The organism is Mycoplasma sp. 4013, assembly GCF_054353875.1.
In genome coordinates this window covers 1-57,671 of the sequence record NZ_JBTHHK010000001.1, presented here as the reverse complement: position 1 = coordinate 57,671, position 57,671 = coordinate 1, and the positions used below count along the sequence as shown (strand labels likewise).

The 57,671-nt window shown below is 27.4% G+C and carries 41 protein-coding genes, 1 rRNA gene, 1 other RNA gene and 1 pseudogene (1 of these 44 running past the window's edge); 24 read left to right on the top strand and 20 right to left on the bottom strand.

The genetic code is table 4. The features are described from left to right. The 4 genes in view from dnaG to ACXYRO_RS00205 are tightly spaced (at most 1 nt apart) and all read left to right on the top strand, a layout consistent with a single transcriptional unit that may run on beyond the window. Window positions 1-1,663, top strand: the 3' portion of a protein-coding gene (gene dnaG, locus ACXYRO_RS00220; RefSeq protein ID WP_458613950.1) for a DNA primase. 257 nt of this gene lie to the left of the window's left edge; 1,663 of the gene's 1,920 nt are visible here — the last part of the coding sequence; its start codon lies off the left edge, out of view; its stop codon occupies window positions 1,661-1,663. A 1-nt stretch (window position 1,664) separates the two neighbouring features. Next, the gene (locus ACXYRO_RS00215; protein WP_435129426.1) at window positions 1,665-3,083 is read left to right on the top strand and encodes an RNA polymerase sigma factor; all 1,419 of its coding nucleotides are present in this window, start codon (window positions 1,665-1,667) and stop codon (window positions 3,081-3,083) included. Continuing rightward, window positions 3,083-3,874, top strand: coding sequence for a Nif3-like dinuclear metal center hexameric protein (locus ACXYRO_RS00210; RefSeq protein ID WP_458613949.1), 792 nt, complete (start codon window positions 3,083-3,085; stop codon window positions 3,872-3,874). The genes ACXYRO_RS00215 and ACXYRO_RS00210 overlap by 1 nt, the downstream gene beginning before the upstream one ends. Further along, window positions 3,864-5,450, top strand: a complete 1,587-nt coding sequence (locus ACXYRO_RS00205) for an APC family permease (protein WP_458613948.1) — start codon at window positions 3,864-3,866, stop codon at window positions 5,448-5,450. The genes ACXYRO_RS00210 and ACXYRO_RS00205 overlap by 11 nt, the downstream gene beginning before the upstream one ends. Window positions 5,451-5,461: 11 nt before the next feature. Here ACXYRO_RS00205 and ACXYRO_RS00200 read toward each other — a convergent pair whose 3' ends face one another. The 5 genes from ACXYRO_RS00200 to pyk all read right to left on the bottom strand — a co-directional run bounded on the left by ACXYRO_RS00200 (window position 5,462) and on the right by pyk (window position 11,602). Beyond that, the gene (locus ACXYRO_RS00200; protein WP_458607423.1) at window positions 5,462-6,583 is read right to left on the bottom strand and encodes an HNH endonuclease family protein; all 1,122 of its coding nucleotides are present in this window, start codon (window positions 6,581-6,583) and stop codon (window positions 5,462-5,464) included. Next, on the bottom strand, window positions 6,564-7,517 hold the full coding sequence (locus ACXYRO_RS00195) for an adenine-specific methyltransferase EcoRI family protein (RefSeq protein WP_458614019.1): 954 nt from the start codon (window positions 7,515-7,517) through the stop codon (window positions 6,564-6,566). Before ACXYRO_RS00195 ends, ACXYRO_RS00200 begins: the two co-directional genes overlap by 20 nt. A 325-nt stretch (window positions 7,518-7,842) precedes the next feature. Beyond that, a complete protein-coding gene (locus tag ACXYRO_RS00190) occupies window positions 7,843-8,583 on the bottom strand; it encodes a hypothetical protein (RefSeq protein WP_458613947.1) in 741 nt (246 codons plus the stop codon). Beyond that, a complete protein-coding gene (locus ACXYRO_RS00185; protein WP_458613946.1) occupies window positions 8,576-10,003 on the bottom strand; it encodes an HsdM family class I SAM-dependent methyltransferase in 1,428 nt (475 codons plus the stop codon). Before ACXYRO_RS00185 ends, ACXYRO_RS00190 begins: the two co-directional genes overlap by 8 nt. Window positions 10,004-10,168: 165 nt before the next feature. Continuing rightward, entirely contained in the window at window positions 10,169-11,602 is a 1,434-nt protein-coding gene (gene pyk / locus ACXYRO_RS00180) for a pyruvate kinase (protein WP_458613945.1), read from the bottom strand. Between the two features lie 256 nt (window positions 11,603-11,858). Here pyk and ACXYRO_RS00175 point away from each other — a divergent pair, with 256 nt between their 5' ends. From ACXYRO_RS00175 to ACXYRO_RS00160, 4 genes are all read left to right on the top strand, one after another. After that, window positions 11,859-12,701, top strand: coding sequence for a MurR/RpiR family transcriptional regulator (locus tag ACXYRO_RS00175; protein WP_458597863.1), 843 nt, complete (start codon window positions 11,859-11,861; stop codon window positions 12,699-12,701). 79 nt (window positions 12,702-12,780) lie between these two features. After that, window positions 12,781-14,775: a PTS fructose transporter subunit IIABC gene (locus ACXYRO_RS00170; RefSeq protein ID WP_458613944.1), complete on the top strand. Its 1,995-nt coding sequence runs from the start codon at window positions 12,781-12,783 to the stop codon at window positions 14,773-14,775. Beyond that, window positions 14,762-15,043, top strand: coding sequence for a hypothetical protein (locus ACXYRO_RS00165; RefSeq protein WP_458613943.1), 282 nt, complete (start codon window positions 14,762-14,764; stop codon window positions 15,041-15,043). Before ACXYRO_RS00170 ends, ACXYRO_RS00165 begins: the two co-directional genes overlap by 14 nt. Further along, a complete protein-coding gene (locus tag ACXYRO_RS00160) occupies window positions 15,036-15,938 on the top strand; it encodes a type I phosphomannose isomerase catalytic subunit (RefSeq protein ID WP_458613942.1) in 903 nt (300 codons plus the stop codon). Before ACXYRO_RS00165 ends, ACXYRO_RS00160 begins: the two co-directional genes overlap by 8 nt. Before the next feature lie 25 nt (window positions 15,939-15,963). Here ACXYRO_RS00160 and ACXYRO_RS00155 read toward each other — a convergent pair whose 3' ends face one another. The 3 genes from ACXYRO_RS00155 to ACXYRO_RS00145 all read right to left on the bottom strand — a co-directional run bounded on the left by ACXYRO_RS00155 (window position 15,964) and on the right by ACXYRO_RS00145 (window position 29,511). Beyond that, window positions 15,964-16,971, bottom strand: a complete 1,008-nt coding sequence (locus ACXYRO_RS00155) for an ABC transporter ATP-binding protein (RefSeq protein ID WP_458613941.1) — start codon at window positions 16,969-16,971, stop codon at window positions 15,964-15,966. Next, window positions 16,971-24,980: an ABC transporter permease gene (locus tag ACXYRO_RS00150; protein ID WP_458613940.1), complete on the bottom strand. Its 8,010-nt coding sequence runs from the start codon at window positions 24,978-24,980 to the stop codon at window positions 16,971-16,973. The genes ACXYRO_RS00155 and ACXYRO_RS00150 overlap by 1 nt, the downstream gene beginning before the upstream one ends. Before the next feature lie 181 nt (window positions 24,981-25,161). Further along, window positions 25,162-29,511 carry a hypothetical protein gene (locus tag ACXYRO_RS00145; RefSeq protein ID WP_458613939.1) on the bottom strand — a complete coding sequence of 1,450 codons (4,350 nt, stop codon included), beginning with the start codon at window positions 29,509-29,511 and terminating at the stop codon, window positions 25,162-25,164. Between the two features lie 122 nt (window positions 29,512-29,633). On the opposite strand from ACXYRO_RS00145, the gene ACXYRO_RS00140 reads away from it, so the two are divergent. The 4 genes from ACXYRO_RS00140 to ACXYRO_RS00125 all read left to right on the top strand — a co-directional run bounded on the left by ACXYRO_RS00140 (window position 29,634) and on the right by ACXYRO_RS00125 (window position 34,089). Next, window positions 29,634-30,347: a hypothetical protein gene (locus ACXYRO_RS00140; RefSeq protein ID WP_435128598.1), complete on the top strand. Its 714-nt coding sequence runs from the start codon at window positions 29,634-29,636 to the stop codon at window positions 30,345-30,347. A 158-nt stretch (window positions 30,348-30,505) separates the two neighbouring features. Next, window positions 30,506-31,936 (top strand): hypothetical protein, encoded by a 1,431-nt coding sequence (locus ACXYRO_RS00135; RefSeq protein WP_458597845.1) that lies wholly within the window; start codon window positions 30,506-30,508, stop codon window positions 31,934-31,936. A 7-nt stretch (window positions 31,937-31,943) separates the two neighbouring features. Continuing rightward, window positions 31,944-33,080, top strand: coding sequence for a tRNA uracil 4-sulfurtransferase ThiI (gene thiI, locus ACXYRO_RS00130; protein WP_458613938.1), 1,137 nt, complete (start codon window positions 31,944-31,946; stop codon window positions 33,078-33,080). Window position 33,081: 1 nt separating this feature from the next. Further along, window positions 33,082-34,089, top strand: a complete 1,008-nt coding sequence (locus ACXYRO_RS00125; protein ID WP_458613937.1) for a hypothetical protein — start codon at window positions 33,082-33,084, stop codon at window positions 34,087-34,089. A gap of 34 nt (window positions 34,090-34,123) precedes the next feature. On the opposite strand, the gene ACXYRO_RS00120 is transcribed toward ACXYRO_RS00125, so the two are convergent. From ACXYRO_RS00120 to mutM, 3 genes are read right to left on the bottom strand one after another with little or no spacing between them, the layout of a single operon-like run. Beyond that, a complete protein-coding gene (locus tag ACXYRO_RS00120; RefSeq protein ID WP_458597839.1) occupies window positions 34,124-34,468 on the bottom strand; it encodes a Smr/MutS family protein in 345 nt (114 codons plus the stop codon). Further along, entirely contained in the window at window positions 34,458-34,997 is a 540-nt protein-coding gene (locus tag ACXYRO_RS00115) for a cysteine hydrolase family protein (RefSeq protein ID WP_458607439.1), read from the bottom strand. Before ACXYRO_RS00115 ends, ACXYRO_RS00120 begins: the two co-directional genes overlap by 11 nt. Further along, window positions 34,990-35,841 (bottom strand): bifunctional DNA-formamidopyrimidine glycosylase/DNA-(apurinic or apyrimidinic site) lyase, encoded by an 852-nt coding sequence (gene mutM / locus ACXYRO_RS00110; RefSeq protein WP_458597837.1) that lies wholly within the window; start codon window positions 35,839-35,841, stop codon window positions 34,990-34,992. Before mutM ends, ACXYRO_RS00115 begins: the two co-directional genes overlap by 8 nt. Before the next feature lie 126 nt (window positions 35,842-35,967). Here mutM and ACXYRO_RS00105 point away from each other — a divergent pair, with 126 nt between their 5' ends. From ACXYRO_RS00105 to ACXYRO_RS00095, 3 genes are read left to right on the top strand one after another with little or no spacing between them, the layout of a single operon-like run. Continuing rightward, on the top strand, window positions 35,968-37,794 hold the full coding sequence (locus ACXYRO_RS00105; RefSeq protein WP_458613936.1) for a S8 family serine peptidase: 1,827 nt from the start codon (window positions 35,968-35,970) through the stop codon (window positions 37,792-37,794). A gap of 1 nt (window position 37,795) precedes the next feature. Beyond that, complete coding sequence (locus ACXYRO_RS00100; protein WP_458613935.1) at window positions 37,796-38,827, top strand: hypothetical protein; 1,032 nt, start codon at window positions 37,796-37,798, stop codon at window positions 38,825-38,827. A gap of 55 nt (window positions 38,828-38,882) precedes the next feature. Continuing rightward, entirely contained in the window at window positions 38,883-39,350 is a 468-nt protein-coding gene (locus tag ACXYRO_RS00095; protein ID WP_458613934.1) for an L-threonylcarbamoyladenylate synthase, read from the top strand. A 224-nt stretch (window positions 39,351-39,574) separates the two neighbouring features. Here the strand turns inward: ACXYRO_RS00095 and ACXYRO_RS00090 are convergent, their stop codons facing one another. From ACXYRO_RS00090 to rpsT, 4 genes are all read right to left on the bottom strand, one after another. Continuing rightward, window positions 39,575-40,246: a DUF402 domain-containing protein gene (locus ACXYRO_RS00090; RefSeq protein ID WP_458613933.1), complete on the bottom strand. Its 672-nt coding sequence runs from the start codon at window positions 40,244-40,246 to the stop codon at window positions 39,575-39,577. Then, window positions 40,246-42,780 carry an MYPU_1760 family metalloprotease gene (locus ACXYRO_RS00085; RefSeq protein ID WP_458613932.1) on the bottom strand — a complete coding sequence of 845 codons (2,535 nt, stop codon included), beginning with the start codon at window positions 42,778-42,780 and terminating at the stop codon, window positions 40,246-40,248. Before ACXYRO_RS00085 ends, ACXYRO_RS00090 begins: the two co-directional genes overlap by 1 nt. Before the next feature lie 107 nt (window positions 42,781-42,887). Further along, window positions 42,888-44,060: a restriction endonuclease subunit S gene (locus ACXYRO_RS00080; protein ID WP_458613931.1), complete on the bottom strand. Its 1,173-nt coding sequence runs from the start codon at window positions 44,058-44,060 to the stop codon at window positions 42,888-42,890. 116 nt (window positions 44,061-44,176) lie between these two features. Then, window positions 44,177-44,446, bottom strand: coding sequence for a 30S ribosomal protein S20 (gene rpsT / locus ACXYRO_RS00075; protein WP_458607751.1), 270 nt, complete (start codon window positions 44,444-44,446; stop codon window positions 44,177-44,179). A gap of 158 nt (window positions 44,447-44,604) precedes the next feature. Here rpsT and rnpB point away from each other — a divergent pair. The 5 genes from rnpB (at window position 44,605) to rplA (ending at window position 50,562) form a co-directional block, all read left to right on the top strand. Further along, an RNA gene (gene rnpB / locus ACXYRO_RS00070) (RNase P RNA component class B) lies at window positions 44,605-44,876 on the top strand. 98 nt (window positions 44,877-44,974) lie between these two features. Beyond that, complete coding sequence (locus ACXYRO_RS00065; RefSeq protein WP_458613930.1) at window positions 44,975-46,924, top strand: type 2 periplasmic-binding domain-containing protein; 1,950 nt, start codon at window positions 44,975-44,977, stop codon at window positions 46,922-46,924. Next, entirely contained in the window at window positions 46,924-49,131 is a 2,208-nt protein-coding gene (locus tag ACXYRO_RS00060) for a hypothetical protein (protein WP_458613929.1), read from the top strand. Before ACXYRO_RS00065 ends, ACXYRO_RS00060 begins: the two co-directional genes overlap by 1 nt. Window positions 49,132-49,276: 145 nt before the next feature. Next, window positions 49,277-49,867, top strand: coding sequence for a 50S ribosomal protein L11 (rplK, locus tag ACXYRO_RS00055; RefSeq protein ID WP_458613928.1), 591 nt, complete (start codon window positions 49,277-49,279; stop codon window positions 49,865-49,867). Beyond that, entirely contained in the window at window positions 49,867-50,562 is a 696-nt protein-coding gene (rplA, locus tag ACXYRO_RS00050; RefSeq protein ID WP_458598172.1) for a 50S ribosomal protein L1, read from the top strand. Before rplK ends, rplA begins: the two co-directional genes overlap by 1 nt. A gap of 22 nt (window positions 50,563-50,584) precedes the next feature. Here rplA and ACXYRO_RS00045 read toward each other — a convergent pair whose 3' ends face one another. Then, entirely contained in the window at window positions 50,585-51,397 is an 813-nt protein-coding gene (locus ACXYRO_RS00045; protein ID WP_458613927.1) for a GNAT family N-acetyltransferase, read from the bottom strand. Window positions 51,398-51,431: 34 nt separating this feature from the next. Then, window positions 51,432-51,537 (bottom strand): 5S ribosomal RNA (gene rrf, locus ACXYRO_RS00040). Window positions 51,538-51,746: 209 nt separating this feature from the next. Here rrf and ACXYRO_RS00035 point away from each other — a divergent pair. The 4 genes from ACXYRO_RS00035 to dcm all read left to right on the top strand — a co-directional run bounded on the left by ACXYRO_RS00035 (window position 51,747) and on the right by dcm (window position 54,396). After that, a complete protein-coding gene (locus ACXYRO_RS00035; protein WP_458613926.1) occupies window positions 51,747-52,031 on the top strand; it encodes a hypothetical protein in 285 nt (94 codons plus the stop codon). 6 nt (window positions 52,032-52,037) lie between these two features. Continuing rightward, a complete protein-coding gene (locus tag ACXYRO_RS00030; protein ID WP_458614018.1) occupies window positions 52,038-52,730 on the top strand; it encodes an IS3 family transposase in 693 nt (230 codons plus the stop codon). 297 nt (window positions 52,731-53,027) lie between these two features. Further along, window positions 53,028-53,228 carry a helix-turn-helix domain-containing protein gene (locus ACXYRO_RS00025; protein WP_458613925.1) on the top strand — a complete coding sequence of 67 codons (201 nt, stop codon included), beginning with the start codon at window positions 53,028-53,030 and terminating at the stop codon, window positions 53,226-53,228. Between the two features lies 1 nt (window position 53,229). Beyond that, window positions 53,230-54,396 (top strand): DNA (cytosine-5-)-methyltransferase, encoded by a 1,167-nt coding sequence (gene dcm, locus ACXYRO_RS00020; RefSeq protein ID WP_458613924.1) that lies wholly within the window; start codon window positions 53,230-53,232, stop codon window positions 54,394-54,396. An 18-nt stretch (window positions 54,397-54,414) separates the two neighbouring features. Here the strand turns inward: dcm and ACXYRO_RS00015 are convergent, their stop codons facing one another. The 3 genes and pseudogenes from ACXYRO_RS00015 to ACXYRO_RS00005 all read right to left on the bottom strand — a co-directional run. After that, the gene (locus ACXYRO_RS00015; RefSeq protein ID WP_458613923.1) at window positions 54,415-55,209 is read right to left on the bottom strand and encodes an LlaMI family restriction endonuclease; all 795 of its coding nucleotides are present in this window, start codon (window positions 55,207-55,209) and stop codon (window positions 54,415-54,417) included. A 288-nt stretch (window positions 55,210-55,497) separates the two neighbouring features. Further along, a pseudogene (locus ACXYRO_RS00010) lies at window positions 55,498-56,522 on the bottom strand (IS256 family transposase). Window positions 56,523-56,905: 383 nt separating this feature from the next. Next, a partial coding sequence (locus ACXYRO_RS00005) for a hypothetical protein (RefSeq protein WP_458613922.1) occupies window positions 56,906-57,671 on the bottom strand: 766 nt, incomplete at its 5' end.

Sequence of the window (57,671 nt, the reverse complement as noted above, 5' to 3'; positions counted from 1 at the left end):
TGTGTATTTAGCAAAAAACATCGGAAAAGAATTAGATTTTAGTTCATTAAATAAATCCGATTTAGTGGAATATAATACACAAGAGCAAGAACAATTAGAAATTTTGCAAGCAGCAAACACTTTTTATAAATTGCAACTACTTAAAAACAATGCAGCTATCAACTACTTAAAAACACGTAATTTATTTGATAGCGAACTTATAAGTTATTTTGATATAGGATTTGCACCTGACTTTAATTTATTATCAAAACACTTAAATGAAAAATTAGGTTATGGATTTGATAAATTATATAGCAGTGGTTTGATTAACGAAAACTATGTAGAATACTTTCATAATAGGGTTGTTTTCGGGATTAAAAATCAATATGGTCAAATAGTGGGTTTTAGTGGCCGCACAATAACCAATGAAGTAGCTAAGTATTTAAATTCACCTGAAAGTAATTTATTTAATAAATCCAAAATTCTATACAACTACTTTAATGCAAAAGACCACATTCAAAGCAGTAAAGAAGTTGTAATTGTAGAAGGTTTTATTGATGCGATTGCATGTTATAAAGCAGGGATAAAAAATGTTGTTGCTTTAATGGGTGTAGCACTTACTAATCAACATATTCCACTCTTATATAATTATAAAATTAAATTATTTTTAGATAATGATGCAGCAGGGATAAATGCTACATTAAAAACTATTAAGACATTATTATCGAATAAAATTAATCGCATTGATGTTATTATAAATCCATACCAAAAAGATGCTGATGAGATTTTAAATAAAGAAGGAGCAGAAACCTTAAAACAACTGATGCAAACCACACGGGGAGCAATTGATTTTGTTTATGATACATTAAAAATAAATTTTGCTATAACAAAAAATTCTGATTTTAATAAAATCAAGGAATTTGTAATTGAATTTAATAGTTATTTATCATACTTATCAAACGAAAATAAAGCATATTTTAAAAATAAAATAAAGAGTGAATTTAACTATGATATAGATATAAATAATATTTATGTTGATTATCAACCTAGACAAATTCAAAAACATCCCTTTGATATGAATTTTGAATTCCCTGTTAATCTAAGATTTCAAATAAATCCGAATAAAAAACATTTTTTTGATGAAATAAGCAAATTCAAGAGATTAAAGATTTTGATTTTTATGCTTTGTCGTAATGATTTTTCAAACTTATTTTATAGTGAACAAGGTTTAGAAGTCATTTTTAGCCAACCTGCACAATTGCGAGATTTATATACTGAAATAAAAATGTTCAATCTAAAAATTAATGAAGTAATTGAGCAAGATATTTTTGAAAGTGCTGATAAAGCAATAGAAAACATTAACATCGAAGCAAAATTAACCGAGCTAAAAGAACATTTATATCAAACTTTTTTGAAATTAAGTAAATTTCAAAGCGACCAGCAAAGTTATTCATATTTTCAAGAATATATGCAACAATGTCAAAATGATATAGATTTGCAGTATCAAAATGCAGCAAAAAATGATACAGTTGAGTTAAATTTACTTCCATATGTTAAGGAAGCGGCACAAGCAAATGAGCAATTTTATATTGAAAATCAAATTAAAAACTTTCGTCGTAAAAGTGAATATCAAAAAGAATTAGCCAATATACAAAACAAAAAAATAAGAATAGAAAAGAGGTAAAATGTCAGATTACAAAGATGTTATCAAGCTTTTAAAAACAGAGATGAAAAAATCTAAAACAAATCATTTTTCTCAAGAAAAAGTGTTTGACATTTTATTAAATCATAATATATATGTTGATGCAGAAGAAAACGATGATTTTTTAGATGCTTTATTTCAAGCAAATATTTTAGAAAACCACAGTGATGCAGGTGATTTAGATGCAGTTAGCAGAGATCAAATCGAAGAAGAATTGGAACCTAATTTCAAATCCGATACTCTAGATTTAGATGATGTAGATTTTCCATTAGATGAATTTGATGCAGATGAAGATTTTTCAGAAGACACCGAAGAACCTAATTATGATTTAGAATCATTATCAACAGATGATGAAGAAGATGAAGAAAAAGATGAAGAACCTGAAGAAGAAGATTCGATGTTTTTTGATGATGCTTCTGATGATGAATTTAGTTTTGGTGACTTTGATTTAGAAACCTTAGGTTCACAAGCAACTTTGCTAGAAACCGAGAATAAAAAAGCACGTAATTTAACTAACAAACTTACTGAAACAAATGATATAGTCAAATGATATATGCGTTGAATTGGTAAGTATGGAAAACTATTAACTGAGGAAGAAGAAGTACAATTATCCAAAGAAATGGATCGTGGTGGTTTTCGTGGTAAAAGAGCTCGGGATAAATTAATTTTAAGAAACCTGCGTCTTGTGATTAATAATGCTAAAAAATATAAAAATCGAGGACTTTCGTTTATTGATTTGATTTCTGAGGGAAATCAAGGGATAATGAAAGCAGTACAAAAATATGATGTTAATAAAGGATATAAGTTTTCAACTTATGCAACATGGTGAATTAGACAAGCTATCACCCGTGCTGTAGCTGATCAAGCACGAACCATTAGAGTCCCAGTTCATATGGTAGAAACCATTAATAAGGTATCTAAAATAGAACGTGAATTGCAACACGAGTTAGGTAATGAACCTACCTTAGCACAAATTGCTGAGCGTATTGGTGGAGATTTCACTGCTGAAAGAGTTGGTTACATTAAAAAAATAAATATTGATCCTATTTCACTTGACAAACAAGTAGGAAAAGAAAATGATTCATCGTTTAGTGATTTTGTTAAGGATGAAGTAGTTATTAATCCAGTGGATTTTGCGGCCCACGAGGAGTTACATACTATTTTGCTTGATATGATTGATAATTATTTAGAAAAAGAAGAAAAAGAACTTATATGTCGTCGCTATGGAATAGGATATGATGAAAACGGACAACGGTATCGGATTCACTCCTTAGAAGAACTAGCAAAAATGCGTAACAATGTTTCAAAGGAAAGAATTAGACAAATTGAAAACAAGATCTTACGCAAATTGAAAGGAAATCCTAAATACGGTAAAAATTTAAGGGATTATTTAAGATATTAATGTCCGTAAATACTATTATAGAATATCTAGAAAGTCTATTTCCTTTGTCTAATAAAGAAATATGAGATCCATCTGGATATGCTTTAAAAGCAAACAAAAATAAAAAAGTAACATCAGTTGTATTAGCTATTGATTTAACATCTGATGTTTATAACTTTGCATTAGAAAATCAGTGCAATTTGATTATCACCCACCATCCGTTTTTGTTTGAAAAAACAAAAACTGATATGCTACAAAAAGCAGAGTATAAACAGAAGATCAAAAAAGGGTTGGTTAAAAATAAAATTAGTGCATATTCAATGCATACAAACTATGATTTTGATGTAAATGGAACTTCATATCAAATTGCAAAAGCGATAAATTTATCAAACTATGTAATTTCTGAAGGTCCTAGATACACAGCGATAATTGCTAAAAAAATATCTATTTCAGATGTGCAAAAACTTTTTTGGGAATATTTAAATTTATCTAACTTTCAAAGCAATGCATCTGATTTAGAATATAAATACTCATATTGTGTTATTTTAGCCGGTTCAGGTGATATTATAACAATCAATCAGTTAGCTAAAAAATATCCTAATGCATTATTTATCACATCAGATGTTAAATGAAGTGATTGAATTACATATAAAGAACATAAAATTGCTGTTCTAGCAATCCCGCACCTAGTAGAACAGGTGTTTACAAACCATATACAAGAAATTTTGCAAGCAAAATTTCATAATCTTAAAATACATATATACAAACTAAAAATACCATATCAAAACATAAAAGGAAGTAATGAAACATAAAAAAATTGGTTTATTTTTCTCCTTAATGTTAGTAATCGGTTCAGTTGTCGGAATTGGTATCTTCTTCAAAAATGGTTCTATTTCTAGGACCACAGGAGGAGATGGAGTCACTTGATTACTAGCATGAATAGTAGGAGGTTTAATTTCACTTACAGCAGCATTATCATTTGCTGAAATTGGCTCATTTAAGAACACAAAACTGACAGGTTTATCAAATTGAGCCTTTAAAGTAGGTGGTTCGCGACTTGGATACTTTACATCCATATCATTTTCAACATTTTACTTTGGTGCTTTAAATGCACTACTTGGAATCTTTGGTTCTGAAGTATGATTCACCTTCATTGGTGCTGCTTCAAAACTAGATACTTCACATATTCATAGTGTGGTTCATATTATTATTGGATTGTTATTTATGATCGTGTTTATGCTACTAAACTATGCATCAACTCGAACATCAGGGCAATTACAGTCATTTTTTACTATATTAAAATTTGTACCTATATTAGTAGCGTTATTCATCGGAATTGTGCTACCAAATGTACATAATGCTGGTGGAGTAAATGCATTTACCATTATAGGTAAATCATTTAGCATCAAAGGATTGGTTGCTGCTTTACCTGCTGTATTATTTGCTTACGATGCTTTCTTAGGTAATGCATCAATGTCACATAAGATTAAAAAACCGAACAAAAATGTACCGAAGGCAATTTTCTTTGGAATGGCTTTTGTGGTGGTAATATACACCTTAATTGCACTTTCATCAATTTTACATAATCAAGGTAACATCGGTGGGTTATTATCAGATACTTTACCTAAATCAGTTGCAGCATACATCAGTCCTATTATTTGATTCTTTATTTTAATCTCAACATTTGGGGTTTTAAACGGACTTAGTGCAGCATTTATTAATGAAACCCATAATACTGTAAAAGCCAAACTATACTTTGGATCAAGTGCTTTGATTAAACGTTTTGGATTACAAAAAACATTTTGAATTTACATCACAATTATTTTTGCATTTTGAGGTGTTTTAATTTACATCCCTGCAATTGTATTAAATACTGATATCTTAATCGATGCAGTATCAAATTATCCAACCTTATTCTTCTTTAATATTTATGCACTGGTAATTTTATTATACGCAATAAAAAGACATAAAATTAGCGAAACTAATAAGATTAATAAATGAGTATTTTATATTTCTGCTGCATTGGCTGTCACAGGAATAGCAGTTGCTGAAATAGTATACTTAGTGGTTATTTTTACATTCTTAGGTTCAAATACAACCAATCCAAATGGATGGGGAGTATTCTACGACCAAAATAAAGGTGGATTGATACCCAACTACTTACCTGTTTTATACTACTTTTTAAACTTAATTTTATTATTTAGTCTACCAGCAATTAATTATGCATTAGAAAAAGCAGTATTCAAAAACAACCTAGTTAAAAACTTTAGCACCTTAATTATGTTAGATGCACAAGAAGAAAAAGAAGAACAAGAAGTAGTAGAAAACAAAGAAGAACAATCTGATTCACAAACAGATAACGTTATTTCAAATAGACTTATTTGATAAAGAAAACACAGTTAAACTGTGTTTTCTTTGTTACCTTTAGAACTATTACAACTTTTGCAAAGTAATTGAGCATTTGATAAATTAGTTGGGCCACCTAAGCTCCATGGAATAATATGATCCATTTCTAAATTAGATTTTTCAAATTCATTTAAACATTTAGCACACTTAGCAACAACTAAGTTGCTATCTGGTTTATTTATTTTATTTTTATTAAATAAAGTTTCCTTTTCTTCTAGATTGAAGAATCTTCGTTTATCTACATCCGTAGTTTTTAATTCAAGAAGTTCGATGAAATATTTCTCTTTTTGTTTTGTATCGATTATTTTCATTAAATCTTTATCTTTATAAAACAATGTTATTTGTGCTTTTATTTGCACTGCATTTTGTAGAATTTGAGATTGTTTATCCTTATATTTATCTGCAAGTTTTAAAAGAAGAGGGATATCTTTATATTTATTGTTAATCTGTGGGAAAATTTTCTCGATAAATCGTAGCATTTTATTTATGTTTATACTATGATTGCTAAAACTTTCTTGATTCTTCATTCATTTTGCTATATTTTCCACATTAGAAAGTTTAGAAACAAGTTTTAAAATGATAAATTGATATTTTCCTCTTGAGTTTGTTTCACCAAAGAGATTTCTTAATTTTTTGTTATCTTTTACATATTGGTTTAATTCTTGGATGAATTTGTTATCTACCAATCCGTTTATAACTTCAAACTCACTTAAAGGAACACCACAAGTGTTTATTCGATAAAAAGCGGTTCGTTTTTCTTCTTCGGTTCCTGTATGAATTACAGCGCTAATTTTCATTTTACTAAATTCATCTTGCTTAGCTTTGTCGCTTTTACCAAGTTCATTAAAATTTTGACCATTTCAAGTAATTTCGTTATTTATATATTTCTTTATAGAATGAATTCTTTGTTTTCCATCGATTACTTCTAACTTATTATCATTTAATTTTCACAAAATAATAGGAGGAAGAACAAGTTTTTTCATCAAAGTATCTATAACTAACGATTGTTTTTCTGAGCTATAAATAATTTCTCTTTGTAATGTTATATCACTTATAATATCACCTGAATTAGTTTTATCAACTAATTCTTTTATGTTAAACTCTTTTGTTTCCATTATTCACCATCCTTTGCGGATTTTTGTTTTTGATTATTATTCTACTATATATTCTTTTTTTATTTATAAAAGGGTAACCTAATTCAAATTCATCTAATTTTGTTGTAGACATTTTACCAATGATCTCAAATTGGTCTGGATTGTATTTATCTAAAAATGTAATAGGTACTCCAATAGCTCCATCATAATCATATGGAATATCAATAACTTTATTAACATTAATTGCATTGTAGTTGTCATATTTTTGATAATATTCGGGGTTTTCTGCTCAACTTTTAGATAACATTAATTTAGTTTCTCTTGTTGTGTTTTCAATGTTAGTAAATCAACGAGTTAAACCTTTAAGACTTTTTGTTGGTTGTTCACCTGTAACAAAGTCCCCGGGACTTGTAATTCCTAATCAAACCTTATTTTCTTTTATTAATTTAAAGATGTCTTTATAAGAAATTCCATTTTTATTACCAATAATAAGGAATTTCAAATTATTTTCAATTAGTAAATTTATAAATTCTCTTAATAGAGAAAATGGAGGATTTGTTATAACTACACCATCAGGATGTTTTTTAGCAAATTCTGGGATGCTTGTTTGAAAAGTAGTTCCTTCATTTGTTTCTGGATTATAACTACTAAAATGTAATATATTATTTCAACCTTTATTAAAATCATTTCCTTGATTTTTAGCATTGAAAAAGCGAGAAAAAGCAAAATTATCATTAATACCATTTACAAAACCTTTTTCTCGATATTCTTGTTTTTGCGATTCTTTTAAAGTATCGTAATCATAATCACAAGGAAATAAAATGTGCTTATTTTGTAGAAAATTTTCATAATATTTTATTTCATTCGCTACATCTTCATATAAAGTGAAAAATTCATCGTTTTTTGCTCTTTTTGCCGAATGAAGATTATTGTTCTTATTTTGGGAATCTGTTATTTTAATAACACACCCCCTTTAACTTGCTAAATTTATATAGAAAACAACTTGTATTAAAAATACAAGCTGTTTGAATTTTTAGCAAGTTAAAATATTTAATTACACTTCTATATATATATATGAGCAGTACTTATAAGTTTCATATTTTAACTTCCTTTCTTATTTTTTATGTTTAATACTTTGTATTTAACATAAAAAATATTTATATAAATTATAAACTAAAATTTCTAATTTCGCTGTTACATTGTCTAAAAGAGAAAATTTATAGTAAAAATACATTTAAATACCAAAGAAGTTTCAAAAACAAGGTTATGATACTTTATTATTAAATCGAAAGGATGTGAAAAACAACTTTTTGAATAAATAATTCATAATCGTTTATTATTAAATTTGAATCTGCTTGTGTATTTTTATCATATGAAGGTATTTTAGAGAAGGAGAATTTGTTATTATGTTTTATATCAAGGAAAAATGTAGAAAAAGTTTCATAGTCTTTAAAATCTATATTATCATAATTAAAATCAATAATACCGATAAACATTTTTTCAGGGGAGTGAAAATATATTTTTGTATTATCTTTACCTAATATTCTGTATTTGATTAAGTCATTTTCAGTAACTGTTTCTCATTTTTTGATAATGCCAGCATTCTTAGAAATGTAAGGAAGTTTTTCAGGTATAAACAAGATTTGATAATAAGGAATATTTGCACTTCGGATGTTTGCTACTTCCCCTAATAAATTTTCAAAATAATTATTTTTATTTTGTTTAAAATTAGACATAATAAATTTTACCCCGACTGCAGCGAAATTTACATCGTTTTTCTTTATCAATATATCAACTGTTTTATCCATATATCTACCACAAATCTTCTCTTCTTTGCCATCTTTTAAATCTAATGAAACAACTTTGTAGATATCATTTTTATCTTGAAGTTGTTTTAATTTGCTAATTATATCCATTGCAATCTGACTGTGCAAAATTTTTAGCTTCCTATTACTTCTTGAACCATTGATAATATAAGAAACAAAACTATCTTTTAAAATTTCTAAAATCTTATTATTCATTATTATCCAAACATTCTGCATATAGTTTATAACATATATATTTTTTTAAATCACTAGTTGAAAAGGTGTAATAACCACCGTTTTTATATTTACCTAAAATTTCAATGTATTTAATAAAATCTTCATCTAATATTTCTTTTATCTTTTTAAAAGAAATATCGCCGGTAATGTAAAGTCCAGAGTAAATTGCAATTCCAGGATCTATAATATTTAGTTTAATATCTTTTTGTGCTTTTATCAGGGTGTTTATGGATATTTTTTCCTTATATACATCTTTTATACCTTGTGTCCTTCCGAAACCATATCAGATGCCATTTTTTTCTATACTTCGTGCATTAAGAACATCCTTGTTGTTTAAAAAATAATCTTGCAAATTCTTTTCGAAAGAAGAAAAATTTTTTAAATTACCATTGATATCATAAGGAAAGATTATATTTTCATAATTACCTGTTGAAGCTTTGTATGCAGGGATAATATATTTTGAATCAAATAAAAAATTTTTACTAATAAATATTTTATCAGCAAGAGTCGCTATTCCGTTTTTCACAAAAAAGTTTTTGTATTTTTTATCCGGAAATGTCAATATCTTCTTAATGGTGTTTAGATTTTCTATGTTCGAAAAATAGAAGTTATTATTAATAAAATAAATACTTGGACTTAATTCAGATATAAATTCCTTTTTACCCAAACCTGATCATTGAAAATATTTAGTTGTTTCATTCTTTTTTGATTTATTTAAGGTAAATATACCAGTATAAGCAGTAATGCCTTGAAAAGGTTGGTAATGCTTAAGGTTGATAAAACTTTCAAAATGAAAATTATCGATAATATATTTTCTGAAATTTGTTCCTGCTCTGCTGTTTGTAATAGATGTAGGTGTTATATAACTTAATATTCCAGTATCATTAAGCATATTAATTCCTATTTCATAAAAAACTATAAATAAATCTGTCATCCCTTTGCTCGAAAACTTCATCGATTTAACAGCATCATAATTTTCCACTAGATTATGGATTCTAACATATGGAGGATTTCCGACAACATAATCCATTTTATTGTTATATTTATCGATTTGTATTGAATCTGCATTTAATATATCTCATCTAACTTCTTTTATTCTTCTTTCTTTTAAAATAGAATCTAAATTATTTATACATTGTTCAACTTTATCTGTTTGTATCTCGATACCGTGTATGTATTTAGATAAATCTTTTTCTATATTATCATAGCTACCGTTTTTTTGATAATAAGCATCACAATACCGATTAACAATTTCTTTTAAGAATGCCCCATCACCACAAGAGTTATCAATAATATGTTTGTTAAGAATAATGTCATCTTTATAAGATATATTATCTATCATCATATCAACAACATTCTTGGGTGTATAAACTTCTCCTAAATATTTTACTTTGCTCATATTTTTATTTTATCATTAATTGATCATTCTTATATAATAATGTTAAGTGATTTAAAATATATAAAAAAGCAGAGTATAGTGATAATGTCATACAAAAACACTGTGTATTACGATACACTGTGTTTAAATTCATCTAAGTATAATGTTTCTTAATTATAAAATTTCTTATTCCACTGTATGTTCGGTAAATTTCTCGTTTTCTACTACTAAGAATTTATCACCTTTTTGAATTCCGTAAGGAACTAAGGCTAATTGAGCTTTATTATAATCCGCCTTGATTTCATTAAATAGTTTCTTTGAATCTACTGATACAAAGACACCTGAGTAGATACCGAAACCATTTATAAGTTTTTCATTATCTACCAATCCAATAGTAATTGTATTAGGACGGAACTTAGAAACATGTTTTAAGAGATGTCCAGTTCTTGAAAGAACTACAACATATTTATAATCTCCATCTTTTACTTTTTTTGCTATGTGGTAAGCAATTTGGGTTCTTTTATCGTGTTGATTAGAGTTATTTCAGACACTTTCAAGTTGTCTTCCGTAGTAGTGTCTAGAATAAAATTCTTTTTCAGCACGTTTAGAAATATTAGTCATTGTTTTAACTGCTTCAAGGGGGAATGATCCGTTTGCACTTTCGCCTGAGAGCATTGTTGAATCGGTTCCTAATTCAACTGCATAGTAAACATCTGTAACTTCAGCACGGGTCGGATGTGGCGAATTTTCCATTGAATCCAGCATTTGGGTTGCTACAATAACTGGTTTACCTGCTTCCCGACACTTACGAATAATTTTCTTTTGGTAATATGGGACATCGTAGTAAGGGATTTCAAGACCTAAATCACCACGAGCAACCATGATTCCATCAGATTCCTTGATAATATCATCGATATTAATGCATCCAAGGTGTGATTCGATTTTTGAAATAATTTGAATGTGACTGCCCCCATTTTCATCTAAAAGTTTTCTTAGATCTTTTACATTTTTTGCTGTATTAACAAATGAAGCTGCTATATAATCAACATTTTGTTTAATCCCAAATTTAACATCTTCAATATCCTTTGTTGATAAAAATGGTAGAGAAAAGTCTACACCAGGCAAATTAACACGTTTGTTAGTCTTAACTTTATGAGTATTTTCTGCACGGACTTTTACAAATCCAGTTCCTACTTCAATTACAACTGTAGTAAGTTTTCCATCATCGATTAGAACTTCGTTACCAACACATAAATCTTGTGACATATCATATGCAACTGTTATTTCAATCGGAGTCCCTTCAAAAGTTGCATATTTATCTGCTGTGGTATGAATTAAAACTTCACTACCAGCACTTATCACTTGCATCCCATCTTTCATTTTTCCGATTCTGATTTCAGGACCTTTGGTATCTAACATTAATGAGATAGGGATATTTAATTCTTTAGATACTTGTTTTGCAAGATTAAATTTATTTAATTGTTCTTCATATGAACCATGACTAAAGTTTGCTCTAATGGTTGAAGCACCATTTAAAACAAGAGAACGCATCATTTCCAAATTATCGCTAGAAGGACCGATTGTAGCGACTAATTTTGTTCTTTTATCGGTTAATTTCATTTAATTCTCCTTGTTATTGATATATTATTTATTGTACCAAAAATATTATATTTTTTTAGCAGCATTTTTTCTTTATTGCAAATTTATGCAACTTTTTGAATGAATATAGACATAATTTTGTGTATTTTTTATAGAATTATGTCTATTTTAGGATGTTTTTACTATATTTTGTAGTAAAAAATTTAAATTTGCTTAATTTATTAAAAATATTTCCATAATCACTTTAAAAAAGCAAAATATGCAATAAAATTTCATTATGAAGCAAGAATCAACATATTTTTCTAAAAGACAACTTGATGAATTAACTAAAACCGAAATGAATTTAATTGAATTTGCATCGTTATATCCTGATGAGTTTTATAAATCATCAATTAAACAACTTAGTAATAAAACTGATATATCTATTTCGGTAATATCAAAATTAGCTAAAAAGCTTAATTTTGATTCATTAAAAGATATGCAATTTTTTGTTTATCATAATTATTTAAATACTGATTTAAATTCCAATGAAAAACAAGATTATCCAAAATTTATTCTAAAACAGTTGTTTTTGTTTTATAAAGAAAGTATTTTTCGAACATCACATTTAATCAACTTAAATGATGTTAATAACTGTGTACACAACATAATACAATCAGATAAAGTATATTTATATGGAGCAGGAAGTTCTTATTTATCTGCATCTGAATTAGGGATAAATTTGCAAAAAATAGGTGTAAATGCTATTGCATTTAGAGATTTTCATTCACTATTATTGATTTCAAGTCAAAAAGATATAGAAAATAAATTTGTGGTTTTGTTTTCTAAATCGTGTGATACCAAGGAAATTAAATTTGCAGTTGATTTATTTATGCAAAACAATATTAAATTCGCACTTATCAGTGCAAATAAGCAAGCAAAAGAAAAATATGATAATGTAATTTTGTATTCGACGCTGGAGCAAAACAAACGATTTATTTCAATATCATCAAAAATTAACCAACAATTTATTGCTGATTTAATTTTCTTGTTAATTTCACATCTTAAAGTTAAAAATTATGATTCAAAATATGCTGAAAATATCAAAATTCTTAATGCATGAAATAAAAATAATTTCTAATTTTTAATTCATATAGAGAAATTTTTTTCTTTTATCCTTCCTATAAATAACAAAAGATAGAATTGTTACAGGAGGAAAAATGAAAGTATTTAAATCTGAATACATCTTTATAGATAAATCATTTAATGATAAATCAGAAGTATTCAATTTCATCGCAAATAAAGCAAATGAACTTTCAATTTCCATTTCTGTTGAAAAAACTTTTGCTGCATTACAGCAGCGAGAAAAAGAGTTTTCAACAGGAATGGAAAAAGGATTTGCAATCCCTCATTGTCAATCTGAAAGTATATTGCAACCTGCTTTGTTTTTCATTAAATCAAAGACACCAATTTCATGAGATACCTTTGATAAAAGTGATGTACATAATATGTTTGTGATTTTGATTCCAAAAGAAAACAAAAATAACTTGCATATGCATACTTTAGCTAAGGTTTCTACTATTTTACTTGATTTACAAACAACCGAAGAACTACAAACAAGTAATGATGTCAGCCGAATATACAATCTCATCGATTCGTATTTAGAAAATAAAGATTTAGCAACTACAGCATCAAAACAGGGCAAAAAAGTAATCGGAATTACATCTTGTGCAGTCGGTATTGCTCATACATATTTATCAGCAGAGACACTACATAATAAGTTAAGTGAATTAGGATATCAACCTAAAATAGAAACACGTGGATCAGTCGGAATTCAAAATCAACTTACACAGCAAGACATCAAAGATGCAGAATTTGTAATTATTGCTTCAGATGTTAAAATTCCCTTAGAAGATTTTGATGGTAAAAAAGTCTATGTAACATCAACAAAAGAGGCAATTCACAATCCAGATATTGTTATACAAAAAGCATCGCTGGCACAAATCTATCATAATGAAAATAAGGTAGAAAAAAGTAAAGATGATACCAAACAAGGAGTTTTAAAGCATATTATCAAAGGGATATCATATATGATTCCGTATGTTATATTTGGTGGTATTATGATAGCGATTTCCTTAGGATTAGGTAAAGCTATTTATGGAAATAATACATCTGCTCCAAAAGGAGATTTCCTATGATGGCTGCTTGAAATCGGGGTTGTTTCATTTACCTTGATGATTGGTGCATTAGGTGGATATATAGCATATTCAATTGCAGGACGAGCTGCAATTATGCCTGGTTTTGTAGTATCGTTTATTGCTAATAAAAATGATTTATTCTTTAGCATAGGTGGAATTTCAGCAGCAACCCCGATGGGGTTTGTCGGAAGTATTCTGTTTGGATTATTAATAGGTTATACTGTTAAGTGGATTGCTAATTTAAAAATTCAAAAATCAATTTCTGCTATTATACCTATGTTTGTAATACCAATCGGAGTAACTTTATTTTACTCTATGCTTGTAATTTTTGTCATAGGAGCTCCAATAGGTTATGTGATGGATCGCTTTATTGAAGCTTTAAAACATATCTTTACAAAAGATTCTAACATCGGAATATGAATTGCATTGTTGCTTGGTATTTTATTAGGAGGAATGGCTGGTTTTGATATGGGTGGTCCGATAAATAAGGTTGCATTTTTATCATCATCTGCACTTGTAACACAAAGTATATTTGAACCTATGGGTATGGTAGGTGCTGCAATTCCTGTTGCTCCACTTGGAATGGGTTTTGCTACCTTGATTTTTAGAAAGAAATTTAGCAATAATGAAAAATCACTGGGTGCATCAGCTATTTTGATGGGATTTATTGGTATTTCAGAAGGGGCTATTCCATTTGCTGTTGCTGATCCAAAAAGAGTTATTACAGCAAATGTAATTGGTTCAGCAGTAGCAGGGGGAATTGCAGGTGCTTTATCAGTGACTAATGCAGCAGCACATGGTGGACCAATTGTAGCAATTTTAGGTGCAGTAGGTTCGAATGTACACGGAACTGGACTTGGTATTCTATTTTACTTTATTGCTATTATTATTGGGACTACTATTACAGCATTAATTTATGGATTTTGAAAAGATAAAGAAATTAACAAGCATTCTAAGTTTGCAGCAGCATTATCAAAAATCAATTTTTGAAAGAAAGGTAAAAATGCTAAAAACTAAGTTTTTAAAATATAAAGATTGGATAATCCTATATACTATTATTTTTGTTGCAGTAGTTTTGCTAATTGTAGGTATCACTTTAACTGCTCTCGGAGCACCAGAATATAAAATGTTTGTTGCTAATGCAATTGCAAAAGGAAAAAGTGTTATAAACATTTCACAATTTGTCTATGGGATATTCTTGTTAGTTTTATCAGGATTGTTACTTATTTTATTAGCATTATTTACTAACTCTGCTTTTAATAAGAAATTAAGAAACAATGAATAAAATTATCTTTTTAAAACCTTATTTCAAACAAACTTTATGAGCAAATGATAACATAAAGCAAATGTATCATTTGGATTTTAATGCAGGTGAAGCATGATTGATATCAACAATCAAAGATTGTGAATCTGTAGTTGCACATACAAAGCAAACCTTAAATGAATTTATCAGAAGTAATCCAGAATTTTTCGGTTTAACAAAAAAGCAAGCTCAATCATTTATATATCCGAATTTAACTAAGTTTTTGGATGCGAAGCATCCACTAAGTATCCAGGTACATCCTGACGATAACTATGCAAAAGCATTTAGTTCATTAGGTAAAAATGAGTGTTGGTATGTTTTAAAAAACAATCATCAACCCTTTATTTTAGGTACAAATACCAATCAAAAAGAAAAGATATCTAAATCAATTAATTCTTCGGATATTGAACAATATTTAAATAAAGTAAGTTTGCAAATCGGTGATTTTGTTTTTATTCAAGCAGGATTAGTCCATGGAATCCCATCTGAAACAATGGTATATGAATTACAACAATCTAGTGATATTACATATCGGCTTTATGATTACCAAAGAGTCGATGAGAACGGAAAAATGCGACAAATACATAGCGATCAATCACTAGAAACGATGAAATTGGAACTTCAACCAAAAATTCAAAAATACCAAAAAAACGCCTTATATAATGCGGCAAACTTTAATTTATCGGTATATGATTTAAATAATGAAGAGATAAAGATCAAAAACAAAGCAAAGCATTGTTTGGAAATAGTTGTTTATTCAGGTATTGGTTTTATTAATGATGTTGCTATAAGAGCAGGGGATGTTTTACTTGTTAGTTATGCTTTAAAAGATATATTAATAAAAGGTTCTATGAAAATATTTATTAATGTGTTATAAAAACCTATCCGTAAGGATAGATTTTTTATGTTTCTCAGTTAATTGTGGTTGGATCAGTTGGATTTGGATTGATTTTAGTTCGTTTGATTTTTCCATCTTGTACATGGATTACTCGATCTGCAATTGCTTCAATTGCAGGGTTATGAGTAACCATAACTATGGTAGTTCCATATTTTTTATTGATGTTAAATAAATATGACAGCACAATTCCAGTAGTTTTTTCATCCAAAGCAGCAGTAGGTTCATCAGCAAAAATAATTGCTGAATTTTTTGCTAAAGCACGCAGAATTGAAATCCGTTGTTGTTGTCCGCCCGACATCTGTGATGGGTATTTATTCATAACTGATTCCATATCAAATTCTTTAAATAATTCGTTGATATCAAGTTTTTTATCTGGATCTTTTTGTAAATATGCACCAGTTTGTACATTATCATAACCAGATAGGTTTTGAAGTAAGTTGTAGTTTTGGAAGATAAAACTTACATTTTTTCTTCGAAATAAAGTAAGTTTTAAATCACTTAAATATGGTAGATTTTCATCACAGACAATTACATCTCCACGAGAAGGTCGATCGAGTCCGCTGATTAAGTTTAGCAAGGTAGACTTACCGCCACCAGACTTACCAAAAATCATTATAAATTCACCTTTTTTGATGTTTAATGAAACATTCTTAAGTACACGGGTTACTTTATAACCAGATAAATAATATTTTGAAACATTACGAACTTCGATGATATTATCTTCAGTGTTTTTTAAATCAAAATGTTCGTCCCTAGGGCGTTTTTTATTTGCAGCAATTTTTAAAATTCGAGCAATTTTACGATCTACAATCATTTCCTTAGAATCGGATTCAGCATCAAGGATTTCAAAAACATTTTTACGGTTGATTTTAACATCAGAAATTTTTTTAGAAATTGTTGCAGGTTCTTTGGGTTCTTGCATAATTTCTTGAGTTTTTTCTTCAGATTCAATGATTAACTGTGTTTTTGGTTCTTGATCATTGTTTTGCTGATTTGGTTGTTTTTGTTTCATTATTTACCTTTCAATAAGTCAATTGCCTTAATTTTATTAATGTTGTATCAAGATAGAATTGCTGTGATTAAGAATACACCAAATATGATGGAAGCTGTGAAAATAAAGTTTAATGGGGTAATTGATAAAGGGATAGCAATAGCAGCACCAGTAGCAAGGAAGTTAGCAAAGAATACCATTAATCCGTAAGCAAAAGGAAGTGAAATAATAATAGAAATAACAATAAACGGTATATAGATACCAAAGAACATTTTAAGTTTTTCCTTGTTATTGTATCCTAAGATAGATCAAATTGCGATGTTCTTCTCGTTTTCATTAATTAGTATGGTTGAAATAATAATAAGAATTATTATAGAAATCAAGAAACTAAGGACGGTAATAATTGTGACAATGATTTGTACAGTTCTTGAAATTCCTTGTGTGAAAGAAATTTCAATTTGTTTTGAATCAAGTCCAGTAGCAACAGGGATAAAGAGTTGGTTATCAAATTCTTTAGCAAACTTTTCAATTTGTATGTCTGCTAAATTACGTTGTTTTTGATAAAACTCTTGTAAAGGTGTATCCTTAGGATTATAATCTGGATCTAAGAATTTGGCTATATCTAAGTCACTATATCCCATCGCAGCCATTGCTCCATCAGCAGGAGAGTTCTTAACTGTGTTTTTTGAACCGAAAATTCCATCGAATAAATCTTTTTTGTCTTTTTCTGTTATGGATTTAGTAGAAAAGGAAGCAATAGATCCAGAATAACCTGAAACAGAGTATAGGTTAGCCGATCAAATAAGTTGAATTGGTAGTGGATTAGTTGAAAGAATACCGTTAAATTTGTATGCATCATCATTTTGACCATTAAATTCTTTATCGACAAGTGAATCTAAACCAATCAACTTATCAGCAGCTTTCTTAGGGATAATGAATTCATCTTTGATATAAGTTTGATTGATTGCTTTAACAACAAAGCGATATTTATGTGGTGTTATAACTGGTTTTCCTAAAACTTTATTAATACGATTTTGAAAGCGATAGACAAGATTTTTAGGTTCCAAATTAAGAATTGAACCAATTGCTAAATGGTACTTACGTGCCGAAACCTCGTTTATAACAAGCGGGATATCTTTATTCAAATCAAAATTATTGTTAGCAAAGTCATTATTAATTTCTGCTAATAAGTTTTGATCACCGTTTTTAATAGCGATTTCTTTAGAATTAGGACGATATCCATATAGACGTATTTTTTCACCATTAGGTAGTTGACTATCTACATAGGTATATGTTTCATCATATCTAGGATCAAGATAAACTCCATTGAAAACGATGTCAAAATCATATATACCTTGTTTTGCTAGTTGTTCATAACCATTTACCAAGAAAGCACGATATTCATCGCGGAAATATGTGGTTTTAATAACATTGTGATTATATTTACCATCATCATCGCTTCAGTTCATTACAAAGAATTTTCCATCGATGATGTTATCTGCACTTGGAACATATAAAAAGAAGTTATTTAAACCAAGTTGATGTGCTTTTTCGAAATCAACATTATTTGTTTGTTTGCCGTTTTCAACTTTGAAAGGGAGTCCTTTTTGTGTTTTAGTAAGTGCATAACCAATTTGATCACGACTTTGGATAATTCTGGATTTTTGTACATCAGGCAAGGATTGAAATACAACACTGAATGGATCAATAGAAATTGACGAATCAATTTTGATATTAATTGAAAACTGAGTAATAAGATGTGGATCTTTGAATGTAGGTTCTCCGTTTTTATTTTGCACATTAATAGCAGTTGAATAACCATTTTTAAAGTAATCTGCTTGATATGCATTAAGTTCTGTTGCTCGACCAATTGGAACATAAAGTGAGTTCTTTACATCTTCTGGATTTAAAATCTTTAATGAACCCCCTTCAGTAGTTGGTGTTGTTAAGTCTATTTTATAGTTATATTTGCGGTTTTCGTATGTTTTATCAATTGTTTTATTGAAGATTCCAAAAGTTGCAAAACCAAATGAAGTAGTAATAGATGCTAAAATAACTGATATTCCAAAGGAAGCAAGTTTTCAGAAACTGTTAAATATAAGCGATGCACCAAATTTAGTTTTAACACTACGGTTTTTAAATACTTTAATATATTTTTGATAACTTTCACCAGTGCTTACATCAACAATTCCGGACATTAAGTCAATTGATTTATACCTTAGCGACCTTAATGAGACAACAATGATTAAAATGGACATTGCAAGCAGTGGCACTATAATATTAACTAAAAAAGAAATAATAGAGAAATTAAGTGTTTCTATCGGAACAGTTCAATAATTATCAAGGATTTTTATTGCAAGTGATTGCATCGAAAATCCAGTGATATACCCAAGCAAGTTTCCGGTAAAAATGGTAAAGAAAGCAAAGGTTGTCATTGAAAGTGAAATTTGAAGTGGTGTATATCCTTGTGCAACCAAAATTCCAATAACTTTGTTTTTGTTTGCGATATATCTTTTGATAATAAATGTAACTGAAATGGTTACTAAGAAAACCAAAATTGCTAGAATAACATTTGAAACATAACTAAGGGTGGTGATAATAGTTTGAACTGAAGAAATACGGATGCTACGCTCCGGGTTAATCGGGTCTAATTCATTATATAAATATGTTCTTTGTAACTTCGATGTGTCATCAATTTTACTTTGTACATATTTTTCAATAATGTTTTTAAGTTGTTCATTGGTATATTTAGAAGTGTTTTTAACTGTTAAATATTCTTTAACTAAACTACCACGATAAGCTTGATGAATGCGATCGAATCCTTTGTTATTTACATAAACAATAGCTTGAGATTTAGTATCTACTTGTAAGTTGTTTTCATCTAAGACAGGATAAAAGTAATCAAAAGAGATGTCATCACCTATAATTAAGTATTTCGAACCATTTACATTAATTTTATATTTTTCAGGTAAACTGTCGATTAATTGTAGCATCTCAATCGGATTAACTGGTAATTCACCATCATAAATTTCTTTATGATTATGCAACATATATGCATAATTTACTTTTGCTAAATATGAAGCAGATTGGTTAAATACAAGAATGTTGTCAATTTTATTAAACCCAGTTAGTGAGTTAAGTAGCTTAAAGAAAACATCACCAAGGTTAATATCAAAAAACTTGTATTCGCTTGGATTTTCAGTTACTGCATTAAGGATGTTCACAAAGAAATCATTATCAATAGAAATTTCCCATACAAAGTCATTTTCAATAGAAGGGATGCTACCACCAATAACTTCTGATTGTGAATCATTTACATTACCACTTTCTTCATTTTTATTTTTTACCACTAATGGAATACCTAATAAAGAATTGATAAATTCATAGGTATTTTCTTTACCTGAACTAAGAAGTTGTTCAAAGTCGATAATCTTATTAATTAAAAAGTATCCAACATTTGAATCATTTTCAGATGGTTTTCCGATGTTGTTTTTATCAGTTAGTAATCAAATAAGTGCTTGTGGATGTTTTCGGATTAATATTTTATTGGTAATAAGTGGTGGTATTCCGATTTGATCAAGAAATTGTAGATTTGATGAATATTGGTTAAAAAAGTTGTTAATTAAATAATAATGTTTAATAATATCATCGGTAATAACTTTATTAACAAAAACGTCCTGCATAGTAGAAAATAATGTATTATATTTTAATTTGATTCCATCATATTCCGTGATTTCTTTATCAAATGGTGCATATTGTTCTTCTGAAGCAATATATGAAAAAAGTTTTGTGATTTCATATGCATATGTACTTAAGAAGTTTTCAAATTCAGGATTTTGGTTAACAATATTTTGTAAATCTTTGTTAGAATATTTACCATTTTTATCTTTTGCAAAGAAAAGTCTTTGCATTTGTTTTGGATTTGCAAGCGAACGAGTAATACCAAATTTTGTATGTTCAGAACCAACTATATTTTGAGTTGAAGGCAGAAAAAGTTCAAAACTATTAAAAGAATCAATAGTGTCTTTTTGATTTGCTAGTGCTAGCAAGTCATTAGCAAATTTTTGTTTTTGCTGTAAACTACCATTGATTTTTGGATTAAATAATTCTCATCATACTTTTAAAAGTGGAAGAATATCAATAAGGTAGTTATAATCTTTATAATTCAAAGTTAAAAGTTTTGAAATAACACTATATGAAATAGTTAGAAAAACATTTGAATCTAAATTAGGTTCTTGATTAATATATGCATTAGCAAGTTTGAAAAAAGAATGTAATGAATCAGAATTTTTGCTTGCTTGTTCCCCGAAAGTATCAAAGAAGTAATGTCAAATTTGAACAATGTTATTAATTTTCTCCTTATTTCAAACTTGATTTTTATTAGCTAATCCAAGATATTTATATGCAAGAGATAAAATATTACTTGGTATTTTTTGTCAATCGATACTGTTTAATTGTGAGATGTTTTCAATTAAGGTGCTTAAGTTTGGTGTGCTTGCAGCTGGTTGAGTTGATGTATTTTCTGTAGCTTGTGAATTGGCAGGTGAGCTAACACTACCTTGTAATAAATCTAATAAATCAAAAAAATCTAATTTATCATCATCTTTTGCAGGGATAGTAACATATTGATTATCACCTATTTCAACACTCTGTCCTTTAAATGAAAGATTTAACATCTTAGCTAGTGCAGTCTTGATGACACGATCGGAACCTGGAACATTAAATCATGCTTTTAATGTGGCATAAGTTAAATCACTATTAGTTAAATATGAAAGTGCTTGATATTCTTTTAGTTTAATAACATTCTTTTGAATATCTAATTCTGATCGCTCTGTTTCAAAATGAGAAATTTTTAGGTTTTCTTCTAATGTTTTGATAAACACATCTGTATCAAATGCACGAATAAAGAATTTAATCCCGTTTAAAAATCTTGTATAGTCTTTGGATTTTCCGTCATCAGAAAGAAAAATAATATCAGTGAGTTTTTTAACGAGGTTTGTACTTTGTCCTAATATCGAAGTGAAAATATTATTTTTTTCTCCGATATTAAGAATAAGTTGCGGGTTGATTGTATCGAGAAGAGAAATTAAAGCAGTTTTAAATTGATTTGAATCAATTGATTTTAAAAGTGCAATAATAATATCAAAAATACTTAGTTTGTGTTTACCATCTTTGCTGTGTGTATCAGGGAATGCAGGATTTTTGATAGTTTTGTTATATGAAGTTTCAAAGAAATTTTGAATAATATCGGTAAACTTTTTAAAATCAATAGTCTTAATTATATTGATAAATGCTTTAATAGTAGCTTTTATATCATTTGAAAAATCGATAAATACATCTAAATCAAAAGTGTTTTTTATATCTTTACCTGTAATTAAATAAATAAAATTAAAAAGTTTTTTAATTTCTGTTTTAATAAATTCTTTTGGTGTTTGGTGGTTTTGTTCTGCTTTTTCGATTAAAGAATAAATTTTTTCAAAGATATCAACGAATAACTTTTTAGCAAAATCACCATTTGGATCGTGTGACATATAATACAATCCGTCTAAAACAAGTTTTGGCAAAATATTAAGGTTAATTAATCCACTAGAGAAGATAGAAGCAAAATCGTTTTTATCAAATGTATATGTTGCTGCTTGAACAATAGAATATATAGTTTCTTTTTGAATAAAACCTTGAGTAACTAAGTCAGTGTTTAATAAAGCTTGTTCAATACGTTCAACACCAAGTTTCAGTGATTTTTCAGCAAATGCTTGGTTTAAGACATCTGTTTGCGGAGCCCTGTATCCAAAAGGGATATAAACAGTATTAGAAAATTGATCAGATTTTTCTACATATGAAGAAGTATTCAATTTAACCTGAACGGTAAGATTGTTTGTAGTTAGATAATTTAATATTTTATCAATTGGGACCTTACCATTAACAAAACCAGGTATTTCTACATTGATTCAATTTAAAATCTTTTTATTGGAATTATAAACAGGTTTAGTTAAATAAAAATCATTTTGATTCAATCATACAAAACCTAAATTAATAAATTGGTTATATTGATCATCTCTTAAATCATCGCGACCTTGATAACGTGTTAGATGGTAAATTTTTTGATTTTCAATATTATGAATATCACCATTTAGCGAGTTAACGATTTCTAATGGAGCATATTCGCGATCTATATGAATATATTTGTCAATGGGTTCGACATTAAATCTGAGTTGATCAATAATTTTAAAAGCAATAAAAGGGTTTACTTCTTTTGTTTTAAAAAAAGAAGAAATTTCATTATTTGAATTATCACCTTTAATATTTAAAATCTGTGTTGGTCTACTTTGCTCATTAACTAATTTGTCAATGTTATTAGCAATACCATTAATTTCTTGATTCCTATCACCTAAATTAACAAAATGAAAAACATTTTTTCCACTATCTTTTTCATCAAAAGAATCAACTGTTATGCTTTGACGAATCCCGATATCAGAAGCAGGAACATATTTTTGTATTTGATTATATATTTCGTGCTTAACAATATCTAAAGCCCCGTTTTTTATAATATTGAAACGATCCCCTAAAATATTTTTGTTAATTAATTCATTAAAATTAGTTTCACCAATAATTCGGTTTTCAATTTGAGCAATGGTTTTTGGTTTGTCAAGAATAAAAAGAATTTTTTTAAAAGGTGTAGGTTGATATTCATCAGGAGCTAATGAAAGTTTACTATGGTTTATTTCGTCTAAGGAAACAGCAGGATTGTTACTTCTAATTAAACCCTTTTGTCCTAGTTTAACATCATTTTGTGAATCAACAAAAGGGATGTTATAAATAAGAATTTCCTTTTCTCAAAAACTAAAGTGTTTTAAGTAACTTGGAACTTCTCCATTATTTTGTTGGATTTGATTTTCTAAAAAGGTTCGATATGATCCAGTTCACTTTGATTGATTTTCTTTATCGTATGTAATTTCATATTCTTTACGTAAGAAAAATGATTCAGTACGTCGGATTTTGGCTCATTTATTCGGAATAAGATAATCAGCATTTTTGGTAAATTCAAATTTTTCTTTTTTTGATACAGCAAAAGAAGGAGAAGAAAATAAATCTGAGTAATTAAGGTTAGCCTTTATTTCTTTACTTATATATTTTGTAATATCATCATCTTTATTATGTGTATATAGTGTAGGTTTATTTGAACCGTCAATAATATATACATATGGATTATTAACTAAAGATACCAAACCAAGCAATTTTGCTAACTCATTATTTTCAACCTTAACAACTGCATCAGTTAATTCTCATTGTTTTCCTTTAACAAAATCAAAGGTGGCCTCATGTGTATCAGCATTAATATATAAAGCAGATAATTGTGAAAAATATATATTATTTTGATTTTCAGAGTTAATAAATGCAATATCAGAAAACTTGTATTGTTTATCAAGGTGAAATTTATCAAAAATATGTAGTTCTTTTGTAACAACACTTTGAGAAAAACTACCATCATCATTTTTTTGGTAAAGATTAATCAAATAATTCTTTTTAAAATGCATCTTCTTTTGTGGTTTTGTATAATCTAAATCCAAAAATTCTGAATCATCTGATGCTGAATATGTATTGTAAAGAGTAGAGAAATCATTTTTGAGAATATATTTATGCTTATCACTTTTGTCATTAAAGAAGTTTGAAATATTTATATAACGATCAGTTATTTCGTTAAAATCGATGATTTTCTTATTTGAAAATGCATCGTCTGAGACATAACGAATTCCTTTGTCATAACCTGCACCACCAGTAAATTTGGTTTCACCATTGATATAATATCCATCATTAAATGCTTGTCCAGAAGCAGGAAGGTTATAATCAACAGTTAAATCGTGTGCAACAGAGATTTTTTTATAGTTATTAAATTGAGTTCGCATCGCTTTTGATGTATCATATAATACAGTAAAAATACCAGATGTTAAAAATATAAGAATACTTAAACCAATAACAATGGCTTTGTTTTTAAATAGCGATCGAAAAACTTCTTTAAACAAGTTTCACATATTTCTCCTACCTTATTATATAAACTAAAATAATATAATAGTTTAATACAAAGTATTAAACAATTATATAATATTTTTAACAATATATTAGTTTATTTTTTCACTACGATAAAGCAGGATTTGTAAGAAAAAAATCGGAAAGTAAAACAAAAAGTCGCAGTTTAACCTACAACTTTTTGTTTTACTTTTTATCTGGATAAAGATTACTAAAACTTTGTGGATATAAATATGCCATTTTTGAAACAATTTCTTTAAATGATTGTGGATTCATATAATCTCCACTTGCACCTCAGTATTGGTATTCTTGGGTATCGAAAATAGAGAAATTACTTGATGATCATCTACCACCCTTAGCATCCAAACCAACAATTTTACCTTTTGAATCATATATACCACTACCAGATGAACCATTAAATCAATCGTAATCTTTAACTTGTCCTCATATCGCAGGACGCTGTGTGTTATAATTTGAAACAGAATAACTTGTTTTTATTGGATTATTTCCAATAAGATATTCGCGGTATCTTAAACCAGGTGCAGAATCTGCATTACCATTTGCTCGGTTTTTTGGAAGGGTAGCCATATAAAAGTTTAAGTTATCGAACGAAGAAACATATAATGATAATGTTGAAAAATCGATTGGTTTAAGGTTTTGAAAATCTAGAAAATGCTTGATAGCAGCTTTTTCCTGTGTAGTTAACTTTTTATTATCATGTGTGTAAGTGTCTAAGTTTTGATAATTAAAATGTTTGAAAATAGGGGTAAAATCAACTATTGCAATAATTGTATCAACATTTGCTTTGTTATTTTTGTTGTGATCACTAGTATTTGGATCTTTGCGATTAACTACTTCACCATCGGTGTTTTTAAATTCATCATAATCATTTGCAACATTAGCAGAAAGATCTAAAAAGATTTTATATGTAATACCTGCTTCATTTTCAGGAATTTTAAAACTATAAATATTACCAGTTGGATTAATATCACCTGTAAGTTTTGTATCGTGATAAAAATCTTCATTATTGGTTGAATTTATATGTGTGTATACAGGTTGATATCTATCAACTGAGTTAGGATTAGCAGGACGTTTCATTAATGTTGGTGCAATAAGTTTTGCATCATGCACGGTAATGATTTTTGCACCAGAAGCATCGGTAGAAACTTTATATAAATCCTTATTTATATCAGATGTATTTGTATGTCATACATGATAATTAACAAATGCATAGAATCTATAATCATCTTTTTTATCACTTACTTTACCAATGATGTTTCAGGTTCCATCAGCTTGATGGTTGATGCTAAAAACTCTACTTCTAGCTTCTTGGATAGGTGCTACATTATCTTCTTGATATAATCTTTTGCTTCGTTCGTTTTCTTTCGGTGAATCTTGTAAGAAGTTTGTAGTTGGTTCTCCATGATCTGTTGAATCAGCAAGCACCTTAACATCATATTTATCGATGTAACCTTCTGATGATGTTAAAATAGAGTTTTTATCAATTTGATGTTTTTGTTTAAATGTTATTTTAGGTGTGCTATCAGTTATGCTTTGAATTCAATTAACAAAAACATCGACACGGTTTATAAATGCTGAGCGACTGTTTGAATGATTATGCATTGATAAGATGTTATTAAATTTGGTTCCGTTTTTAGTTTTTAAAACAAGTTTGAGTATGTTGTTTTCAAAGTGTAAAGCAAATGTTACGTTGTTTTTAATTTTAACAAATAATGCTTGCTGTAAGGACTTTTTGCCTGAAACATAATCAAACATAAAATCAACATTTGATACATGTTTATGTTCTTTAATATTTTTTAAGGAAACAGGAACAATAACCTTAGAACGAATATCTGAAACTTCATTAATATCACGATATGCAGCAGTATTCATATCTAATTCAAAAACCAATCAGATGATAACATCTTCATCAGGTACTCCGTTTGTATTGATTTCACTAAGATCTTGGGTAAATGATGCAGATGTCTTATCTTCATTGATTTTGAACAATGAGTTTTCAAGATAATTACGTGTTTTAAATCAATGAATATTTTGTTGTTGATTATTTTTATATAAAACAAATTTTGTTTCCCTCTTACTTTCCTTAGTATTTGGATATCTATGGATAAAATTATAGAAGTTATTATTATAGTCTAGCAAAGTGTTGAAGTTTTGTGGAGTAAAACTTATTTTGGTGTTTTTGTTAGCTTTCTTGTTTTCAGCAACTAAATCAGATTTACTAATAATTCCAGTATTTTTTAATGTTCCTGTACTTGTATCGCTTCCACCTGATAATTGGTTTTTAAAGTCAATACTTTGATTTCAGTTGAAGTTGTATGAAAAAGCAATGTTTTTAGATGCTAAATCTTTTCTTTTTAAAAAGTTTACATTACTACCTGAATTAACAACATCGAGATATTTAAGTTTATATTTAATTTGCTCTTGAAAACCAGATAAAGAGAATTTATGCAATTGATTAAAAGGGATATAAATTTTCTTAGTTGCTGGTATAGAGTTACCAGCATCAAAATTTTCGTCTGCATTTAAAATTTCACTTTGACCACCACCAAAAATATCAAGTGTACTTGAACTATTTGTTGATTTCTTTTCGTTATATACTTGTTTTTCAACATCAAAAGTAAGTACAAAAACTTTCTCTGAAAGAATCTTTACTTGATCTGATGTTCAATTAAATGCAGCACTACCAAAAATTTCTTTGCTACTTTCGTTTTTATAAACAGTCAAACTAGTTAAATCGAGTGAATTTAAAGCACTTTCTGGTAAACTAAATTTATATTTTTTTTGTAAACTAAAAGGAACTTTATAAGAATTATTAAAGGTTGCTTCGGTAATAACATATTGATTTTGATAATTGCTTAATAAATTACTTTGAAAAGTTCAATTACCTGAATTTTTGGTTAAATCAATATATTTACTCCATTTATTGTGTTGGTCAAAACTTTTAACTAAAACTTTTGCAGTAGTGATGCTTGCATCATTAAAAGTTATTGTAATGGTTGAATTATTTTCGGAAATACTTGAAATATCGGTTGTTTTTGCCAAATCAATATGTAATGTTGATTCGGCATCATTAGTTGTACTTTTAGCAGTTGGTGAAGCTAGATAGTTAAAATATGTACTTCAGTTATCTTTGCTATTTAAACTGCTTTGTTCTAATTCAGAAAAGTTAGTAGAATTATGAATATTTAACTCACTACTTTGGATAGCATCTGCATTTTGTAAATCAAATGCATTTCCATAATCGCTAATTTGCGCTTGAATTTGTGGAGTTGTATCTTTTGATGCTTCTGCTTCTTCTTGTCCAGCAGAAAGGGTATAACCAGGATTTTGTGAACTTTGTGAATTGTCTGGTTCACTTGGTTTATTTACAGGTTTATTTTCATTATTATCCTTGTTATTTTGTCCGCTGTTATTTGTTTTACTTGAATCAACTAAAGTTTTAAAACTAAGGTTTAATGAACCATCAGCAACTTTAAGTGATGTATTGTCATATTGAATTTCTGTGATTTTGTAATTTGTATCTGAACTTAAACCACTTAAACTAACAATAGCAGTATCTAGATTATTAGTATCAAGTTGCTTAGAGATTGTAAAATTATCAGAAGGATTTAACGAAATAGATAATTTATTTATATTAAAATCTGAAATATTATTTAATTTAATTTTTAAGGTTGCAGATGTCGAAGTTATATTTTGTGTCGAAATGTTATTAATAGATATTGTGGGTTCATTTTCTTTTTGTGGATTTTGGTTAGAGTTATGTTGCTCTGGTTCAAGGGTTTTGAAAGTAAAATCATTACTATTATTATAAGTTGATTTTATTGAGACATTATCATATTTTATATCTGAAATGGTATATTGGGTGTTTTGATTCAATCCACTGATATGCACGATAACCGAATTTGGATCGCTGCTATCTATTTGTTTGCTAAACGATGCTCCATCAGATGGATTTATGGATACATCTAACTTATTAACTTCAATATTAGGAACATTTGATAATTTAACAGCAATATCTACAGAATTTTTTGTAATATTCAGATGACTTATATTGACGATGTTAGCATCAGTTTTTGATTCTTTAGGTTTACCATCACTTGGATTTTTATCAGATGGAGTTTGATCATTATTGTTTGTATTAAGTGTTTTAAAACTTAATTGTGACTTATTTATACCATTAATATAAGATATATTATTTATAGATATATCGGTAATTTGATAAGAAAAATTACTTTTCAAATGATTTAATTGCACACTAATGGTATTTAAAGTTACATTGTTTTTAAAAGAAACATTTGTTATATCATTCAAAGTTAATTTAAATTTAGTTAAATCAAGATTTTTTGATAAATGATTAAACTTAATATTAATTTTAACTGAATCAGAAGATAAATTTGAATAACTTATATCTAATACTTTAGCGTTTTCAGTTGTAGTTTGATTAGAACAAGCAACTGCGATTGAAAAAGATGAAGCAAGTAAGATAGAAGAAAAAAATTTCATTTTCTTTTTCATAAAAACTCCTTTATATCTTTATTCTACTACTTTTTATAGTAATATTTCAAGTATTTGATTGTAATATTTTACCAAAAAATAATTTGTAATATAATATTACTAAATAGTAATATAGGAGATCGATGAAAAAAATTTTTACAGCACTTACTTTACAAATTATTCCGATAACAGCAATAAGTTGCAATCAAAATAGCAATCAAGAAGACTTAAATATAAACAAAGAAAATGCAAATATTTTAAAGGTTGCAGAATATTTTAATATCAAAAATCCTAAACAAGATGAACAATTAAACTGAAACGAATTTAAAAATCAATTTTTACAAGTGCAAAATAATGAATCAAAATTAAGTGAATTATTATCAAACAACTGAATGAGTTTTTTAAGTAATTTAGATAAATTTAGTTTTAAGTTCTTAAAATGATATTTGTTACCACAAACAAGCGAATATGGACACTCTGCATATTATTTACATAATATAGGTTTATCTAAGTTAAATGAAGCGAATTTAGCACCACATACACATACAAGATTTCCTAGAATTTTTGGTATTGGTTATAACAATTTTTCTAGAGCAATTACAAATGTAAAGGATGGTATCAAAGAAATTAATTTATTCTTTGGACATTTTATTATCAAACTAATTTATAAAAATAATAAAGTTGTTGTGTCACCTGAATTTTTATATCTTGTTACCAAAAGAATTCAAAAATCTACCGATGCAGTTTATCAAAAATTATTATATCCTGGAAAACCAAACCAATATAATATTAATCAATTTGAAAAAGTAGCATACGAAGTAGGGATACCGGCAACCGTTAACTTAATTTTAAAATAATACTCCAAATATAATTATTTCTTTATAATATATATAGGAGTAAAATGCATATAGTTTTTTGAATTGTAATATCAATTTTAATTACTTTAATAACATTTTTATTTGTCCTTTTTTTAAGGTCTGTTTTTTTTATTTTGATACATAAAAACGCCCAAAATATGGATTATAAAATATCATCATATCAAAATGACAATATTAATAATTTAAAAAAAGTAAACACTTTACAAAATAATGTTTATGAATATATAAGTATTTATTCTGATTTAACCGAAATTCAAAAAACATTGAAAACAATAAGTTCGGAATTTAAAGAACAACAAAGTCTATATAATATTCAAAATGAACATCGAAAGCTTATTAAAACATATGGTTTTTTTCTTAAATTAAGAAAAAAATATAAGTTATATCTAAAAAAACAAATGTTATTTGATAAAAAATCGCAGCCATTTACGACTAAATGAAATGATATTGAGCAAAATGTAGCAGTTTTTTTAGATGTAACTGATGATTTAATTATTTCATTAAACAACACAAAATATAATGGAATCCAGTTTCATCCGTATATTCAAAAGAAAATAGAAGATATAAGAACAACTGTGACTAAAGCTGATAAACAAAAAAGATTTGGTAATTTTGAAGAATTAAGAAGTGTTTTTGATAATTTAAGACAATATGGAAACAAACTTATAGAGTTTTTTTATGCTTCTGAAAAATTAGATTTTGCTTTATATGCACATTTATCATCTCTTATTAATAGCAAAATAAACCAAAAACAAGATGTTGATTTTTATACTAAATTAAGTAAAAGTTGAAAAAAACAAACAGAAGAGTGAAAAAAACAAGATACATTAGTAACAATCGATAAAGTAAAAAAGATTTATAAAGTAATGTTTATTCATGAAATAGAGACAAATAAGAGAAATTGGATTAAGTCATATTTACTTGATAATAAAGAAAAAATTCAAAACCTTTTAGAAAATATTAATCAAAAACTTTTGTCGCTTAATTTAAGTGGTAAAAGTAATAAAGATGATTTTTCAAATTTAAAAACATCTGTTGAAAACCTTTATAAAGATAGCAAGAGTGCAGATGACTTATTAGAGAAAACATCAGAAGTTTTAAAAAAATTTGAACAAATACAGATAAATATTTACAGACAAAAACAAAATCAAAGAGAAGCAAAAATATATGGATATAATAAAGAAATTATACGAATTCAGAATATTTATTACTCTTTAATATCTAACGAAAATTTACCCAAAACAAAAAGTATTGAAATCAAGAAGGAACATATAAGGCAAGAGTTTGAACATTTTAACAAAAATAAATTTAAACTTATTTATACCGATGAAAAGCAAAGATGAAACAACTGAATTAGTTCTATAATAAATTTAATAAAAGTTCTTTCAGAAAATTTAGAATATAAAAAAATGTATGATGCTTTATCGATATATATTATGGAAAATCCAAGATTTGAAAATAAAAAAAATGAATCAAAAAACCAATTATTTAACCTTAAAATTAATATAGAAAACAATGAGTATAAAATTTCTTATTTTAAACTAAAAAACTACATAAAAACAAGTTAGGAGATATATGTATAATAAAATTTTAATTCGGTACGGAGAGTTAGTTTTAAAGAAAGGTAATCGCAAGTTATTTATCAATCAACTTTCAAATAACATAACACATATAGTTGGTATAAAACCTGATGTAGAATTTGATCGAATGTATCTACCTTATAGTGAGGAAAATATAAAGAAACTAAATTATGTATTTGGTATTAGTTCGTATTCTCCTGTTTTGGTAGTAGAAAATTCGTTAGAAGCATTTAAAGAAGCATCATTAAAGTTATTAAAACCTGATTCTAAAACCTTTAAAATTGAAGCAAGAAGGAATAATAAGAAATTTGAATATAATTCAGCACAATTAAATAACTTATTAGGTGGATTTATTTTAAGTAAAACAAAAACCAAAGTAGATGTGCATCATCCGAATCAAATAATTTATCTAGAAGTTCGCAATAAATATACATATGTCTTTTCTGAATATATTAAAGGATTAGGAGGATTACCAGTAGGGATATCTGGTAAAGTCTTGCACTTAATTTCTGGTGGATTTGATTCTCCTGTTGCTGCATATTTGATGATGAAGCGAGGAGTTAAAGTTGATTTTCTTACTTTTTTAACTCCACCACAAACTGATAAAAAAACTGTTAATAAAATAATATCACTTGTTAAAGTTTTAAATAAATATCAAATAAGTTCACATTTGATTCAGGCAGATTATTCACATCTGATGAACTATATTTCATTTGTGTCAAAACCTGCATACAAAATCAATCTAATGCGACGCAGTTTTTACCGTATTGCAGATAAGTTAGCACAAAAATATGGGTATTTAGGTATTTCTAATGGTGAAAACTTGGGACAGGTAGCTTCACAAACTCTAGAATCAATGTATACAATTGGAAGTGTTACAAATTTACCTGTTTTAAGGCCACTTTTAACCTATGATAAAAATGAAATTATAAATATAGCAAAAGAAATAAACACACATGATATTTCAGTTATTGCAGCTAATGAAACCTGTGAACTTTTCGCTCCAAAAGATCCAGTAACTAAACCGATCTTAGCACAAGCACAGTCTTTAGAAAATGAGTTGAATAGAATTGCAGAACTAGAAGAAGAGCTTATAAAATCAAAAATAGAAATTTTAAAAATAAAGGAATAATATGGAAAAACAAATCTTTTTTATTGATTTTGAAGCAGTTACAGTTAATTATTTAAATATTCACAAGAGCAAACTTAAAGATAGTGTAAATTACCATAAAGATTTACCTTATTGTTATTCTATCGGAACTTTTAAGGGTGGTAGTTACAAAAACAGATTTGGAATCATCCGTTTTAAAAATATCACATATGAAAAAGCACTAATTCAACTTAGAGAGAAAATAACAAAAGATATACAAACATTGATTGGTGATAAAGAATTTATCCCTGTTGCATCAAATTGTGTATTTTATGGTTGAGGAGCTGGACCAGAAAATTGAATTATGGAGAAACTTTTTAAAATATCTGTTAAAAAGTTTTCAACTATTCAGGTTAAGCTTGATAATGTAGTCCCAGATTCAATATTTTCTACTTCTAAGTATTTTGAAAACATTAAAAACATTGCAAAAACTATAAAACACCCTGTTTTATCTATGATAAAACAAAATACCGAAGATGGTAGAATTGCCTGTTGATATGGTTTAGCAATGTTATTAGATGGAAGAAATATATATCATATAGATGCAAAAGTTAAAAACCAGATGCATAATGATCTCAGAATATATAATCTTGATGACAGCAAGAAATTAGCATTTTTATATAAAAATAAGTTTACAGCACATAAATTAATAGGTAAAATTTTTGATATACGTCGTGAAATTCAGTCATTAAATGCACAAATATTAACCTATGATAAATATATCGAATATCTAAAAAGTTTAACTAATAAAAAAAATCCGCCCTTATTAATAAAACACGATGATATTCATAAAATTAAAGGTTCGCAAGAAATTCCGATTGAAATTTTACCTTCACTTAGGTTATCTAAGAAAATATGAAATGATAGAGTAATGCGCGACTTATTTTTAGAACAAATGATTTTTATTGTTAATAAAAGAAAAGAAGAAATTCAAACAAAGAAACAAGAGTTAAATGAGAAAATTTTATTGCAACGAAATAATTGATATTAAAATCCGTTTATTCCTTGTTTATAGTATAAACGGATTATTTCTTAAATTCAGAAACCATTTTATCAAAGTCATCTGAAATTCTTTTTTTAATTGCATTATAATAATGATATTCATCATATGAAAATCTATCTTGCTGTTCTAAATAAATAAGATATGAACCACCTTGATTTATAGTTTTATAAACCAACTTTATTTTATGTGTTTTGTTATAGTTTCGAATAAAATCTTCTAAAGTAGTTTGCAAAGCACCACTACCTTTACCGGTGATTATTTCAACTTCTGATACTCTTAAATCTTCTAAATCCATTATCATTTCTTGGATTTTAGGTTTTGCATCTTGTGTGTATGCACCGTGCAAATCTAATGTATTATTTTTCAATTTTAATCCCTGCATTTTCCATGAGTTTCAAAGCATTATTGTGCATAATGTCCCCGTTATGCTCTGGGGTATCAAATGTTTCAACAGCACTTGAGATAACTGAAATCTTTTTGTCACTACCAATTTTATTGAATCAAGTTTTTAAACTAAGAACAAATTGTAATACACAAATATCGGTGCAGCAACCTACGAATTCAAATTCATCATAAAGATCCCAAAACTTTGGATCAACATCGTAAAATCCGTTTGTAGTAGTTTTATAAACAATATTAGCATTTTTAGAATCTAAATATGGTTGGAGTTCGTCAACAACTTTTGCCTCATCAGAACCTTTTAAACAATGGATCGGGTATTGCTGCATTTCTAAATCATTTTCAGAATGAGCATCACAGACAAACAAAATATTTTCAGAATGTTTCAAAACATTAGCAATATTAGGAATAATCGAATTAATTCTTGGACTAGATAAAGGACCGAATTTTGTAAAACCATTAAGCATATCAATAACTAAAGTTAATTTTTTAGACACTTTTCTCCTTTTGGCAAGTAGGACAATATGATGTTCCTCTACCGTTTTCTTTAAAATCTAATTTTACTTTTATTATATCTGTTTTCTTACATTGTAAGCATTGCTTCTTTTCTCTTCCGTAAACATACAAATCATTTTGAAACTTACCAGTTATCCCATTAACAGAAGAATATGTATGAACACTACTTCCACCTTTTACAATCGAATCATCCATTATCATTTGAGCATTCATCAGCAAAGTTTTAAGTTCTTGTTTACATATTTTATTAGCAGGGGTCATAGGGTATATTTTAGAACGATGTAAGGATTCATCAGCATAGATATTACCAATTCCTAGAACAAGTGATTGATCAAGTAGAACCTTTTTTATACTAATGCTTTTGTGCTTTAACTTTTCGAATAGTCTATCCACATCTGTATCAGCAGGAAGTAATCCAAGATTTTTAATTTGATATAAACTTCTTTTGTCTGTATTTTCAATTATCTCAAAGGACCCAAACATCCGAGAATCATTATAAACTAAGACTTTATTTTCTAACCGAAAGTATATACAATCATGTTTATAAGCATATAAAAGTGGGTCGTTTAATTCTCTAATAAAATATTTACCAGACATTCTCAGATGCGAAATTAGTCGACTTTTATCATTAAAATTAAATACCAAAAATTTACCAAAGTTTTCTACATTGATAATCGTTTTATTAACTAAAAAGTTAATAAAACCTTGTGTATCAGTGTTTTTAATAAGTTTGGTAATTTTTACTTCAACCTTAGTTATTTTTTGATTTTTAATGTGTTTGTTTAAAGATTTTTGTACAACTGTGACTTCTGGGTATTCTGGCATATGTAAATTATATACAAAAGAAAAAAATTATAGATATTTTATAGTAAATTTATAAGTCGAAATTGATTGAATATAATAATTGGAAATAATTTCATATAAAAGAGTATAATTTTATTAGGAGTTATTATGAAAGTCAGAAAAATAATAAAACAAGTAATTGCTTTAATTGGTATTACATTTATTCCATTGACAATGTCTGCTATATTTAATAATCAACCAAGAAATATTAAGAAGTATGACACAATTTTTAAGACTTTATGGGATAAATTAGGAATATATGAGAGGACAGACAAAAAGATAAAAATCGGTATTATAGATGCTGGTTTAGTTGATTTTAGAATGATGAAATTCAACGGTAAAACAACTAATAATATTGATGAGCAGCTACCTTTAGATAACTATAACATTATCAAATATGCAAATGATCAAAATTTAGTTAATAGCGATAGAGTTGTATATGATTCAAGATTGACTGACGAAAAAATATTTAAATTTGAAAACAATAAATCTACATTTTTGAATTATTGAGAAAAAAACGAGCATGCAACAAATATAGCATCAATAATTGCTGGTGATGGTGGTTTACTTAAGAATGCAGAAATTTATTCAACAAGCTTTAAAAGAAATTATGCAGCAAGTGATTTAGATATATTGACTGAAAACCTAGAATTCTTCCGAAAAAACGGTGTTAAATACATTAATATGAGTTATTCTGATAATGTTTTAAATTATTTGAATAAAGAAGAATTTGAAGATTTTATAAAAGAAAAGAATACATCAAAAATTAACGATATAATATGACAATTAGAAAAGATTATAAATAAAGATTATTCAGAAGAGGGTGCTTTGCTAGACAAATATGCTTTTGATAATAATATGAAATTTTTTATTTCTGCTGGTAATTTTGGTACTGGAATAATAGAAAAAGTTAAAATATTTAAGGAAACATTATCTGATTATATAAATGAAAATGAGATAGACAGTGAAATAAAAAATTTGTTAATAAAATTTAATGAACTATTGGATATAAATAATGAATTTTGAAAAAAACCCAGTCAAATTCAAAGAAGCAAAAATACATTTATAATAGGAGCATATGATTTTTATACAGATAAGATAAAAGATTATTCGCAAATAAAAATAAAGAACTTTGAAGATTCACCATTAGGTTTAGGACCAACAGAGTTTTCAGATCAATCGCTTTTATTAAATGATAATTGATATAACACAGATACAACCCTTGATGATCCAGATGTAACTAGATGAAGTGGGACAAGTAATTCCACTCCAGTTATTCTAGCAGCTTCTGCTTTACTTGAAACAATAAAAAGACCAGATTCAGAATTTGATGTTCCGGAGTTAAAAGCAATTTTAATGGCAAGTTTTGATTTAAGAAAATATGGAGATCATATATTTGACTTACCAGACAATATTGGTGCAGGTTTTTTTAATTGAGAGAGAATGAAATTTTTTGCAGATAATGTTCATAAGCAGAGCATACGAGATCTTTACTCAAATGATAAAGAAATTAATTATAAAACATTAATTTCTGGAAGTGATAATTTTCTTGCTGTTTATTCTAGTTATTCAGATTTATTTCAACAATGATATCGTGAGTGGGAAAAACTTTCAAAAGAAACCATTCAAAAATATGTAAATATATTTGATGTACATATAAAAAGTGAAATATATGCTACTCCTGAATGAATATATAAACAGTATCATGTTTCTACAATGAAATCTAATTATAAATCCTTTTCTGATGATTATGGTTCTGCAACAAATCGAATAATGCTTTCTAATCAATATTATAAGGATTGGCCTTATGAAGCAACACTGCAAATAAAACTAAGAAAAAATTTTACAGACATATTTTTACAAACTAAATATATGTATTATATCTTAACTGATAGAAATACAATATATGAATCAAGAAGTAAACTAGAGACATAGTATGTTAGATAAAAAAATAAAAATTTTATCTAGTTTATTGGCAATTAGCATTTTACCCACATCTGTTGCATGTAGTAAGCATGAAACTGTTGAAGAAGAAAAAGAAACAGAGTTTGAAAAGAAAAATGATTTATATATAGATTCACTAAAAAAAGAATTCTCTATAAATAATTTTATATTCACTGATGATAATCTTAATTTAGATGAAATTATAGACAAGGAAAATGCATTTTATAAAGTTATTACAGAGGATTCAAATAAAAAATTACCATTTATTAAAATAAAAGATTCATATAATTTCAATTGAACCTATGATAAGATTAAAAATATATTTTCAGATAAGAATAAAATATTTTATAACAATAAGAATAACATGGTAGTGGAAATACTGCCTATAAAAAGTACAAATAAATTATTAATTAATCTTTTGTTTGTTCGAGAATTAGATGAGTCTGATGTCAGTTATTCACCCGATTATAAACCTAGCACTAAATCAACCGAACCTTGATATGATTTCTCATATGATAGCAATTTACATTGATATGTTTTTAATGATAAATTATATTCAGTTATTGATAATGGTGTTGATAAAATAGATATATCTAATAATAAAATATTAATAGATATAAAACAAAAAGAAAGTAAAATAAGTAAATTGACTGAATCAATAAAATTACACAAGGAAATAACTGAATCAGTTATAAAATTAAAACCTTATAAATCACAATACTTTTTTAGCAAAAATATTCTTGAGACATTTAAAAAACCACATACAATAACAAAAACTCAGCAAAGAAGATTTAAAAAATTTGAGGATTTAATCCAGAATAATTTAAACGATACTTGAATATGAGTTAAGGATATGAAAAAGTATTACGATCCTACAACAGAGGTTATAAAAATAATATCTGGCTCATTAACTAAAACATCTTTAATAAAATTATTATCTAAATCATATTTAGTTGATTTAGGTAATCAAAAACTTACTTTTGATTCTAAAGGTGAACCAAATATAGAATTTATATTTAAATAAATAGAACAAGGATATCCTTGTTCTTTCGTAGTATAATATATTTAAGGAATGTGATATGAATTCAGTTTATGATGAAATGTTTATATGTTCAACAGATACAGTAGTTGGGCTCGGTGGACCCGTTCAAGATGATATTTTAGAGCAAATATATAGACTTAAGCAAAGAAAAACAGACAAAAAAGTTATAATCTTAATTGGTAACATTGAACAAGTAAGAAAGTTTAAACAGTGAAATAAACAAGCAGATGATATAGCAAAACAAAAGTGACCCGGAGCAACTACTATAATTGTAAATAACCAAGGTTTCAGAATTCCAAATAATAATCAATTAATTAATTTTCTTATTAAAAATGGACCAATGTATGTATCAAGTGCCAATATTTCTGGATACAAACCGATAAATATAAAAGATGCTCAAAAAGTATTTCCAATGATAAAAAATGTTTATGATTTTGGAGTAGGAAGCGGAAAACCCAGCACAATAATTAATTTAGATACAAAACAAATTATTGAGCGTAATTAGTTTTTTTGAGTAAAATATTTATTTTTTACTTATTTAGTTTTATAAAAATTACATAAAGAAATTTAAAAAAAAGAAACCAAAACAACTTTTAAATAGTGAAGATATAAATTTATTGCAGTATAAAAACAAAAGGATGTTGATAAAAAATGAAGCAGTTTCAGTTACCAAAATGAATTCTATTTATACCGAGTTATTGTTGATGCTGAAAGTAAAATAAAAGCAAGTTATACTTGCTTTTTGTATAATTTTTTTACACTGTAGTTGCTAAGTTGTTTTAGCATCTGAGTTTCTTCTTGATAATTTTTATGATACATTTTATAAAAACTCATATAAGTTTTTTGATCGATTAATTTATCTTTTAACATAATTTCAAGATAATAAAGAATTATTTCATCATTAAAGAAATATTTATCGTTGTTATATAAATTAACAACTTCAGTTATTTCCTTATAAATCATTTCTTTTAGCTCTTTGGGATATTTAAACTTAGCAGAATTGGTTTTAAATTCTTCTTTATCAACTATTTGTAAATCTTTGTTCGGATAACTTTTTAGATCTAAATCATAATCAATAAATTTAATTGTATCTTCTTCATAGATAGGATATGATGCTAAATTAGTATAAAAAGATTTACCCAATCCCTTCTTTAATAAAACAATAGTATTGTATAATGAATTTTTAGGTATAAATCAAATAGCATCATCTTTGTATTTTCATCCTTTACCATTACTTTGTGATTCAGTAACCTTAGTTCCTTTTAACGAAAGCACAATATGTCTTTTATTATGAAAAATCACCTTGGTATTAGATCACTGACGGTATAAAAATCCATCGTGTTTATATGCTTGGACATTAACGATTGAACCCACCTTTAATTCGTTGAAATCTCACTGCATTAGGCTAATCTAATATAAACCTTTCCATCTGCATTTTGTGACAACTTAAACTTTTTAAATGCTGGTTGACTAGTATTTCAGGCACGACCAGATGTAACTCATCTGTTTTTTGGTAAACTAATATCAGAAGTATTAAGTTCATCAGATTGTACTTGTCCATCATTGTTTTTGTCTTCTCATAAAAATACTTGTTGATCAGGTTTTACACTAACAAAATCCTTAGTAATATAACTGTAATATGCTCTGTTTAATTCTGGCATCGATGTATCATTACTGTGTCCAGGATAAATACGATTAGCAATTTGTTCCTTGCGATCATCGGTTATATACCCGTTTTTAACTACTGTTGCACCTGTATCAAGAGTTTTATGTCCAAAGAAAGAAAATGTATCATAATAGTTGAAATAAGCTTTGGTATAGTTTGTAGAGCTAGGATCTTTTAAAACTAAACCGGTGTATTTTTTAGTTGGAAGAAAACCTGAGAATTTGATTTGGTTTGCTTTAGTCTCATCGACATAAACTTGCTTATTATTTCAACCCCATTGGTTTTGATAAAACATCTGATTAATTGATTTTCCGTATCCCATAGTCGCTAAAAATAAATCATAAAACTTTTGAGAACGGTTGATTGTTTTTCTTTCAGGTAAATGGTAGAGTCTTTTTTCATAAACTGGTTGACCTAAAATGTCATAACCTACCGGATAATCTCTTTCAAAAATATATGGTCGTATATCAAATACAGAGTTAGGTGTCATAGTCGCATTTACTACTCTAGTGTCATTTTGTCCATCTAAAGTTCGATATCCATTCAAGAAAGTTCCTTGGCGATAACTGCTATCAAAGTTGTTCATATATACTTTTGATCAATCTTCAGCTATCGCAGAAGGACTGAAGTATTTTGAAATATTTCCGTTTCCATCGTTTTTAAAATAATGAACACCGAATCAGTTAATTGTTGCTTTTTGTTGTGTGTCATTATATGCGGCTTGATTTGGTGCATTGATTGAAAAATATGATTCAAAAGCATATTTAGAGTATTCTCGAGGAACCAACTCGGTTAATGAATAATTATATTTTAATCTTCCATAATCAAGTTTAAAAGCTAAGGATGGTGAGTAGTAAAAATTATCAACACCTTGAAATCTTTGTAATCTTCTTGGTGCATTTTCATCATTTGCTATTTCTCAGATGTCTCGAGGAGAAAGACGTCTAAATAGGAAATTATCTAGATTATCCATAAATGTTCCGTCATTAAATCTGTTAAATATCGCAGCATCTTCATCAGAAATATATCCGATTTCATCAACATCATAATTTAATAGTTTATAGAAATTATTAGCAAAATAAGAATTTCAATATTGTTTTAGTCCATGTGAGTGACTGTTGTCATTTTCTTCGATATTTAAACCTGGATTATAGTAAATAATAGTAGCAAACTTAGTGTTTTCTCTAATTCTTTGATCTATTAAAGCAGTTGGTGTGCTAGGTAAGGTTGCCTCAGAATATGAATCTGATCAATGGTGCATATATTCATGGAAAATAGTTGGCATTAGACCACCAATTATTTCATATTCATTAAATCCCTTTTCAGCATAATTACTACCATTAATAAAAATATTTTTAATATTTGGAATGTATAATCCGTTTGCCTGTGCATTGATTACATTAAAATCATCAATATTTATAGCCTGCAAATCATATACTTCTGGGCCAAAAGGAACTTTACGTTTAAATTCTTGTGCTAAAGCAATCAATCCGTGCTTTCCGAGAAGGTATCTAAAATCTTTTGTACCTTCGATTGGATATGCATAATCTCTAAATAAAACATTAGTAAAAGGATCTTGGTATTCTAAATATTTTCTTCCTGTATTATCTGTTTTTTCTTTAATATCTTCAATATTAGAAACCGAAGGTTTATTATAAGCATTTAATGCAGCATCCTTTTGTTCTTGACTAAGTCCGTTTGCTCAATAAACTTCATTAGGTTGAATTTTAAGGATGTTACCAAAAAGAAAATCTTTTTTTTGTAAAGGTGTTGGATTTTGCATCCCACCACTTGTTTCATTATCAGTTTTTGATTTAGGTTGCTCTGGTTTTTGCTTTTGTTCTTGTTTTGGAACAGGATCGTGGTTTTCAGGCTGTGTTTGTTGGTTATCAGAAGGACTTTGTTTATTTTCACCACCTGATTTTATAGGGGGTTGTTTTTCGCCATCATCAGGTTTTGTATCGATAGGTTTTTGGGGTTCTACTGGTTCTGTTGGTGTTGAAACATTTTGCTTTGGTGGTTTAATAGTTCCAATAGGTTCGACAGGTTGATTAGGATGAGGTGGATTTTCAATTGGAGATGGAGCAGGAAGTGGAGATGGATTAACAGGTAAAGGTTCGGGATTACCCTTAATAGGAATAACACCAGGTTCTTGCTTATCTTGTTTTTCTGAATTTAATAAATCACAACCAGATGCTGCAATGGTTGTAATTGGTAAAACAAAAACTGTTCCTTTTAAAATACTTAAATAAAATTTTTTCTTTTTCATTTTAACCTCTTAATAGGATATTTTATAACAATTTAACATTTAAGTAAATGATTATATCACTATATTATGATATAAATTAAATACTTAATTATTTTGTGTTTGGTGAATTAAACAAACATTTTTTCTAACAATTTTTTCTTAAGATTCTTGAGCATAGTTAACTTACGCTGATGAAGTGAAAGGATGGAGTCTAAAGAAGTGAAAAGTTGGGAGATTTTTTGTTGTTCAGGGAGAGAAGGGAAATACAATTTTTGTTTCAAAAACTCATCATCATTTGCTATTAAAGTATTCTTAGCACCTTTTTGTATAATAGGAAAAAGAAAATTATTTAATCTTGAATCTGATAAAAAGAAATGTTCAATAAATTTAGAATATAATTTATCTTTATAAGGTTTAAAGATAGAATATAAAATTGAAACAATACCCTTCTTAAAAGAATTAACTTTTATTATTCCGTAAGGATTCTTGTTTAACGGCGACTTTGTGTAAACTATATCACAGACATCAAAAACTTTATAATTTCTTAGGTTGTTTCCTGCAAAACTTCTTCCTAAAAATTTTATTTGATTTAGTACACCGTATTCGCCGGAAACAGACAATACATCATCTTTATTAAAAAAGTTGTTTTGATTCTTTTCTGAGTATTTATACATCATATCTCCCAAAAGATCCTGTTCTCAAGCGTGAGTAAATTCAGAGAAACGAATATTAGGAAATTTTGAATTTTGATCAGGGAACATTTTTGATAAAAAAGTTTGCTTTACACAATAAAAAAAATCGAGTTTTTGCTGAATTAGTTTTATAAATGAATCTAACGAAAAAACTAATTTTGATATCTTTTTTTGTTCATTTAAAGAAGGTAAGAAAATATTAAGATTCTTATAATCATTAAAATATAAATGTGGGATACTTGTTCCAACAACAAATTCGTCAAATTTAATATTATTTAAAACTAGATAAAGAAAATTGTTATTAATTAATGATTTTTCTTTTATGAAAATTCCTTCTAATGTTGATGTAAATCAAGAATTTTTAGGTAATATTTGTAATTTACCAACTGAACCGTCTTTTGATATGATTACAATATCTTCATTAAAAGTTTCTCTCAAAAAACTTTTTCCTATTTTTCCATCAATACCATAAATATCTACATTTCCATCAGTTTTTATTTCTGAAACTTTCAAATCACTTTTTTGTTTATCAACAAGATTCCCTAAAACTTCATAATTCCACTCTTCATTAAATTCTTTAAACCTAATCTTCGGTATTTTTTTAATCATTTCTACCACCTTTATTTTTATATTATAAATTATTTTTCTAAAAGTAATTGAAACTACAAATTATTCATCAAAATGTGAATAAAGGTTTAAAAAAACAAGCCTTAGCTTGTCAAAGTTTATTTAGATTCTTTTGTCTTATTAACGAATTGATCTAAACGTGAGTGTTTTCTAGCACCTTTATTTTTATGGAAAACACCTTTGGTAACTGCTCTAGCAATTACCTGGTGAGCTTGTGCAACTAATAATGCTGCCTTTTCATCTGCTGCTAAAACTGCTTCACGAGCTTTACGGATTGCGGTTTTAACTCTAGATTTCATTGCAGCATTTCTTTGACGAGCTTTTTCCATCTTGACAATGCTTTTGATCTTAGATTTAATGTTAGCCAAACAAACCTCCCTTTTTCTATAATTTTGAAAAATCCTATAAATTATATCTATCTTTTATAAAAAACATAATTATAAAATATAAATTTTATAAGTATTCATTTTGCTTTATGAAAGCAAAATAATTTATTTAATACACATAATTGATATATAATATCATTTGCATTAGCTGATAGCTGCTTTAAAAAGTAGAGGAAAGTCCGTGCTAGTACTAACTGCGATGTTAGTAGTGATCATGTTAAACCTAATAAGTTTAAGCTTAGACGACTAGTGCCACAGAGACGAGAATTGTGAAACGCGGTAAACTCCATGAACTAGAAACCCAAATTTGGTAGGGGAATTGTAAGTTAATAAATGAATTAGCAAGCAAAACATATTTTATGTTAGATAAATTATCAGCACCTTTTTTAAGGAACAGAACACGGCTTATGATGCTAAAAGAAGTTTGGATATCCGAGCTTTTTTTATTTTTTTCTTTTGAATTTTCAGAATTTAATAAAATAATTTTACAAAAAATAACTCAAGGAAGAGATGGAAAAAAATAGAAACATTTTTAGTAGTAAATACACCAAAAGATGATTGCTCGGTTCAGGAGCAGTTGCAGCAGGAATTGCAGTCGCAGCAGTAGTTGCTGCAAAGGTAGAATCACCATTTAAACCAGCATTTTTTAACTATAAATCATATATCGATGATGTTAATCGAGACCTTATTAATAAAGACTTTGATTATAAGGAATTTAATGAAATTCAAGACTTTACTATTGCATTAAATAACCATAAAGCCGTTGCAGGAATCGGAAGCGACTTTCAAGCAATTGGTTTAATTAAGAAAGGATTAATTAAACCAATAGATTTTAACCAATTACTTGAAATAAGTGACCCAAATCAGATGATAAAGACCGAAAACCAATTAAAAAAGAAATTACAAGAAATTTATACACCGATAGTTTTTAATCACCTTGCTAGTTATGATGAAGAATTAAAGGATATTGATAGACCACAAAAGCATTTATGACAATATTTTGTTCCTTATTATATCCAAGATGCAGTTTTTGCTTATGCAAAGCATAAACAAAGTGGTAAACCGACAAATCAAACTTTCGGAAAATTACTAACTGATGAAGATTTTCAAAAAAATCGTGATGAATTACTTCAGCAAGCAAAAGATCCCAAAAACACATCTAAATTTGTTGACCCACAAAAAGAAGATACACATTTATATTCCGAATATTTGAAACCTAATTCATTATTTAACTTAATAAATACAGCTTTTAAAAACGGGTATCAAGATATGGTGTTAACCGATGCAGTGCGTGCTGAACTTTTGTATGGTTCTTCTTATTATTTTCCTAAAAAAGCAACAAAACTTACACCACATAGTGGTAAGGTAGATTTAGATAATTATGAAAGAATAGTTAATAGTTTTGTAGAGATGGTTAATAAATCTACTGGACAAAATATTACTAATACATCAAATACATTGTCATTTAACGGAGATGGACAAGCCATAGTGCAAGCATTATTAAATACAAAAAACGGTAATGTAAATTCAGCTATTATGTATAACGGAGATGCTTTGGATACTTATTATGCAGCTGATAATGGATTTACCTTTAATAAATATAAAGATGGTAAATTAGTTGAGAAAAATGTAACTGTTGATGATGGAACAGTAGAAGCAATAAAATTTCGTGAAAACATCTTATTAGTAGATGGTTTAGTTGTTTCAGAAACTATTTCCAAACCAACTGAAAAGACTTTGTATCATAATCTTTCACATGCTTTTTATGCACATTTAAATAACATTAATACTAACAAAAATATTATTGATATGTATGATGAATATCTCACTTCTGAAATGCGCGATGTGTTTTTAGTGGCAGCAGAAGAACTTGAAAAAAATAATAAAGAATATAAATTTAGTCCCGATCCAACAACAATTTTTAACAATTTCAAAAATGAATTAATTGAAATTTATAAGAAAACATTAGAACACGATCAACTTCATGATGCAGACTTACAAAATTTTCGTGATTTAGCTGTTAAAAAATTTGATAATCCGTTATTCAAAGAGTTTTTTGAGCAATTTTATTTCAATATAAAGCAAAAAGAAGATGAAAATTATAAAAAATCACAAGTTAAAGAAGAAACAGAAGAAGTTTTGAATACAATGGGTTATTGGTTTTCGCATATGATTATCGATGAAGATATGGCACCTAAGTTTTTTGAAGTTTTATCAGAAAAGTATCCAAATGTAACCAATTTTAATTTAATTAATTATACCCCATCTACTCAACTTGATTACAAGTTAATTCGTAGAAATTATTTTGTATCGGATGATAATACCTACGATGTTAAAGCAGTAAAAATCTATGAAGTAGATGAAAGTGATAAAAATATCATCCACGCAAGATTATGAGGGGTTGATGATAAAGTTAATTCATTGCTTAATACATATTATTACTCAAGGACAAAACGTTAATGAAAATTAAATCTTTATTAAGCATAATTTTAGTATCGTCATCGGTGCTTTATGTTTCTTGTCAGAGTAATGTGACCCATAAACCTGAAAACACACAAAAAGAGCATGATCCAAATAAAGGAATAATTTCGCAGCAACCATCGAACCCAATAGAAATTATAGGTAAAGATAAACCTCCATGTACACCTAAACCTACTGAACCACCTGCAAAAAAAGAAGCACCAAAACCAGACGAGACCCAACCACAAACACCACAGCAACCAAAGCAAAGTCCAGAACAAAAACCTGGTGAAACAAAAAAATCAATCAATCCTGATAACAATGAGCAACTAGGAAAATCAGAAATAACAGAGCCTGATAAAGACAAGGATTCACAAAAACCAGATAATGAACAAAAACCAATCGAATCTGAGAAAAAAGAAAGTCAAAAACCAAATACAGAATATCAATTTTCTCCAACAGAAAAAATTGATTCTAGTTCTAATTTAACATATCCAGGTGATATAAACAACCCAAAACAAATTTTTGATAAATCTTCTTTTCCTAACTCTGTTATATTAGAAAATAGTGAACACAATATTAATATAGTATCAAATTACTTTAGAACAGAGATGCAAAAAGTTCTTACATATATAACTTCACAAGGGCAAGTCTATAGTGATTTTCCTAAGTGATTTTATCCAAATATGGATGAAAATCCTAGAAAATCAGTTTTTTCTTATGTTCCTGATTTAAAAGTGCATTTGAAGAATAATGATAGTATTAATGTTTTAAAACATCAAATTATGCTTTCGCATATAAAAAATAATGAACTTGAAATCCAAAACAATAATCTTGTTTTTGAAAAACAAATTAAAAACTTTTTGAATAAACCTTTTTCAAAAAGAAAAATTAGATTTACATTTATCAAGATACTAAATCGGATGTACACACAGACTCAGAGTCAACCAATTGTTATTGATATAGATTTAGAAGAACTTCTTAAAGATAAGTTGATTCAGGGTAATATAAATGGTTATTCATATGCTACAAGCCTTGATAATGATAAGATAAAAGTTGTTTTGCAATCTCAAAACACAAAATCATTTAGTTTTGATGATGTAAATAAAGATATGTTTGATAAATTTTCCACAATAACTGAAATTACTTATTTATCAAACCAAAATGATGACATGAATTTTTCATTATCTGAAGATTATCATACAGATGATTTATATGCAAAATTAGCATCAAATGGTTTAGCATATAATCCAAAAGATATGGTATATAGTGGTAAACGGATAATTAATAAGCAAAATGCAATGTTTGATAAGATTAAAGCAAGAGTATTTGTATTAGGTGGTGGAACTTCTACTATGATTGCTAAGGTTAAACCTACTGATATAAATGATCAAAGGTATTACTTTATCACTAACAGACATGTTAGTGACATCCTTAATAATAATTGGGGTAATCCTCGAATACCACAAAAATTATTAATCCCTGATTTTAATGATAATAAAGTAAATAGTTGAGCAAATGATATATCAATCGATGTTGAAAGAAATGATTTTGTTTTGAACTTTTGACAAGCAACTAATCAATATAATAAACAAGGTAAGTTGGTTTCTGATCCTTATGGACAAGGTAATTTAAATGAAGCAGACATTTCAATAAATATTATTGATATTGCACAGCTGATAAAAAGAGCTAAAAATTCAAATGATTTAAAAGTATTAAATTATTTGAACAACTGAAAAAAATTACCTAACTTAAAACTAAGTAAGCAAGCAAAATATCTAAGTGCAGATAATTATGTAAAATTTTATCTTAGTTCTTTTCCTCAAGATTCACATGCAGGAAATAGTGGGCTAAGATACCGTGAACACATTATTAATCGAATTGATGATATTGTAATCAACCAACAGGCACCTGAGTTTGCTAAATATGGAAATTTTAGAAGTTTTATTTTAAATGATTTACCTAATAACAAGTATGATTTAACATCAGGTGCATCAGGTAGTTTAGTTTTCAATGAAGATATGAATATGGTAGCATTGTTTATGCAAAATCTTGGTGATAATGGATACGGATTTGGATTATTAAATTCATATGATTATGATTACTTAGGATATGAAAGTAAAAATAATCCAAATTCATTCAAACATAAATTACAAAAAGAAATTCAAAGTCATCCTGATAAATTTGAAATGATAGATTTTGAATAACTTTTATCTCTGTGTATAGAGTAATAATATTTATAAAAAGGTTTTGAAAAAAAATTTTTTTAATATAATTAAAAAGCAATTTATTAATTGCCACAAGTGGGAGATTATTAAATCACAGACCACCATTATCGAAAGGATTTTAAAAATGGCAAAAAAAGAAATACACCGTGTTGCTAAACTTCAATTTTTAGCTGGTAAAGCGAAACCTGGTCCAGCCTTAGCTGGAGTTGGTGTTAATATGCCTGAATTTACCAGAGCATTTAACGATGCAACCAGAGACAGAGGCGATGAACCAGTTCCTGTAAAAATTACAGTATATAAAGATAAAAGTTTTGAATTTAAACTTTATACAGCACCTGCTTCATATAAAATTATGCAAGCAGCAAAATTAAAATCAGGCTCAAAAAACTCTAAAACAACTATTGTTGGAACAATTACAAAAGAACAACTTAAAGAAATTGCAGAATACAAACTTCCTGACTTAAATACCGATGATATCCATGCTGCAATGGCAACAGTTGCTGGAACAGCAAAACAAATGGGTGTTTTGGTTGAAGGTTATGATGATATCTTCAAAGCAAAGGCTGAAGCAAAAGCTGCTGCAAAGGCTGCATCTGCTGCTGCTGCAAAAGAGGCCGCTCTTGTTGAGGCACAAACTAAATTAAACGAAACTAAAGGTCAAGCTATAGAAGTGCATACACACTCAGATGATAAAGCAGAAGAAGGAGCAGAATAATGGCAAAAAGAATTTCAAAAAACCTAAAAAATGCTCGCGAATCATTTGATAGAACTATTGCTTATGATTTGTCAGAAGCGATTGAATTAGCTAAAAAAACTTCATATGCTAAATTCGATGCTTCAATTGACTTAGCATTTAATTTAAACTTAGATGTTCGTAAAGCTGACCAACAACTTAGAGGTGCAGTATTATTACCAAACGGAACAGGTAAAACTGTTAAAGTTCTTGTTGCTACAAATAATGTAGAAAAACAAAAATTATCTAAAGATGCTGGAGCAGATATTGTTTTAGATGGTCCTGCTCTTGAACAAAAGATTAAAGAAAGTGATTTTGACTTTGATGTTATGGTTGCTGACCCTACAATGATGCCTTTATTAGGTAAATATGGAAAAGTTTTAGGACCAAAAGGTTTAATGCCTAATCCTAAAACCGGAACTGTTACTCCTGCACCTGAAAAAGCTGTTGAAGAACTTAAAAAAGGAAAAGCTAATTACCGTACTGATAAAGCTGGAATCGTGCATTCATTAATCGGTAAATCAAGTATGTCAACACAAGCATTAGTTGAAAATGCAAAAACCTTGATTAACTTAATTAAAAAACTTAAACCTGCTGCTGTTAAAGGAACATATATGTTAAACCTTACCGTTTCAGCATCAATGGGTCCAAGTGTCAAAATTAAGATAGAAAAATAAAATAAGCACCATTGTGGTGCTTTTATTTATGCAATACAAATAATTGCTCATAGTCTTTAAAACCAAGTTTATAATACATCTTAGCAGCAGCAGGATTGCTGAAGAATAAAACAGGTGTTAGGTTTTGAGACAGAAGTTTTCTAATTAAATTAACTACACAATCATAAGCTAGTCCTTGACGACGATATTGGTTTAATGTATATACTCCACCAATCATAGCAACTTGTTTGTTTTTAGCACTTATAGAAGCATGTGAGATAACCTTTTGCTCATCTTTAATGATGTATGCTTGATAATATCCACTTTTTAATTCATTAGTTAAATATTCTACATTTAAAGTATGTCCACTAACATCACCTCATTCTTTAATTTGCTTTTTAGAATTGATAACCTCTATGATGTCAGTTTCAGTTACTGGCTTAGATTTAGCTAAAAAGTCTTTTGTCTGCATGTTAAAAATATTTACATCTAACTTAGCAATCTGTTCTTTTTCTACTATATAATCCAGCGAATCAATAAGTTTATGTTTATTTAAAAAGTTATAAAAATTTGTATCAATAATTAGGTTTTGAATGTCTTCATTATTTAATATTTTCAAAAATTCATTTATATTTATAGCATCAGTATCAAATAACACAACTAAATTAGAATAAAACATTAAAAAAATTGCTTCTATTTTTTTGTTATATAAAACAAAAGTTTTAATATTTTGATTTTGTAAACCGTATTGTTCGATATCAGAGATTAAAAATAAATATTGAATCGGGTCTTTTTTATAAAGATATTCTAAAACTTCTTGCTTTTTATCATTATTTCAAATTTTAAATGTTTTCATATATTTCCTTTCGGAAGCTGCTCAAAAGGTATAAAAAAAGCAGCTTCCTATTTTCACCGTTGGGCTATCGTCGGCGTAAAGTGGCTTAACTACTGAGTTCGGAATGGTATCAGGTGATCCCACTTGCTATTGCTACTGATAATATAATACAGGTTTTTTTTAAAAAACCAAATAATTTTTTTAAATTTTTATTAATTTTAATTATGCGACTATTTTTTTCAAAAAAAAAAGATAAAGTATTACAAAAAGATTAACAACTAATTCTGTTAATCTTTTTGTTTTATTTATAGGATTAACCCAACACCCCTAGGGGTGTCCGTGACCAAAAAATATGAAAGAAAGGAATGCGATGTCAAGGCATTTTAAGAAGGAAGAATTCGATAAAATTTTTGAAATTTATTTAAGTGAAGGAACCAAAAATGCTTTACATTTTATGAAAGAAATCGAACCAAAATTAATCTTTATTAAATCAACAAGTTTAAGAAATAGATTGAAAAAAATTGTTTCATATTATAATTTAAATATGGAAAATCAATTATTAACCAAAAGTGGTTCACAAAGAAAACCAGGTTCTGGAAGACCGAAGAAAGACAAGAAATCTAAGGTTCCAAATTTCGAAAAATTTACCAGATAAGATCTAATAATTATCGCAACTCGATATTATGAAATAGCAGAAATATTAGATGCAACTAGACAAACTATCTCAAAATGAAAAACAAATTCAATAAGCAAAAAGGAAGAAAAATACGAGCAGTACAGAGAAATAATCCTGAAAGTTTTTTACGAAAACAAAGAAGTTTATGGTCGTGTAAAAATGTCTATTGTATTAAGAGAAAAATACGGAATATACATAAATTACAGGACTTTAGGAAGAATAATGAAATATTTAAATATAAAATCAATTGTTCGTAATAAGAAAAAAGCTCGCGAAAAGAAGAACACAAATTTTCAAAAAGAAGATCTAGTTAAAAGAGATTTTAATGATAAAGATTCTAGAGGAATCATCGCTACTGATGTAACATATATCCCTGCTCCTGCTGACCTAAAACTTTTCCAAAACCATATATTTTTATCTGCAATTATTGAACATAAAACTAAAAGGATTTTAGGATATTCAATATCCACCAAAAACAACTTAAAACTTGTTATCAATAACTTTAAAAACATTAAAGATTTTAATCGTAATTCTTTTATAATCCATTCGGATCATGGATATCAATATACTTCAAAATACTATATTGATATGATAGAAAGAATGAATGGAAAAGTTTCATTCTCTAGAGCGGTAATTCTTTGGATGATAGAGAAATCGAATATTGATTTTCTTGCTTAAAATCTGAATGACTAAAAAAAGGTTGATTATTCAAAAATTACTTTCAATGAATTAAAAAAACTAATACACCAATACATAATTTGATATAATATAAAACGAATTCAATCTGTTTTAGATTGAAAATCACCTCAGCAATATTCTGAGATGATACAAAGTTAATTTTCTGTTAATTTTTATGTCCTTGTTTACTTTACTGTTTTTTATAATTATATAACATTTTATCAACTGTTACAAATTAACACATTAAGAATTTCGATATAATATTCATTTTTTAAGGAATTTTATTATACTTATATTATGCAAATTAGTTTTCAAAAATTATGAGATAAACTTAAACAAATGCATATTTTAAGAACAAAATTTAAAAAAGTAGGAATTAGTTCAACTACATATACTGATTTAGTTCACAATCAACATATTTCATCTTCATCACTTGTTAAAATTTGTAATTATCTAAATTGTCAAATAAGTGATATTTTGGATATCTTTAAGGAATAGTATGAAACAAATGGATAAAAATCAAAATATAATTTCTCGAAAAAGGAGTGTTTTAGGAATAACTCGTAAAGAATTTTCAGATGCATTGGACTTAAATAAACAACAAGAAAAACAAATGAAATTATGAGAAGAGAATACAGCAGAAATTCCTATAGAAATTTATCAAAAAGTAATAAATTTTAATACAAAACCACCTTATGCAATCGATAAAAACAAGAAATATTCTTTTACAATGATTGATTTATTTGCTGGTATTGGAGGAATTAGAATAGGATTTCAGCAAAATGGCGGAAAAACTGTTTTTTCTTCTGAATGAGATAAATTTGCACAAAAAACTTATAAAAACAACTTTGGTGAAATTCCTTATGGTGATATTACTAAAATTCCTGCTATTTCGATTCCTAATCACGATATTTTACTAGCTGGATTTCCATGCCAACCTTTTTCGCAAGCAGGATTAAAAAAAGGATTCGAAGATGCTAGAGGAACATTGTTTTTTAATATTGCAGAAATTTTGCAAACAAAGCGTCCAAAAGCATTTTTATTAGAAAATGTTAAGCAACTAAAGGGACATAACAGAGGTCAAACACTAAAAATTATTCACAGGATTTTAGATGAATTAAATTATTATGTTCCTATTCCTGAAGTTTTAAATGCAAAAGATTTTGGTATTCCACAAAATCGAGAACGGATTTTTATCATCGGATTTAACAAAGATTATTTACCAAATAACTTTGATGAATTTGTCTATCCTAAATCTGGTGATGGTTTTAAAAGTTTATCTGAGATTTTATTTGATGAAGTAAATGAAAAATATACCATTTCTGATAAGTTATATCAAGGACATTTACGTCGTAAAAAAGAACATAAAGAAAAAGGAAATGGATTTGGATTTAGTTTGTTTAACAAAGCAAGTAAATATATAAATACAATTAGTGCAAGGTATTATAAAGATGGAAGCGAAGTATTGATTGAGCAAGAAAATAAAAATCCTCGAATGCTAACACCACGTGAATGTGCTAGATTACAAGGGTTTTCTAACGATTTTATTATTAGTGTTTCAAATGTCCAAGCATACAAACAATTTGGTAATTCTGTATGTATTAATGTAATTGATTCATTAGCAAAAGCAATGATTAAGTATATGAAGAAGTATAAATTAATCTAAATCACTGTATATATAGTATTATTCATATTCTTCGATGATTAAAGAATTTCAGTATTTATTGCTTGCCCGTCACTGTGAATATTTTCTAGTATTTCCTTCATACATTCCACTATCAAAATAAATATCTCCACTTTTAACACCTTGTAATCAATCATTAAAACTTATTTTTCTTCCAAAGCATATTTTATAATACCCTGTTTGATTTTGTTTACAAGTAAATCACCCATTTTGATTGAATTTACGATTAATTCGTTTTTGTAAGGTGTTCTTGTTCTCAAGAGGATATATACCGTATCATTTTGCAAGAACGAGATTTTCAATTTGTAATTGTTTTGGTAATATATCTACTTTTTCTTCCCTTTTATCCTTAGAAAATGAATATATGATAACGATATCTTTTTGAGATGTGATTTGTAAAATCTGTCCATAGTCATTATAAATATCTATTTTAGGAATCACTTTCCCAGATCAAGAAAAGCGATTATCTTTATTAGGATTCGGATGTCCAAAAATCCTACAAAAAGAATCTTTTCTTTGATTTTTGTTTTCACCTTTAAAGTATTTTTGATAATTTCCACTATCAAAAATATATTCATTTGCTGATCAATCACCAAATGAAGTAACAGAATTAGTATCACTTTTTAATTCATAACCCATAATATCTGCTACATCATTTGCATTAGGTAGTATTCCAAATTGTTTTTCTAGTCAATGACCCTTTGAACCATCGTGGTTTTTGCTTGATTCTTCTGGAGTTTTACCTTTAATTTTTTTGAAAAAGATCTCAACTAATTCTAATTTTTCATCATTCATTTTTTATTCCTTGATATTATTTTTGAATTTATATCACTATTATATAGAAATTTAAACTAGGAAGAGTAAAATTAACCCTAAATTTTTACTATTTTTCTATACTTAGCAAAAAAAACGACATTATAAAAATTGTTGTGTATTTTAATAAAAATCTAAGTTATATATATAATAGCATCTTATAAGAAAATTTAAAAATTTTTTTGAAAAACCCGCAAAATAAAGTGAACAAAAGTAATCTTTTGTTCTTTTGCTTTATATTTTGCGGGTTTTTCAATGTCAAATTGAAGTTTAACCAATATTTCAGTTATTAAAAATATGTGCTAAAAGCAATGATAAACTTTCCGTACTAGGAAATGAAACCTTTCTTTTTAAAATCAATTTCATATTCGAGTTTAAGGATTCGATTGGATTTGTTGTATAAATAGATTTACGCTTTTCAGGTGGAAAATCAAAAAATGTTAATAAATTTTGCATTTGCAAAAGATATGAGACTTCTTTTTTATAACCTTTGAAAGTTCATTTTGCAACGAAATTTTCAAGTTCTTTTTGTGCTTCAGCTATATTACTTTGTTTTGCAATTAACATAAAATCATTAGAAATTTTTTTACGATCTGAAACCCTTACTTTAGACACAATATTTCTTTGAATGTGTACTAGACATCTTTGAGTCTTAGATTTTGGAAAAATTTCATTTACAACATTTTCTAAACTAGGTAAACCGTCAAAGACAAAAATTTCAACTTCTTCTACACCTTGTTCCTTAATTTTTAGTAATAATTCTCTAAAAATTCCTTTTTTTCATTTGGACAAATTTCAAAGTTTAGCACTTGCTTATAGCCATTTTCGTCAATTCCCATAACGATATTTATAGCTTCTTTTGCATAACTTCCTCGTTTAATGGAAAAGTAAGAAGAATCAAGAAAAATTGCTTGAAATTTCTTTGGTAGCTTTCTATTTTGGAATTCATCTACCTTTTCCTTTGTAGTAGTAAAGATATTAGAAATTGTTTGTCTTGACATTTTTATGTCTGTAGAATTCTCAATGAAATCAGTGATTTCTTTATAAGAACCACCTAGTTTGCAAAAGGACATTATCATCTGAGTAAGATCATCACTTCTTCGGCTATATCTGGCAAATAATTTACTTTTAATTCTTCCTGCTCTATCTCTTGGAACATTTAATAATGCTTTCTCGATCGGTGTATCTAGTGCTCTTGTATAATAACCATTCCGTGTATTTTTCTTTTCATATTTAGAATTTTCAAATTCAAATTTTAAGTTCTCATCAAACTCTTCTTTTAAGATTGCATTCATTATATTAGTAATGATGTCTCTTGAAAATTCTGCTACGAATTTAAAACCATTTTCTTTTATTTCATTAATCTTTTCTGAAATTAATAAGTTTTTTGATATAATATCTGTCATGTGTTCTCCTTTGTTTTATATCACTTACAATTTTAAAGGAGTTTCACTCTTTTTTTAATATTTTTTTCAAAATCTTTTTTTGTGAAAATAACTCAGTTATAGATACACAACTTTTTTTAAGGTTCCAAAAGAATAACACAATTAGTTGTTAATCTTTTTGTCTTGCTTTACAAATTTAAATTAAAAATTGCCACGGCAATTTGCTATGACGATTCAAATTTAAAAACTATTTGTTTTACGCTTTCTTGCTTGTTTGTTTTTATGTTAAATTATTAAACATCTGAAGTTGCTAAAGTTGTGTATTTTCGCAAATATTCATAAAGATTTTTTACCTCTTGATTACTTGGATTTTTATTAACAGTGATAGTCATGGATTTATCAATATATTTTACATTCATAGTTATATGTGTTTTTTGCAAACTGTTTTTGTTATCATATTTAACACCTAATTGTTCTAAATTGATAAGCCAAAAATGTAAATTTGCTGTATTGTTACTTTTGTAATCTGGAACTAAATTATATTGTGAAATTACAGAATTTTCATTACCTGTTTCATACATTAACAAATTCTTAGTCTTAAAGAATTCATTAACATCTTGATTTCTTAGATAAATCTTTTGAAACTCTACTTTGTTCATTTGTTTTAGTTTTTCGGCTGTTAGAGTATTAATGTCAAAATAAACTTTATTTTTAAATGTTTGATAATATTTCTTAACATAATCTAAGTTAAATTTATCTAAAAATAATTTATTAAGTTCTTCTACTGATTTAATAAAAACATATTTATCTTTGAACAAAGGTTGAAATTCACCAGCACTTTCTTTGTTATTTTCTCACATATAATAAAAATAATTTTCTTCAATATTTTTAATAGAATTTTGCCTTTTATATTCTAACACAACCCCGGTAAAGTATTCTAAATCGTTATAAAAATATTCTTTGTTGTTTGAGTTATTTGCACAACTAACAACAATTAAAGGCGCTAATGCAGAAAAAAGAAAAACTCATTTTTTTATAAAATTCTTCATACTATTTTTC